The following is a 55144-nucleotide window of genomic DNA, read 5'->3' on the forward strand; positions in this document are numbered from 1 at the left end:
GAGGCGGTCGTCGACACCCAGCAGTTCGTATTCGGGCCGGGATCGATCGACCGTGGGGTAGTCGGACGGCTCGCGTCGAAGCCGAACCGACGAATCGGCGTCCGAGTAGCCAAGCGCCTCGAGACACGGGTCGACGAGTTCGCGTCGGGTGAACTCTTCGGGCGACTGCTCGAGGACGACGCCGTTGACGCACTCGCCTTCGAGGAGGGTGTGTAGCTGTCCGCCCTCCCGTCGGGCGATGAAGGATTCGACGAACCGCTGGACGACGCCGACGAGCTGGCCGGCGCGACGGTCGTCCTGGCTGTAATCGGTGAGGCTACTCTGGGTCATTGCGGTCGGTGATCGGCCGTTTACAGGTCTCGTAATTCGCCGGCGCGCCTCGAGTCCGATTGGTCGTCGCTCGAGGCCGTCGACGTCCCATCTCGTCTGGGTGTCACCTACGGAAGAGGTTCCTAAAGAAATTCCGACCAGTCGTCTCTCCCTGTTCCGACTCGTACGCTAATTTACTCTCTCGGTGCGAACTCGAGTTCCGAGCAGTCGTACGTGTAGCGTTTGATCCCGTTTTCCTCGCAGTGGCCGGCCAGCGTTCCGGGGCAGACGGCTTCGGCTTCGAAGTCCCCGAGGTAGGCGACGGTCACTTCGTTTCCCTCCGAACGTTCGACCACCACGGCCGTGTTCGGATCGTCGTGGCTGGTCTTGATCACTCGATCCCCCGGAACGTACGGGTTCCGTGCGAACTCGAGGTTTTCGTGGTTGTACGTCCAGCGTTTGATGTCCGTGTCGTCACAGTACGACGCCAGAATCGCCGGATGGTACTCGCGCCAGTCGGCAGGCCCGTCGTCGAGCGAACTCGGGAACGCGACCCGGACCGCCTCGCCGTCCATCTCCTGACCGAAGGCGCTCGTGTTCTTCTCGGGCGGTAACACCTCGATGACGACGCCAACCGACCGATCGTCGTCGCTGGCTTTCACCACTCGATCGCCCGGCTGGAACGGGTTCTCGGGTTTCTGGTTCATGTGGGCGGTGTTCGGTCCGAGTTCGAGTAACTCGTTCATCGGGCGTGCCGCGAGGTGGTCGAGTTTCGCCGGCGACTCGCCCGAGTACTGCGTTTCCGTCTCGACTTTCGACTCGAGCGTCTCGACCCGTTCCCAGCCAAGCATGATGAGACTGTCCTCGTTGTCGCGGTGCCAGACCATCACCACGATGTCGTCGTCGGAATCGCGCTCGACGAGCGTCTCGGGCAGGAACGCCGAAACGTCTCGAGAGGTCTTCACGTCTACCTCGTAGCCGAACACCTCGAAGTCGTGACCGGCGAAACTCTCGGGGTTGCACCGCCGCATCGCTTCCTCGTTTTTCCACTCCCACATCTCGACGGGCAGGTATTCGCGACAGAACTGCTCGAACGCGAGTTCGCCCAGGTTTCCGATTCGTTTGCCGTCCACGTCGTCGGCCCCCTGGATGACGGCCTGGTGGTTTGCGCGTTCGTAGTCTATTTTATCCGGTATGAACCGATACATAAACTGAACATTTTCCAGGAGTGAAATGAATCTTTATTACCACAGCGGCAGCGAGCCCTTAAGGGTGTGCAAGGCGAGTACTGGTACGTGACGAATAATCTCACCCGTCAGCGAGAGCGCGAGAGGTCGGAAACGGAAGAAGACGCGCACCAGTCGGGGGAACGGGTGTGTACGGAATGTGAGACAGATACACTGATCAAAAGTGACGGACGGGGAGAACTCGTCTGTGAGAACTGTGGGCTGATCGTCGAGGAACCAAACGTCGATCGTGGCCCGGAGTGGCGCGCGTTCAACCACTCCGAGCGACAGAGCAAGTCCCGCGTCGGTGCACCGATTACGCAGGCGATGCACGACAAGGGGCTCACCACCCAGATCGACTGGAAGAATGCGGACGCCGCCGGGAACTCGCTGTCCGCCGAAAAGCGAAGTCAGATGAGCCGGCTTCGCAAGTGGCAAGAGCGCATTCGAACGAAAGACGCCGGCGAGCGAAACCTCCAGCAGGCACTCAGCGAGATCGACCGCATGGCGAGCGCACTGGGGGTCCCACGCGCGGTTCGCGAGGTCGCAAGCGTCATTTATCGACGGGCGCTCGACGAGGACCTCATCCGCGGTCGGTCGATCGAGGGCGTCGCAACCGGCTGTCTCTATGCAGCCTGTCGCAAAGAGGGAATCCCACGGAGTCTGGAGGAGGTCGCCGAGGTGTCACGCGTCGAGCGCCAAGAGATCGGCCGCACGTACCGGTACGTCGCCCAGAGCCTCGATCTGGGAATGCGGCCGGTCGACCCCCACGAGTTCGTCCCCCGGTTCTGTTCCGAACTCGAGGTGAGCGAAGAGGTTCACACCAAAGCAAACGAGATCATTACCGTGACCACTGAACAGGGACTGTTATCCGGCAAGTCACCGACGGGGTTCGCTGCTGCGGCGATTTATGCGGCCTCGTTGCTCTGTCACGAGAAGAAGACCCAGCGTGAAGTCGCAGACGTCGCCCAGGTGACGGAGGTCACGATCCGAAACCGGTATCAGGAGCAGATCGAAGCGCTAGGGATTCAGTAGCTGGCCCCACACTAACGAAAGTCGTCCGAGTTCGGAGACGGTCCGAGAGGTTATCCACGTTCAGTTCGTCTAGTACTCGTCGAGCGAAGCGACAGCATCGACTACCGAACACCGCTTCACCACGAGTATCCATGACAAACGACAACCCCGCGGAGAACGCAGCGGACGACCAGCTCGGAACTCTCGATTCGATCCTCGAGACCCACCAGTATCCGACGACGACTGACGACCTGATCGCCGAACACGGAGAGTTCGAGGTTCAGTCCCAGGACGGAGAGACGACTCTTCGGGAGCTACTCGAGCCGATCGACGACGAAACGTACGACTCCGCCGACGAGGTCCAAAACCGGATACTGAGGCTGTTGCATCGATAGCGACGGGTTCGAACTACGTGAGTTCCACTACCAACCGAAGATGCTCCGGTTCCGTGAGAGCATCGAGCGATCCAGGTACAGGTTCTCGAGTCCGACGTCTCGCGCGTGCTGGACGACCGCCTCGTACTCGTCTTCGGTGATCGGCCGGCTGATCTCGTCGTAGAACTCTTCCTCGCGGGCCTTGTAGTAGGGTCGGTACTGGGCCATGATATCGACGAACGTCGCCTCGGAGATCTCTTCGGCGACGAACTCGAGTACCCGTTTCGCGCTCTCGACGTGGTTGGGCATGACCAGATGACGGACGAGCAGACCCTCGGTCGCGAGTCCAGTATCGTCGATCTCGAGGTCGCCGACTTGCCGGTGCATCTCGCGCAACGAATCGGTGACGTTCGACCAGTAGCCGGGTGCTTTCGAGTACTTGGCCGCCGCAGCGTCGTCGCCCCACTTCACGTCGGGCATGTAGATATCGACGATCCCCTCGAGTCGCTCTACGATCTCGGCGCGCTCGTAGCCGCCGCAGTTCCAGACGATCGGCAGGTCGAGCCCCCTATCTCTGGCAATCTTGACGGCCTCGACCAGATGTGGCGAGTGATGCGTCGGCGAGACGAAGTTGATGTTGTGACAGCCGTTCGCCTCGAGTTCCAGCATCATCTCGGCGATTTCGCCGGCCGTCGCGGGGTCGCCCTCGGCTTCGTGGCTGGTCTCGAAATTCTGGCAGAAGACACACTTCATGTTGCAGTTGGCGAGGAAGATAGTCCCGCTGCCGTTGTGCCCCTTCAGGGGCTCTTCCTCGCCGAAGTGTGGGAAGTACGCCGAGACGTAGGCGGTGTCGTCGACCTGGCAGGTGCCGACGTTTCCCGCCGTCCGATCGACGCGACAGTCGTAAGCACAGAGGTCACAGTCGGCGTATCGACTTCGAAGGTCGTCGATTCGCCGCTCGAACTCCTCGTTCTCGAGGTCGTGGTAGTTTGGCGTCGTCGAGTGGCCGGTGCTCATGTCAGGACCTATCGCGATCGGTGGCTAAACGCGTGTTGCAAGGTACCATTCACCACGATAGTTGTGGCCGCAAACGAATCCACAGTCGAAGGAGAGCGTTGAACGGAGACGAACTCACGCGTCTCGAGCGAGTCGCCGCGTGAGGAGATAGCCGAACCCGCCGAGCGCGGCGATTCCGCTCGCGAGACCGAACCCAGGCTTCTCGTCGGCAGGGGTAGACCCGACGCGGATCTGGACGACGTCCTCGTAGGTCTCTCCCGCGTCGTCGGTCGCGGTCAATCGGACGTTGTGGGCACCGCGGTCCTCGAACGTGTGGGTGACGAGGTCGCCGGTCGCCGTCTCGTCGCCGAACTCCCACTCGTACTCGACGAGGTCGCGGTCCCAGACGGCAGACCGGGTCGCGTCGAAGGCGACCTGTTCACCGACACTCGGCTCCCGTGGCTCGTGATCGATGTAGGCACGGAGGTTCGGAACGTTGCCGCCCAGATCCGCCCGGATCTCGTCGACGTCGTCCCCGGCGAGGCTCCGTTCGTGGAACTCGACGAGGTCTGCCCGCGCCGGTCGAGGCGTGTGGCCCACGTCTTCGTAACTCCGGAATACGGCGTCGACGCCGACTTCGTCGTAGACGGCCTTGCAGAACGGGAACCGTTCGCGCTGGATGTCGTGACCGTAGACTGCGAGCGCCGTCTCCCGTAGTTCGTCGTCGGTCCAGGCGTCGTCGAACGGGATCGTGTCGTTGTTGTCGAGTTCACCCATATACCGGAACTGATCGACCTCACGAAACGCCTCGAGGTCGAACGGCTCGCCGGTCACCTCCTCGAGGTTGGCGACGCCGATATGGTACGCCAGTCGGCGTCCTTTTGCCTCCTCGAGCGGGAGAATCGCCATCCCGTTGAGTCCACCGGCTGTGACCGACCGGACCACCTCGGGATGGAGCGCGGCGAATCGATCGACGAAATTCCCTGCCGCGGAGAAGCCGTTCAGCATGATCCCGTCGTCGACGGCGTAGCCACGCTCCTCGAGTCGATTCCGTGCGTCGTCGACCATCGCGAGCAATTGTAGGTCGACCCGCTCGAGGTTGCCGTCGTCGATCGCCATCGTCGTATCGTCCAGCTGGTGGACGTAGTGGTCGCCGCTGACGGGGTTTCGCTGTGGCCGGGGGAACACCGGCACGAGAAACGGACTCGAGAGTGCGTCCGCGATCTCCCGGCCGATACCGTCCTCGACCGTCCGGTCGGCAGCCTCGAGGTGTCGATCGAACTCGTCGGTGGCCGTTCCCGTGTTGGTCGGCTCGACGAGCATCGGTGTCGCTTCCGCATCGGCGAGTCGGGCCGGCGCGTAGAGGTAGTAGGGATAGTCGAACCCAGCGTCCGGATCGGCCTCGACGAGTCGTGTCTCGAGGCCCGCGACCACCTCGAGACTCCCGTCGAACGCGACGGTGGCGGTGTCGCGAGCGAGGCCGTTCCCCGAACTCCGCTGGTAGGCGTCGACGGCGAGTTCGAGTTCCGTCTCCGCCCCGATCGGTTCGGTGAGCGGAATCTCGAGGCCTTCGACGAGCGTCTCCGCCTCGACCTCCGTGCGGCCGAGTTCGCCTCGCGATTCGTGGCGAACGGTGACGACGACGTCGACGTCCGTGACGACCATCGCGACGGTAACCGCGTCGCCCGCGGACTGCTGGTCCCCGAACGTTACCGAGACAGGTTCGTCGCGGTCGCCGGCAGCAACCCCTGTGCCTGCGATCCCGACTGTCGCGCCGATACCTGTCCCGATCGCTCGGATCAGCCCGCGCCGGCCGGGTCCGTCACCCCCACTCGAGTCGGCTACCATTCCCCATCACCGGAAGGGCCGTCGCTACGTCGCATATACTGCTACGTGGTCGGCCAGCCACACATTATCATTGTGGCCGACATTGTACCGAAACGACAGTAACGAAGCGACGCCGTCAGCGAAACGAGCGGAAACCCGTCGCCGGCATCTCGAGTCGCGCCTCAGTAATCGTCAGTCGAACGTGATATTTCGATTCGAAACTACTTTCTCGGTCCTCTCAAAACGAGGGCCGTGGACGAGAATCGCCGTCAGTTCTGGGCCCTCTATCTCACGCGATTCGCGGAAGGGTTCGGGTTCGTCGCGTTGATCACGCTGTTACCGTACTACATCAACGAACTCGATCCGTCGGGGACGACAGTCCTCGGAGTCACGATCAGCGCCGGGTTGATCGTCGGGCTCTACACGTCAGGGTTCACGTTCGTTCAGACGCTCGCTATCGTCCCGCTGTCCTGGGCCGGCGATCGGTTCGACAAGCGAACCGTGTTGCTCGTCGTGCTCGGATTCGGCATGGTCGTCTACGCGCTATTCCCGCTGGTCGACTCGAGCGCCTCGTTCATCGCAGTCCGCGCGCTCCAGGGGATCGTCGTCACCGGTGCCGGCCTGATGACGCTCTCACTGGTCGGCCAGATTGCGACGGGCGGGACGCGAGCGAACTACATCGGAAAAGCAAATGCCGCGAGTTTCGCCGCGTCGATCGTTGGCAGCCTCAGCGCAGGCGTCGTCTACGAGGCATTCGGGTTCGGACCGGTCTTCGCGATCGTCGTCGCCATCATGTTCGTCGCCTGGCTCGGTACCTTCCGGTACCTCGAGCGCGACGTCACCCGCGTCGCGGGCTTTCCGTTCACTGACCTCGCCCTGAACCGCCGAATTCTCACGGTCTCGAGTTTCCGGTTCCAGTACGCGTTCTCCGTTACGCTGGTCCGTACCTGGATCCCGATCTTCGCCGGTGTCGCCGCGGCCGAAGGCGGGCTCGCGTACGGCGGACTCGCGGTCGCGCTCACCGTCGTCGCCGAGAAGTTCACCAACATGTGCTGTCAGCCGTTCACCGGCACGCTCTCGGACCGGTATGGCCGCGCCCTGTTCGTCTTCGCCGGCGGTGCAGCCTACGGGCTGGTCGCGCTCGCCGTCCCGTTCGCGCCGGCGATCGGTGCGGCCCTCGGCGCACCCTCCGAAATCGTCGTCGGCATCCCCGCGATGCTCGCCGGACTCGCCGTTCCGCTCGGTGCGTGGTTCCCCCTCGAAACGATTCCCTCTCAGGTGACGCTGTTCGGCGACGTCTCCCCGGCCTTCCTCCCGCTGGTCGCGCTCTCCGGGCTGCTCGGCGTCGCCGATAGCTTCCGGGAGCCGGCGAGCATGGCACTGTTCGCCGACGAGGGGACCGACGACGGCGGCGTCGCCTCGAGTTTCGGCATCCGGGAACTCGTCTGGCGGCCGGGCAGCGTTATCGCGCCGCTGCTCGGTGGCTGGCTCATGTACGAGGTGAGCATGGCGTCGGTGTTCTACGTCGGCGGTGCGTTCGCGCTGACCGGCGTCGGAACGTTCTTCGCGATTCTCGCGTGGCGACACGGGGCGAGCGCGCTCACGGAGTGGTAACGACTACGTGCCTCGAGTCACGCCTCGTCTTCCGTCTGCTCGAGCCACGCCTCGAGTACGGCCGTCTGGACCGTCCGCAGGTCCGTCTCTTGGATCGTCGCTGCCGCTTCGAACCGCTCCCGGGCGGCGGTTACCGTTCCCGATTCTGCTGCGACGTGTGTGAGCACGAACGCGTCGTGGTCGACGGCATCGGCGGCCGCGAAGTCGGCGTCATCGTACAGCGTCGCGAACTCGACGACGACCGTCGAGACGATCTCGTGGGTCACTTCGGCACCGGGATCGCCTGTCGAAATCGTCGAGTCCGACGGGTCGAAGTACGACTCGAGGTCGAGGACGCCCGCTTCCTCGTGAAGGTACTCGGCGAGACGCTCGTGAACCGGCCGCGAGAGATAGAGGCCGTACACCGTGAACCGATCGGCTGTCATACCTCGTCGTTCGACCGGAGGCCCCTCAAACGTACGGCCCGCTGCGCCGGAGACCAGACAATTCTCACCGGATCAGTCAGCGGTACTAGGCTTTTGTACGTGGTTCGAGAACACGACCCATATGCGAGCTGCCGTACTCGAGGACCACGGCGAACCGCTGTCGATCCAGGACGTCGAGTATCCGGAGCCGGAGCCGGACCAGGTCGTCGTCGAGACCGAGGCCTGTGGCGTCTGTCGCAGCGACTGGCACGCCTGGCAGGGCGACTGGAGCTGGATCGGCGCTGCAGTACAGGAGGGGCAGATCCTCGGCCACGAACCCGCGGGCGTCGTCGCCGAAGTCGGCGAGGACGTCGAGACGCTCCGGGAGGGCGACCGGGTGGCCGTCCCCTTCCACCTCGGCGACGGCACCTGCCCGCACTGTCGCGAGGGGCGAGCCAACAACTGCGAGACAGTCGTTCCGCTCGGACTCACGGGGATCGCGCCCGGCGCGTTCGCGGAGGCGTTCCCGGTCCGACAGGCGGATTTCAACTGCGTGAAACTCCCCGATAGCGTCGACTTCGTCGAGATGGCCGGCCTCGGCTGTCGCTTTATGACCGCCTATCACGCGCTGGCCGACCGCGCCGACCTCCGGCCTGGCGACTACGTCGCCGTCCACGGCTGTGGCGGCGTCGGCCTCTCGGCGATCCACGTCGCCGACGCGGTCGGTGCCCACCCGATCGCGGTCGACGTCCGGGACGACAAACTCGAGCGGGCCCGAGAACTCGGTGCCGTCGAGACAGTCAATGTAACCGACGTCGAGAACCCCGCAAACGAGGTCAAGGCACTGGCGGGCGGCGGCACCGACGTCTCGATCGACGCCCTGGGGATCGAAGAGACCTGCCGGAACTCGATCCGGAGTCTCGGAACTCGCGGGAAACACGTCCAGATCGGCCTCACGACCGGCGAGGAAGCAGGCGAGATCGAACTCCCCGTCGACGCGATGACGATGCAGGAGATCGACTTCCGTGGCTCCTTCGGCATGCCGCTAACCCGGTACGAGGAACTGTTTACCCTGATCGAACAGAGGACGCTCGAGCCCAGCAAGATCGTCGGCGAAGAACTGTCGCTCGAGGACGTTCCGGAGACGCTCGCCTCGATGGACGACTACGAGACGGTCGGGATTCCAGTGATTACGGAGTTCTGAAACCCGGGCGGGGGCGGGAGCCCGCCCTGGCATGAGAGACATGAGCGTACTCGAAGCGGGGGCGAGTCCACTTCCGAGCTCCGGGCACGAACGCACGCAACGGCTGGTCAGCGCGTCGTGATCGGGCCGAGCGCGTACCCGACGGGGCGTTCCATCCCCGCACGTGAATCAATGCAAGCACCCTCCTTTGTTATGGATCGAGTTGTCCGGTCGTAGCCTCCGTACACCCTCGACAGGATCGGTATAATCCAGATATAATCCGATGCTAGACTCGCTGTAGCGGGAGCGACCGTAGCCGCAGCGACCCCCGGAAAGCCGGACCCCCTCCATCGAAACCGTCCGTTCGACAGTCGACCGAGATCGACTCCCGGAGCAACCGCTCGGAGACACGCAGACGGCGCTCGAGACTGGCGGCTGGAACGACGGAGAGACCCCTGCCAGTAACGCCAGCAACTCGTCGCCGGCCGACCGCAAGCCACTTTCACTCGAGCGGTCGCTTCCCCCTCCGAAAGCCGACGATACCCCGCACTCGAGGCGGAGTGAAACCGGTTTGGTGGTCCGTTACCGCGTCGACTTGCATCGAGAGACCGCCACGCAGTCCGGCGGTAATGAGTGATTATTCCGGCTCGAGGACGCATCCGCAGCACCGATATCGTGTGACAGGAGGACACACCGGTTATCCACCGACGGAACCCAGTAATACGGACGTTGTACGGCCTCACCTTTCGGTTACAAGCCGGATAACTACAACCGGTGGAGCCGACCGACCGGGTATGATAACCTGCTCTAACTGCGAGACGCCCCAGTTCTTGCAGATCACCCAGAGCCGCGTCTACTTCGAGGACGGCGAGATGATCAACGAAATTTCGGAGTCCTACGAGTGCACCCTCTGTGGCTCGACCGGTCAGTACGTCTACGACGAGGACCACGACGAGGAGACGATCACCGGCGACGTCGAGTTGACGAAAGAACGCCCGAAGTTCGCCTGACAGCTAGCCCCTGGAACGGGGCGATAGGACACTCGAAGCCGTACCGAACAGGGTTTCTGGAACTGGCCATCAGTATCCGATCGGTCGTCTAATTGCCTGCTCGAGAAGTCTACTCCTCCGTTTCCTGTTCGTCCCGTCCGTTCGCGTTCGGGATCGTGACCCGTTCGCTCGAATCCACGTCCGAAGAAGCGGCGAGTGCTGCCTGCCGGCGACGGGCGTCCCACCGCTGGAACATGCCGTACTCGGTCATCGTCTCCATGCCAGCGATCGCAGCGGTGAGTTTGATCCCGACGAGCGGGACGTCGGCGACCGAGACGATCACGTCCGCCCGGAGGATGGCACCGTCTCTGAGCAGGACGTCGATCACGTCGACGAACGCTTCGTCGTCCTTTCGCGGTCTCATGGATCTCGGGTCGTCGAATTCGGGTCGTTCGTATCCGTCTCACCCAGTTCCGGTGCGAACGTGTACGGCGGCCACGGCCCCGTAAAGCGCACCTCGAGGCCGTCGTTTGCCGCCACGTCGTCGAGGACCGATCCGATCGCCCCCTCGTCGTCCTCGTGGGCAAGCAGCGTGAGTCGACAGAGGGTTTCGCCGTCGTCCTCGACGTCGACCACGTCGTCGTCCAGTGACGCGGTCGGCGACCGCTCGAGGGCGTGGACCTCCCTGGCTTCCGCGGCGAGTCGTTCCTGCAGGTCGGCAGTCAGCGATTCTCGCCGGGCGGCCTGCAGTTCCGCGAGTCGCTGACCGAACTGTTTCTCGAGCAGGAACGCCGTTCCCTCCTCTGAATCGCCGATTTTCTCGTCGAGTTCACGCAGTCGGTCGTCCCGCTCGACCAGCGTCTCCTCGCCGACGGGATCGGTTTCGACGACCTCGACGCGGTACTCCCAGTGACCCTCGAGTCCCGACAGCGCCTGCTCGAGGGTCTCGGATTCCTCGCGAAGCCACTCGCGGACACCGTCGTCGTCGCCACGGAGGATGGTGTCGAACTGGAACGGGATCGGCGTTCCGAAGGTCTCGCCGGCCTCGTCGACGACCGCCTGATGGCGAACGAGCCAGCGCCGGACCTGTGCGAGGTCCGCGGAGTCGTAGATGCCGTCGCAGGCGTGAACGACCGCGCCGATCCCGTCCGCGGTGACGATCGAAACCGGTTCGCCGTCGACACCCGTCGTCTCGAGGGTGGCGTCCTCGTCGGCGCGAACGATACAGTAGAGGTACCGGCCGTCGTCTATCTCCGGCATCGCATCGGGATCCGGTTCGGTCTCGAGGCTCGCGTCGCCGGGGTCGTCGGGACTCACTCTTCTTCACCTCCGAAGACGGAGTAACCGGGTTCGTGGGTCTGTACGGTCCGTGGCTCGTCGTGGAGCTGCTGGATCGCATCGTTGACCAGTCCGTCCAGGTCGCCACGCAGGTCCTCGACGCCGTCTTCGATTCCTTCGTCTTGTTTGAGCCGTTCGATCTCGGCCTCGATCGTCGCGAGCTGACTCCCGAGGCGTTCGATCTCTTCGTCCTCGAGGTTGCCCGACTCCATGCGTCGGACCGCCTCGCGTTCCAGTGCATCGATGAGGATCTCGACGACGGTGATGACGAGCGTCATCAGACCCTGCCGTGCGTCCTCACCGTCGCCGACGTCGATTTTCGTCACGTCAGTTCTCCTCCGTTTGCGCGGCCGCCTCCTCGTCGTGCTGTTCGTCTTCAGCGTCGTCCTCTTCGACTTCGTTCGAGCCGTCCGCCTCGTCTTCGTCGTCGCTGATCAGGTCGAATCCGCCGCTCGTGGGCTGTTCCGGGTCGGGACGAGCACCGAGTCGCTCGCTTCCGCGGTCCGGCGTCGTGAAGGTGCTGTCGCCCCCGTCGCCGCCGTCCGTGCTGCTCGCTTCGACCTCCTCGGTTTCCTCGTCCTCGAGTCGTTCCCCGTCGACGTAGCGTTCGTCGGGCGTCACGTTGACCCCTCGCGTCGCATCGATCACGGGGTTGGGCCGGTCCATCTCCGCCAGTTCGGGCTCGCCGACTGCCTCGGCGACCCGGCGCATGTCGGTTCCTTCGGGGAACTCGAGGCCGTACTTCGCCGCGGTCTCGAAGGAGGCGATAGCGGCCCGGACCTGGACGCCGAGTAGCTGGGTGTCGCCGATCGAGACGGCGATGTCGGCGTTGATGACGATCCCCTTGTCCAGCAGCATCTCGACGACCTCGGCGAGGTCGGTCTTCTGACGGCTCGGCTGGAAGTCGTTAGGCACGGGGATCACCTCCCAGGGTCGTTGTGTTCGTCTGGCTCACCTCGGATCGTCGTCGGATCGTGTGCTGTCGTAGATCAGTCATCCTCACTCCTCCGTTTCTCCCGTTCGCGTTCGAACCGCTGGCCGTAGATGCGCTTCCGACTGGGCGCCGTCGAAAGGTGGACGTCCTGTGGCACCGTCGAGTGTTTGACGCCGCTGCCGACGGCCGACCGTTCTGTCGGCATCGTCGACGCCGCCGTCGGATTCCGCGAACTCGGACTCGTATCCCGGCGTCGCATCCGCTCGCGATTGTACTCGACGAGTCGCTCGAACTTCTCGTGAGTCTCGAGCAACGCCCACCGGAACGCGTCGATCCCCTTCATCGCCTGCTGCTGGATCGCGACCTGGTAGGCCTCCGGATCCTCCATGACGTCGATGTCGCCGAGCGCCTCGACTGGATCCGCGTCCTCGAGCATGTCGCCTTCGCCGCCGAGCATCCCCTCGTCGTCGCCGAGCAGCCCCTCCTCGTCGTCGGCTACCGACGCGGCGGCCTCCTCGATCATACTCGCGTCCTCGCCCTCGTCGGCGACGCTCTCGACGGCGTCCTCGAGTTCGCGTTTCTCCTCCCAGATCGAGGCCATATCCGTTGCGTCCCAGGCGTTCAGGAGGTCGATCGCCCGGAACAGTTGTGTGAAGTCGACGACGTCGCCGATACCAGTCTCCTCGTCGCCCAGCGCGTCGGGAATCTCTCCCATCTCGATTGCCGACAGCAGTTCGTCGGCGTCGACGGCGTCGGGCAGGTCGGCGATGTCCATCGTCTCGATCAGTTCCTCGGCCTCCGTCGCAACTGTCGTGAGCGTCTCGAGGTCGCCACCGACGGACTCGAGCGTCTCCGCCTCGAGGTCCGCGACGTCGTCGACGCCGCCGAGGTGTTCTTCGACGTTCTCGAGGGCGTCTTCCGCCTGCTCGAGCAACTCGTCGAAACTCTCCTCGCTCTCACTGCTCATCGTCGCCCTCCGTGGTCGAGTCGTCGCTCGAGTCCGGTTCGATCACGACGGTGAGCACGCCGTTCTTGATCGCAGCCTCGGCGTTCATGTCGGGCCAGGGAACCTCGACCCGGTCGAGTTCACGGCCGGAGACGGCGACGACGAGCGTCGAGTCGTCGAACCCGACGGTGACGTCGTCGGCTTCGGTCCCGGAAACGTCGGCCGTGACGAGCAGTTCGTCCTCGTACTGGCGAGTCGTCAAGTGACTCGACTGGGACGGATGTGACGACCGACGGCGGCGGGTTCTGGGTCTGCCGCGACCGGGATCTGGACCACTGGATCGACCGGCGAACTCCTCCGAAAACGGGTCTCCCTCGAACCGCGAGTCGCCGTTCAGGACGTCCTCACCGGACCGAATCGAGATGTCGTAGTCGAGGACGGTCCGATCGGACGTCCGCCGGCCGGAGGCCGATCCTCGCTGCTCGAGGGTCTCGAGTGCCGACAGCAGGCTCGAGAGCCAGTCGGTACCGTCACCGTCGGCCGCGTCCGACTGCTCGCCGTCGGTCGCGTCCGCGTCGTCTCCTGGCGCTTCGCCGACTCGGTCGTGGGGGTCGTCACTGGCTTCTTCGTGGTCGTCGGGCGATTCACCGTTACCGACCCGTTCGTGGTCGTCGGGCGATTCACCGTCATCGTCGCCGTTCTGCCTGGAATCGTCGTCAGTCACGTTTTCACCTCCACACGGCCGCTCGAGAGCCGCTCGTGGACGTCGCGGGCGACCTCGAGTTCCGCCTCGAGTTCCTCCTTGCGCTCGCGGTACTCCTCTTCGGACCGTTCGCCGAGTTCGTACAGCAACTGGTTCTCCTTGAGTTCGTCCTCGAGGGCGTCGATGTCGTACATATCGTTGAGCGCAACCGTGTGTAACGCGTCGACGATGCCGACGAACGGCCGGAACAGGAGGTCGTCGAGGATGAACATCGTTACTGTTGGGCCCCGATCGTGACGTCGACGAAGCTGTACGGTGCGAACGGACCCGTATACCGGAAGATCAGGTCGTCGTACTGTTCCTCGAGGTCCGCCACGGCTTCGTCGAACTGCTCCCGGTCGTCGCGATCGACGAGATACGACCGATTCATCACGAGCCGATCGCTGAACAGGTCGTTCGGGACCGACTGCGCGGCGATCGGCTCGAGTTCGCCGGCGACGCCTTCCTCTATCGCATCGGTATCGACGTCGGCGTCCTCCTCGCGGACGACCTTGAGGCCGAGTTCGATCCGACCTTCGATGTCGTTCATCGCGCGTCTGAACGCCGGACGAGCACCGCGAAGGACGTTCTTCAGCGTCCGGTCGCTCTCGAAAGCCATTCCGAACTGCATCGGGACGATCGCGGTCCCGCCGTCCTGGTTCATGATCTCCCTGAGGACGTCGTCGTGTCGCTGTGCGTCCTCGTCGGTCTCTTCGGGGTCGGTCGTGTCGATGTCCGAGACGACGGCACCGAGGCGCCGGTGAGAGATCGTATAGACCTGCTCCGCACCGGCGACGGCGTCGGTCTCGAACTCGATCGTTTCGCCGTCGACGATCCCGTAGACGTAGCGGTTGTTCATCGATCGATCACGCTCCAGCGACGGCGTACCGTCGCGTTCGAACTCGTGGGACTGTCATGGTAATTCAGCCTCGAGTCGTCGGCTGTCCGCCACTCGGGACGGCTCACCCGGAGGTACTCGAGAACTCGTCACGCGAGATTCGATACCGCGACGCGTTACCGTGGTGCTTGCAGTCGCAGTCTTACGGGCTCGAAGCGCGCACTGACTCGTAGATGCCGCCGCCGATCGAACCGAACAGGACCGCGAGCCAGCCGGAGAAGACGACCGCGAACAGACCGATCAGGACGGTGAGCTGGCCGGCCTCGACCAGCGACGGCTGGAGCGGGCCTCCGTCTACTACCAGTGCGGCGCTCACGACGAGAAAGACGACTGCAAGCGAGCCGAGGTAGGTCAACAACGCGGTGACCGCGCCCGCGAACGCCCCCGTGCCCGAGCCGTCGACGGGGAGAAGCGACCAGACGAGCGTCGCCGCGAGGAAGGCGACGGGGACGACGATCGGCAAGGCGACCACTGCACTCATCGTCCAGAAGACGTGACCGACGCCGAACGGCGACCCGAGCCAGTGCAGGACGGCCATTCCGAGGGCGAACACGAGGGCGACAACCAGTGCGGCGCTCGCTCCGGCGTAGCCCGCCCCGAGGCGCGTTCGGTCCGCACCCGGCAACCGTCCGGGACCGTACCGTTTGCACGTCCGCTCGAGCGTCTCGAGTCGATTTGCGAGGACCATACTGTCAGTTCGACGGCCAGGGATTACTGTCTTATGTACGGTATCACACACCTTCGGCGGCTGGATCACTGCCACGCTGCTGCCAGACGGGGCGACGGCCCTAACCCGCCGTCAACCCCCTCCTGCTCCCGTTCCAGCCGGCTTGCAGTCGCAGCGCCAGCCGTGTTACGAGCACGCCGTGAACGCCTGGATGTCTATGGCACAACCACAACGAAGACCAGACTCCTCGAGTCTCGCAGAAGTGCTCGACCGGATCCTCGACAAGGGCGTCGTCATCGACGTCTGGGCGCGGGTATCGGTCGTCGGGATCGAACTGCTGACGATCGAGGCACGCGTCGTCGTCGCCTCCGTCGACACCTTCCTGCACTACGCGGAGGAGATCGCAAAAATTGAGCAAGCCACCGCAGAGGGCGATCTCGAGGAACTCGAAGAGCTCGAGGTCGAGCCACGACCCGAATCGTCGCCACAGTCCGCAAGCGAATAGATGGCAGACGACGCCTCGCGCAAGCGCAAGGTCCGTGGCCGCAAGATCAGGAGCGACCAGTCCCGCAAGGAGAGTCGCAAGGCGAAGAAGGAACTCGCACGGAAAGCAAACGGGAGCGAACGAACCGGCGATAGTCCCCTGTCCGACCCCGAAGAAGTCACTCCCGAGCCGTTCGTCGAAACCGACGCCGTCAGGTCGCTGCGGGGACGGATTACGGGCTGGCTCGAGGCCAACCAGCCGGTCCACCTGATCGGGCCGACGGGCTGTGGGAAGACCGCGCTCGCGCTCTCGGCCGCGGCCGAACGCGGCCGACCGGTCGTCTGGCTCAACGGCGACGACGCAGTCGACACTGCGGCGCTCGTCGGCGACCACGCCGGCGGAGAACGCTACAAGGAGGACGACCGGTTCGTCGGCGGCGTCACCAAACAGACCGAGATCGTCCGCGAACGATGGGTCGACAACCCCCTCTCGGTCGCGGTGCGCGAGGGTGCGACGCTCGTCTACAACGAGTTCTCGCGTAGCGATCCCGCCGCACACAACGTCTTGCTGTCGGTCTTCGAGGAAGGCGTCCTCGAGCGACCGGGCAAGCGCGGCGAGGATCGGACGATCGACGTCCACCCCGAGTTTCGGGCGATCCTCACGTCGAACGACGTCGAGTACGCCGGCGTCCACAGACAGCAGGACGCGTTGCTCGACCGGTTCGTCGGCGTCCAGGTCGACTACTACGACGAGGAGACCGAGCGGGAGATCGTCAGGGCACACGTCGACCTGCCCGACGAGCGGGTCGAGGCGATCGTCGACGCGACGCGTGCGTTGCGTGACGACCTCGAGATCGTCGTCGGGACGCGGGCGGCGATCACGGCCGCGAAGGGGCTGTCGGTCTTCGACGGGCAGGGCAACGGCGAGTTCAACGACGAGTTGCTGACGAAGGTCTTCACCGACGTCCTCGCGCCGAAGATCGCAGGCGAGGGGGCGGACGACGTGGACGACCTGCGGACGGAGATCGGCGAGGCGATCTGACGCAGCGAGACACGAACGAACACACCAGGTCCGGACCAATGGCCGAAGCCGAAACTCAATCGAAAGAGCAGTGCAAGGCGCTCACCGAGGACGGAGAGCGCTGCTCGCGTCCGGCCGGGGACGACGGCTTCTGCTATCAACACGACGAGAGTGATCAAACCGTGAGCGACAGTCAAACCGCAGAACAGGAAGAACAGGAACAGAGCGAGGAAGAGACCCGGAGTCGCGACCTCGGCGCTGACATGACCGCCGAGGAGAAGACCGATCCGGAGTCGGTCGATGCGGACATCGACGTCGAACACGAGGAAATCGAGGGCGTTCTGGGGGTTCGACAGACAGTCCAGGCGAGCGCCGGCGACCTCATCGGCCGGGAGTTCGACGCCGTCAGCGAGATTGCACCGACCGACGACGGCTGGCGGGCCATCGTCGAGGTCGTCGAACGGCGGGCGGTCCCCGACACCCAGGACATCATCGGCCGCTACGAGATCGAACTCGACGAGAACGCGACCGTCCACGGCTACCGACGACTCGATCGGTACCGCCGTGGCGACACCGCGGCGTTCGAGTGACGAAACAGTCGATCCGTCGCTCGCGACGCTCTCGTTCGTAGCGGTTCGTGTCTCCAGCGTCGTGACTCGAGGCGTCCCGAATCTCGAACCGTTCGATAGCGATCAGGTGGTGCTGTAGATACGGACGCTTCCGTCCTGGGAGACTGCGACGCTACACCCGTCGTACGCGAACTCGATCGTCGTCTCGACGTTTCGCCGCTTCGCGTGATCGAGCAGTTCGGTCATCGCTTCCGGATCGACCTGTTCGTACAGCGGAGGGAGGTCGGCGACGTTTTTCTTGATAGCGACCGCTCGCACGATCGTCTGGAGAAGCGATTCCGAGTCGTGTTGGTCGGCACGAACGACGACTGCGTCGTCTTCCGGAGGGCCATTATGGCCGTGGTTGACCATATCAGGAGGTGTGACTCTCACCCGAAAAGACTGGTCCCAAAGCACGTAGGAAACCGACTAATATCCACGTAGAACAGCATTTAGTATACATTATTAAACTAGATCTAGATATAATTTATTATATGACTAAACCCAAACTGTAGTGACGGCCGATAGCTACTCGAGTACGACCCTACGTGGCACGTAAATAGTCGATAGACGATCACCAACCCAAACGTCGAAGACGAAACGGGCCGTCGGTCTACACGTTACTGTGTCCGACCCACCCGTCCGTGGCGTCGACGTCGGTCCCGACACCCGGTGTGGCCACTACCATACCGACCGCGACGTCGTTGCGTTCAAATTCGCCTGCTGTGAGACGTACTTTCCCTGCTATCGCTGCCACGAGGAGATCGTCGACCACGACGCCGTTCCGTGGCCTCGAGCGCGGTTCGACGAACCCTCGGTGCTCTGTGGCGTCTGCCGGAGCGAGTTCCCCGTGCCGGCGTATCTCGAGGCAGACTACTGCTGTCCGTCGTGTGACGCGGCGTTCAATCCCGGCTGTGCCGCTCACGCCGACCTGTACTTCGAGACGGAGGAGTAACACACTAACAGCGTTTGCCACTCGAGCGCGCCCCGTCGAAACGTTTCAGTAGCTGCTGGCGAACTGTTCCCCCATGGACCCCGGTTTCGACGGCGGCCGAGCGCACGACGACGTGGACTACGCCCGAAAGCGAGACGCCGAAGACCCGCTCGCTGAGTTCCGGGATCGATTCGACGTCCCGGGCGAGGTCTACCTCGACGGGAATTCGCTGGGACCGATCTCGGACGCTGCCGAGGACTCACTCGAGCAGGCAGTCGAGGAGTGGCGGGAACTCGGCATCGAGGGATGGACCGACGGCGAGCGGCCCTGGTTCTGGTACGGCGAGTCGCTGGGCGAGGACCTCGCGCCGCTCGTCGGTGCCGATCCCGACGAGGTGGTCGTCGCGAACTCGACGACGGTCAACATTCACACCCTCGTCGGAACCTTCCTGGACGCGCTCGAGGACCGTCCACCGGGAATCCTGGTCAACGACCTCGACTTCCCGACGGACCACTACGCGATCCGAGCGCAGTTGCGCCAGCGCGGGTACGATCCGGACGACCACCTCCACCTCGTCGAGAGCCGAGACGGGCGTACGATCGACGAAGCCGACGTCGTCGACGCGCTCGAGGAGCACGACATCGGCATCGTGTTCATGCCGTCGGTGCTCTACCGGAGCGGCCAGTTGCTCGACGTCGAGCGCATCACCGAGGCCGCCCACGACCACGGCGCGCTCGCCGGGTTCGACCTCGCGCACACGGTCGGCGTCGTTCCCCACGACTGCTCGAGTCACGGCGTCGACTTCGCGGTCTGGTGTAGCTACAAGTACCTCAACGCCGGCCCGGGCGCGATCGCTGGCCTCTACGTCGCCGAGCGCCACCACGGGAAGACCCCGGCGCTCGCGGGCTGGTGGGGCCACGAGAAGGAAACGCAGTTCGAACTCCGGGAGCGGTTCACGCCCGCTGACTCCGCTGGCGCGTGGCAGATCGGGACGGTCCCGGTCCTCAGCGCCGCACCGCTCGCCGGGGCACTCGAGGTCGTCCACGAGGCCGGTATCGACGCGATCCGCGAGAAGTCGATCGCGCTGACCTCGTACCTGATCTCGCTCGTCGACGCGAAACTCGCGGATCTAGGGTGTTCGGTCGCCACGCCTCGAGAACCCGAGCGGCGCGGCGGCCACGTGGCGATCACCCATCCCGAGGCTGAGCGGGTCAGCGAGGCCCTCCGCGAGCGTGGTCTCGTGGTCGACTTCCGCCCGCCGGACGTGATCCGGGTGTGTCCGGCACCGCTGTACACCGGGTTCGTGGACGTCTGGGAGTTTGCGGAGGGCCTTCGAGAGATTCTCGCCGAACGGGAGTACGAGAACGTTGACGTCGACGGGACGGTGAGTTAGCCGATTTCGTCGACGGCCCCGACACGACGCGATCGAATCGGACGCCGAACTGACCGTTCCGGGTCGATCCAGCAAGCTATTTCCGCGTTCGGCGGCCGATTTCTGGGTATGGATCCGGCGCTTGGCCCTCCCGAGGAGATGGCCGAGAAACGCGACGAGCTGACGCCCATGATGGCGCAGTACCACGACCTCTGTGAGCGGTACGACGACGCGCTCGTCCTCTTTCAGGTCGGCGACTTCTACGAGACCTTCTGTGGCGCGGCCGAACGCACCGCACGACTGCTAGAGGTCACCCTCACCAGCCGCGAGGATTCGACCGGGGAGTACCCGATGACCGGCATCCCGATCGACAACGCCGAGTCCTACATCGAGGAGTTGCTCGAGGCCGGCTACCGGGTCGCGGTCGCCGACCAGGTCGAGGAGCCCGGCGAGTCGTCGGGGGTCGTCGAACGCGCCGTGACGCGGGTCATCACGCCGGGAACGCTCACGGAGGACGAACTGCTGGCGGGTGACGACAACAACTTCGTTGCGGCGGTCGCCCGCGACGGCGAGGAACTCGCGCTCGCCCTGCTCGACGTCTCGACCGGCGACTTCCTCGCGACGAGTTCGACCTCGAGCGAGGCCATCGCCGACGAGGTGAGCCGGTTCGACCCCGCGGAGGCGGTCGTCGGTCCCGACGCACCGATGGACGTCTTTCCCGACGATTGCATGGAGACGCCGTTCGACGAGGCCGTCTTCGAACGCGAGCGAGCGGCCGAGACGGTCTCGGCGTACTTCCGGAATCCCGACGCCTTGCTCGCGAGCGACGCCGAAGTCCGGGCGTGTGGCGCGCTGCTCGAGTACGCCGAGTACGCTCGCGGCAGCGAGAGCGAGGCCGAGGCCGAAGCCGACGACGAAAACGAGAACGACCGTCTCGAGTACATCACCCACCTCACGCGGTACGATCCCCGCGAGTACCTGCTGCTGGACGCCGTCGCCCTCCGGAGCCTCGAACTGTTCGAACCGCGTGCCGTCCACGGCCGGGACGACGCGACGCTCGTCGGGGTTCTGGACGAGACCTCGAGCGCGCTGGGCGGCCGAAAACTGCGGGACTGGATCCGCCGGCCGCTGCTCGAGCCCGATCGGATCGAGGCGCGACTCGATGCCGTCGAGGAACTCCAGAGCGCCGTTCGAGAACGCGAAGCACTGCAGGAACTCCTCAAAGACGTCTACGACCTCGAGCGACTGATCGGACGCATCTCCCGTGAACGGGCCAACGCCAGGGATCTGCGTTCGCTGCGGGATACGCTGGCCGTCGTGCCGGATGTACGGGAACAACTCGAGGACGCAGACTGCGACAGACTCCAGCGACTCCACGCCGACCTCGATCCGCTGGCGGACGTCCGCGAGTTGATCGAGGATTCGATCGTCGAGGATCCGCCGATCGAGATCACCGAGGGCGGGATCATCGCCGAGGGGTACGACGAGAACCTGGACGACCTCCGCCAGACCGCCCGCGACGGCAAACAGTGGATCGACGACTTAGAGGAACGAGAACGCGAGCGCACCGGCATCGACTCGCTGAAGGTCGGCTACAACTCGGTGCACGGCTACTATATCGAGGTGACGAACCCAAACCTCGATTCGGTGCCCGGGGACTACCAGCGCCGCCAGACGCTGAAGAACTCGGAGCGGTTCGTCACGCCGGAACTCAAGGAACGCGAGGACGAGATCGTCGGTGCCGAGGAACGCGCGGACGAACTCGAGTACGAACTGTTCCGCGAGGTCCGCAAGACGATCGCCGACGAGGTCGAACGCGTCCAGGATCTGGCCGATGCGCTCGCGACCGTCGACGCACTGGTCTCGCTCGCCACCGTTGCAGCCCAGTACGACTACTGTCGGCCGGCGTTGCTCGAGCGCAGTGACGGCGTCGAGATCGATATCGAGGGCGGCCGCCACCCAGTCGTCGAGCGTACACAAGAGTCGTTCGTCCCCAACGACGCACAGTTCGCGGACGGTAGACGGCTGGCGGTGATCACGGGCCCCAACATGTCGGGGAAGTCGACGTACATGCGACAGGTCGCCCAGATCGTCCTGCTGGCGCAGGTCGGGAGTTTCGTGCCGGCGAAGTCGGCCCGCCTGACGCCCGTCGATCGGATCTTCACGCGAGTCGGGGCCAGCGACGACATCGCCGGCGGGCGCTCGACGTTCATGGTCGAGATGGACGAACTCGCCACTATTCTTCGGGAGGCCGACGGGCGCTCGCTGGTCCTGCTAGACGAGGTCGGCCGCGGCACCTCGACCGCGGACGGCCTCGCCATCGCCCAGGCGATGGCCGAACACATCCACGACGAAATTGGCGCGACGACGCTCTTTGCGACCCACCACCACCCGTTGACCGAGGTCGCCGACGAACTCGAGGATGCCTTCACGCTTCACTTCGAGGTCGACCAGGAAGACGGCGAAGTGGTCTTCCACCACGAGGTCGCACCCGGTGCGGCGACAGGTTCCTACGGCGTCGAGGTCGCGACGGCCGCCGGCGTCCCCGAACCGGTCGTCGAGCGGTCGCGGGAACTGGTGGCCGAGGCAGGCGACGAGCAGTCGACCGATAAGTCCGAGCCACCGGCAGCGACGACGACCGACGCTGCCCCGACGACCGCCGACGGCGGAGAGCGGACTGTAGACGAACAGTCCGCTCCCTCTGAGACGGTCGACCTCCCATCCGACGTCGCGGCCGAACTCCGGACACTCGAGGTGGCCCACATGACGCCGGTCGAGGCGCTCTCCGAACTCGATCGGTTAAAACGGCTGCTCGAGGAGGAGAGGGAGTCGTAGTACGAGCTCTTCGTTCAGAACTGGTCGTGAAACCCTCGTTCAGTGTCGGAGTTCACGGAACGAGTCAGCGAAATCACTCGTCATTCGTCGGTGCTGGACCATTAGAACGTTCTGTTCCCGGAAGTGGAAATTCTGCATCTTCGGGCACATCTTCGGGTGCCTCGGCTTCATCTTCGGGCATAGTCCGTCTGATGAGATACACAGCGAGTCCAACCGCAGGGAAGATCGCAACTATCCCAGCCCACGTTACCGAGTTTTCGATTCCGCGCTTCTCTGCATCTCTCAGCACAAGAATTGACAGTAGGCCGTGTATGGATACGAATATGACTGTCAGCGCAAGAACGATGATGGCATCCATCGGCTGATGGGTTTCGTTATAGCGGAAAATAATTTTCTATCTGACTAGCTGTGGTCTCTCTCCCAACCGATTCTGCCGGCCCGGTTACAACAATCGGACCAAAACCGTATTTCCGCCTGTGCTAGAGCGGCCGATTGTACCCACACGCCGGACAGCGCAAGTATCCTTGTGTAACGAGGAGATACGCACGGTTGCACTTGTCACACTCACACGAGACCGAGATTCCCTGCTCCCGCGCGATTCCGGACAGCGTATTGCGAAGTAATCGCTGGTCATGCTCCAGAACCTCGAGTCGGTGACGGAACGACTGCCTCGCGGACGACCGAGGTCTGGCAGGCTGTTTCCGTGATGGTCTCGATTGGTACATGAGCCCCGTACGCGCTCCCGGAGCAAAACCCTATAGGTTGGTCAGAGCGCTGTCCGATCCCGGAAAACGAACCCCGTTATCGCTCTCGCCGACCGACGTGCAGGAACGCGAGGGCAGCGCCGAGGAGCGCGCCGTTCTTCAGGAAGTGGAACAACTGGTTCTGCTTCTCCTCCGGATCGTCGACGTTCCAGAAGTCGTGCATCAGCGGCGTCACGCCGACCAGAAAGCCGGCGACGGCCGCGGCCGCCGCGGTCGGGACGCGCCACAGTGCGATCCCGACTCCGCCGAACAGGAGTCCGCCGCTGATCGCCGGGACGGAGAGTCGCGGCTTCGGTGCGTCCTTGGACTCTGCGAAGGCGATCCGTTCCTCGAGGTTCCGCAGATTGTCGACCGCGTTGAACGCGAGAACGACGCCGAACAGCACGCGACCGAGCCTGAACAGGGGAGACGTGGCGACGTCATCATCTGTTTTCGCTCGCTCGAGTACGCCGGTGTCCTGCCTTTGCTCGCGTTGGGTGAGAAGACGCATCGGTTCGAACCGGGTTCTCGACGCGAATAGGAACTGCCGTAGCAGTTGCAGGCGACCGGACGCTCACTCCGCCGTCGGCTCGAGCGAGACGAACTCGAGGCCGTACTCGACGAGCAGCCGGTCCGCCCGGTCCGTCACCGATGGCGCGACCAGAATTCCACGAACGGCGGCGTCCGCGTGGAGGTCGCGCTCGAGGGCGTCGACGTACCGCCGAAGCTGGCTCACGGCGTCGGGACCGACGCGGCGTCGCTTGAGTTCGACGACGACCGCCCGTCCAGCCGAGTCCTCGCCGTAGACGTCGACCGCGCCCGCCGGCGTGTCGCGCTCGGTTGCAAGCGGCGTGAAGCCGGGCTCGAGCAGGTCGGGTTCCTCGAGAACCCGCCGACGGAGGTCCTCCTCGGTGCCCGACAGCGCGAGTTCGGTCTCGTCGGAGCCGGCGAACGCGGAGACCTGGAAGACCTCCTCGAAGCTGACGAGCAGGCGCTCCTCGGGGGTCGACCGGACGCTCTCGAGGAGGAGGAGCCGTTCACCGTCCTCTGCGTTCTCACACCACACTGCATGCTCACAGCCCGGCGGCTGCCAGTTGACCGGCTGCTGACCCTCGTCAGTGTGGACCAACGCCGCGCCGTCGGGCTTGAGCATCACGTGTCTGTCTCCCGTCCCGAGCCGGCTCGAGGCACGCCCGTCGTAGTCGACCGAGCATCGACCGAAAACCGTCACGAGTGCCTCGCGGTCGATGCCGTCGGTGATCGCATCTCGAGCGGCCTCGAGGGATGGGTACTCGAGCGTGTCGACACGAGCGTCCCGTTCGGAGCGCGTCACTGCCGTTTCGTACCCAGTCGGGACGTAAAAACGCCGCGTCACTTCGTTCCGTTCGAATCTGGTTGCGAGCTTTTAACCGTTCCCGCCCCCGAGCCGAGAAAGAATGGATACGAATCCAAGCCGTCGTCGCCTCCTCCAACTGGGCGGCGTCGGTGCGACCGCGTCGCTCGCCGGCTGTAGCCAGTTCGACATTTCCGACGACGAGAGCGCCGACCCCGAGACGGAGTCGGAACTCGAGGTCGGGGAAGAGCCGGATATCGACCCCGAGGACGGATTCACCGCGCTCGTCCAGCCCGATCAGGACGAACTGCAGGCTCTCGAGATGGAGATTATGGAAGCGGTCGAAGCGGGTGAACTCAGCCAGATGGAAGCACAGGAGGAGTTCCAGCAGCGACAGGCCGAGCTAACCGCCGAGCGAGCCGTCGCGTTCGAGGACGACGTCGCTGGCGACGACGACCTCTCGATCGAGGCCGGAATCGCCGACATAGGCGCGTTCCTGCTCGATGGCCCCGACGAACGGCTCCTCGATACGCTTCGCGACAGCGAGGTGAACGGCCTGGTTCCAGGCGAGGAGTACGCTCAGATGCTAGAACAGCAACAGGCAGAGACCGTCCCGGTTCCGGAGGAAGACCCCGACGCCGATCCGGACGACGACTGATACGGATTGCTGGAACGGTTTACCGGCGCAACCGCCGCCGGATCGGGGTTGCGCCGTCAATGACTTACAGTAAACCGTATGAAACGGACTGCATCGAGTCGGTAACAGTCGACGCGATCACTCGAGGGCGAACGGGCTCTCGCGTTCGGTCCAGTTCCAGCCAGGAATTCGTTCCTGGAATCCGGCTGCGAGAGCGGCCTCGAGGTCGTCTACTCCTGCGTTTTCGTCGGCGTCGCCGTGGACCTGTAGGTCCGCGTAGTGGAAGGTCGCCTCGCCGAGCGTCCGCAACGGCTGGGTGCCGGCGATCGTCGCGGCCAGTTCTCGGCCGAGCAGTTCGTCGACGACGAACCCGGGATAGTCGCCCTCGACGTCGAGGTCTCGGAGGAGAGCAGTCATCGCGGCCACGTTGACCGCGAGGTCGCCGTCGGCGAAGACGGCGTCTACCTCTGTGACGTACTGGTCGCGGGTGACGTGATCGACGTCGGTGTCGAATACCGCTCCGAGGTCGTCGCGGACGTCGTTGATGATGGGAACGACTCTCTCTGCGCGGTCGGCGATCCAGTCGCGTTCGGCGGCGACACGGGCCGGTGTAAGCTCCATAGCGGGCCTACGGAGCGGTTCCCCCTGTGCTTTGCGAAGGCTTTTATAGGACGCGAAGAATAGGCTCGGGTAAGCGGGTTCTCCCTGGAATCTTCCCGCACGGACCAGGATAACCGACCTGGGAGCGTCTTCGTCACGGCACTACCACAGAACGATTCGGGATACGAGACGTACTGCGTCACTCTCGACTCGGGTATCCGCCGGACGCATGCTCCCCGTCGGAGAGTTCACGCAAGCCACATTCGGCGACCTATGAGTACTGTAGAGCAGCAACTTGACGATCTGGAAGCAGAGATCACGAGCGAGTTACCGAGCGATATCTCGGTCTCCTCGGTGAAATACGAAGGGCCGGAACTGGTCGTCTACACGCGCGATCCGAAGAAGTTCGCCCAGCAGGGCGACCTGATCCGAAAGCTCGCGAGCAAGCTCCGGAAACGGATCACCGTCCGCCCCGATCCGAGCGTTCTCTCACGACCCAACGAGGCCCGCGAGGAGATCATGGGTGTCATCCCCGACGAGGCAGGCGTTACGGACCTCGACTTCCACGCCGACACCGGCGAGGTCGTCATCGAGGCCGAGAAGCCGGGCATGGTGATCGGTCGCCACGGCTCGACGCTTCGCGACATCACGAAAAGCGTCGGCTGGACGCCCGAAGTCGTCCGTACGCCGCCGATCGAGTCCTCGACCGTCTCGAACGTCCGTAGCTTCCTCAAACAGGAACGCGACGAGCGCCGGGACATTCTGGAGAAGGTAGGCCGGCAGATCCACCGCGAGGAGATGTCCGACGACGAGTACGTCCGTATCTCGACGCTGGGTTGCTGCCGCGAGGTCGGACGTGCTTCCTTTATTCTCTCGACACCCGAAACCCGCATTCTCATCGACTGTGGTGACAAGCCCGGTGCCGAAGGGGAAGTGCCGTACCTGCACGCACCCGAAGCACTCGGCGCTGGACCGGAGACGATCGACGCGGTCGTGTTGACACACGCCCACCTCGACCACTCCGCGCTCATCCCACTCCTGTTCAAGTACGGCTACGACGGACCGATCTACTGTACCGAACCCACACGCGACCTGATGGGACTGCTCACGCTCGACTATCTGGACGTCGCGGCCAAAGAAGGACGAACGCCGCCGTACGACTCCGAGCAGGTTCGCGAGGCGATCAAACACTGCATCCCGCTCGAGTACGGCGACGTCACCGACATCGCGCCCGACGTCAAGCTCACCTTCCACAACGCAGGACACATTCTCGGCTCGGCCGTCTCGCACTTCCACATCGGCGACGGACTCTACAACGTCTGTTTCTCCGGTGACATCCACTACGAGGACACCCGCCTGTTCAACGGCGCGGTCAACGACTTCCCGCGCGTCGAGACGCTCGTCCTAGAGTCGACGTATGGCGGTCGCAACGACTACCAGACCGATCAGGAGGACTCCGAGGAGAAACTCAAGAAGGTCATCAACGAGGCATACGACCAGGACGGAAAGGTCCTCATTCCCGCGTTCGCCGTCGGGCGCTCCCAGGAGATCATGCTCGTCATCGAGGAGGCGATGCGGGAGGGCGACATTCCCTCGATGCCGGTCCACCTCGACGGGATGATCTGGGAGGCGACCGCGATCCACACGACCTATCCCGAGTACCTGCGCGACGACCTCCGCGATCGAATCTTCCACGAGGACGAGAACCCGTTCCTCGCCGAGGAGTTCAACCACATCGACGGCGGCGAGGAGGAACGACAGGACGTCGCCGACGGCGGTCCCTGTATCATTCTCTCCACCTCGGGTATGGTCACCGGCGGTCCGATCATGTCCTGGCTCTCCCACATCGGCCCCGATCCGGACTCGAAACTCGTCTTCGTCGGCTACCAGGCCCAGGGAACCCTCGGTCGCCGCATCCAGAACGGCTGGGACGAGATTCCAACGAACGAAGTCGGTGCCATGGGTAACGAAGGCCGTGGCACCCTCTCGCTGAACGTCGACGTCGAAACCGTCGACGGCTTCTCCGGCCACGCCGACCGCGCCGGCCTCGAGAACTTCGTGAAGACGATGAACCCACGCCCCGAGAAGGTGCTGTGTGTCCACGGCGACGAACGGTCGACGCAGGACCTGTCCTCGGCGCTGTACCACGACTACAACATGCGGACGTTCGCGCCGAAGAACTTAGAGACGTTCCGATTCCTCTAGGTCCCGATCCCGATTCTCCGATCTGTCGTTCGAAAGGCAAGCGGATGCAACCGGGAGCGAACGAAGTGAGCGACCGGGCCGAGGAATCCCTCGAAACCGCGGCTAAGCCGCGGTTGAGGGGGTGACACTGGCTTTTCATCGACGTTTTGCCGAGCGAACGAGCGAAGCGAGTGAGCGCAGCGCAAAAGGTCGGTTAGGACAACTGCTTCGACACCCACTCGAGGTTCGTCGCGAGCACGGCGAGTGCGAGCGCGACGAGCGAGAACAGGATGAGGAACGTCGAGACGACGCTGACCATCGGGTCGAGTGCCTGCCGGATCTCCGTCCAGGCCAGGACGGGGATGGTCTGGGTGTTCGGCGTCGAGAGGAAAAGCGCCATCACGAACTCCTGGAGGCTGATGATAAAGGCGAGCAGGGCACCGACGAAGACGCCCTGTTTGACGTTCGGTAGGACGACGTGGACGAACGCCTGGACCGGTCCCGCGCCGAGGTCGTAGGCGGCGTCTAGCTGTTGCCAGTCGAACCGGCTGAACACCGATCGCATCACGAAGTAGACGAGCGGCGTCGCCCACAGCGTATGTGCCAGGATGAGCGTCGTGTACGACCCTCGAAGCCCGAGTTCGCTGAAGTACATCAACAGCGTGATTCCGAGGATCACCGGCGGGATCAACAGGGGGATCAGGACCAGTGGACCGACGACCGTTCCGATCGTACTTTCGTCGTCGAACTCCTGTCCGAACGCTGCCAGTACGCCGAGGACGGTTGCGAGCAACGCTGTCCCGACGCCGACGACGATGCTGCTCTCGAACGCTGTGAGCCAGCGAATGCTGCCGAAGAACTCGCTGTACCAGACCAGCGAGTAGCTCTCCGGCGGGAACGCAAGCCGGCCGGACGCCGCAAACGACGTCACGACGACGACCAGCAACGGGAGCAGTAGCAACGCGAACAACGCGGCGTAACCGACGCGGAACGCGGCGGTCTCGAGGGTTTCTCTATGCAAGGTCGAATTCACCTCCGAAGCGGTTGAGGACCGCGAAAATCACAGCAACGCAGACGAACATCAACAGGAGCATGACGACCGACAGCGCGGCTGCAAGCGAGTAGCGCATGTCGCCAAGCATCAGTTCTTCGGCGTGAACTGCGAACGTGATGTTGTTCGAGAGCAGATCCGGTGCCGCGTACGCTCCGACGCTCCAGGCGAAGGAGATCACCGCCGCGACGATGATGCCCGGCATCACCTGTGGCAACACGACTTCGAAGAACGACCGTGGTCGGCTCGCACCGAGGTCGCGTGCGGCCTCGACGATCCCCCAGTCCATCGTCGACAGCACGCTGTAGATCGCCAACACCGCGTACGGAAGGACGATGTACAGCTGGCCGACGACGGCGCCGACAGTCGCGGGGACGAACTGGATCGGCTCCGAGAGGACTCCAAGCGACAGGAGCATGTCGTTGACCGTCCCGCTCGGCGCCAACAGCGGATTAAACGCGTAGGTCCGGATGACCAGCGTCGTCAAAAGCGGCATGACGACCGACAGCAACAGCAGCGACTTGACGAGCCCGCTCGAGCGCCAGATGGCGTACGCGTAGAACAGCCCGATGACGACCGAGAGTATCGTCACGATCACGCCGAGCTGGAACGACTCGAAGATGACACTCAGGAGCAGGCCGTCGGTGAAGACTTCGACGTAGCTCTCGATCGACCAGGTTCCTTCGGCGTAGACGTGGTCTGTCGACCCTTCTGCGAAGCTGATCCGAAGCAGAATGAAAAACGGGACGACGAAGACCAGCAGTTCGAACGCGATAAGCGGCGCCATCAACAACAGCGCGCGGTTCGAACTCGAGAGTGTCGACAGACTCGGCACGGCGGCGCTGATCGACTGTGGGAGAGTGGTGTTCGTTTCCGTCATCGCTACAGGGTAACGCGCGTTCCGTCGGTGCGAAACGCGAGGACGTCGCTGCCGTTCCACTCGATACGGATGTCGTCGCCGACTGACAGCGACTCCTCCGTCGTGTCGGTGCGTTCGACGAAGATCGACGTGTCGCCGACGGAGACGGAGTACCGGACCGTCGAACCGCGATAGAGGACGTTGTCGATCGTCCCGATGGCGGCGTTTGCCGCGTCACCGTCGGCCAGCACCTGTCGCTGGCCGTCGTCAGCGGTCGTCCGCTCCATCGAGAGGATTTCAGGTCGCAGCGACAGCGTCAGCTCCGTTCCCTCGCTCAGGTCGTGGTCTCCGTCGGCCGGTATCGTTATCTCGCTGTCGAGTTTCGTCTCGACGACGACGCTGTCGGGTCCGACGGCGCTGACCGTCCCGTCGACGAAGTTCGTGTCGCCGAGGAACCCTTCGATGAACCGATTCCGGGGGTTCTCGTAGATCTCGTCGGGGTCGCCGACCTGAATCAACTGCCCTTCGTTCATGATCCCGATGCGGTCGGCCAGTGTGAACGCCTCGTCCTGGTCGTGGGTGACGTGGACGAACGTCTCCTCTAGGTCCTCGTGGATCTCCCGGAGTTCGATCTGCATGTCCTCCCGGAGCCGCTTGTCGAGGTTCGACAGCGGCTCGTCGAGCAACAGTACGTCGGGGTTGACAGCCAGCGAGCGGGCAAGCGCAACCCGCTGTTTCTGCCCGCCGCTCAGGTTGGTCGGGTCCTCGTCGCCGTAGCCACCCATCTGGACGCGCTCGAGCATCTCCTCGGCGCGCTCCTGGCGTTCTTCTTTCGACACGCCACGCATCTTCAGCCCGAACGCGACGTTCTCGAGCACCGTCTTGTGCGGGAACAGCGCCCAGTCTTGGAACACGGTGGAAGTGTTCCGGTCGTAGGCCGGCTGATGGGTGACGTCCTCGTCGTCGATTCGGATCGATCCAGCGGTTGGCGTCTCGAGGCCGGCGATCATCCGCAGCGTCGTCGACTTGCCGCTGCCGCTGGGCCCGAGCAGGCACAGCAGTTCGCCGTCCGCTATCTCGACCGAGACGTCTTCGACCGCGGTCGTCTCGCCGTACTGTTTCTCGAGTCCCTGCAGCGTGATTTCGGACATTGGTCTGGCTCGGTAGCGTTAGGACTGCTGTTGCATTCGCGAGAACTCGTCGGAGAGGTCGTCGCTGTACTCCGCGAGTTCGCTCCAGTCGGGGAATTCGACCGTCCGTGCTTCCTCGTCGGTCGTCGGCAGGTCTTCCTCGAGTTCGGCGGGGTACTCGATGTTCTCGTTGCTGAACATCATCGGGTGGTGCTGGGCCCACTCGGACTGGACGTCGGCGTCGAGCAGGAAGTCGATGAACTGCTCGGCCTCGTCCTGCATCTCGGTGCCGCGGACGACACACCAGTTGTTGATCCAGCCGGTGGTCTGCTCGGGCATCGTGTGGCTGAGCCCGTCGTAGTCGTCGATGTCGAAGGCCGTCTGGTCGTAGTACCACTGGGCGACGTCGATGACGCCGTTTTCGAAAGCCTGCCAGATGTGTTCGCCGGTGGACGCCCACTCTTCGACACCCCAGTTTTCGATCCGCTCGAGGACGTCGTCGTGGAGGTCCTCGTCGTAGATCTCGCCGGCACCGTCTTCTTCGTCCATACCGATCGCGGCGGCGTACATCGGGTACCACCAGAAGCCGGTGTCGATCCCGACGCCCTCGCTGTTCTGGACGGCGTCCGAAGAGAGGTCGGCCCACGTCTCCGGATCGACGTCAGCGTCGTCGCGATGGATGATGGTACACGGTGCGCCGTCGACGGGCATCCCGTACTCCGGATTGCGGATCTCCGTGAAGAAGTCCATGATCTCGTCGTAGTTCGAGATGTTGTCGACGTCGATCGGCTCGAACAGGTCGTCCTGGCGGCCGTAGTAGTAGAAGTTACCCTCGGCGACGGTGACGTCGAACGGCGGATCGTCCGCCGGCGCGTTCCGGATGTCCTCGAGCACCTCGTCCCAGCCACGACGGAGGTCGATCTCGACGTCGTGTTCCGATTCCCACTGCGGAACGAGGCCTTCCTCGAACCGGTCGGCGTAGTTACCGCTCCAGACCATCACCCGTAGTCGGTCCGTCGAATCGTCGTCGCCTGCGAGCATCTCCGCACAGCCCGCAAACGCGCTCACGGAACCGACGGCCGTCGTCGTCAACAGCCGTCGGCGGGAGGTCGCGGAACGGTCGTTCGATTTGGCACCTCTCTCGCTCGTCTCTGCATCCCGGTGGGGGTCTGCAGCCATCGTGCCCCGGTTCTACCCCGACACTTGCATAAAACGGTTGTGAATCTGCAAAGACATTTCTTTCGGGAGACACGAACGTCGAGATCGGCTGTGCGGCGGCTACTCCGGCCGATACAGTCGGCCAACCGTGAACTCAGTTGGCGTTTCGGTATTTCGCGTCAGCTCCTCTCTTCGGTTTTTGGCCTTCAGGTTGCCAGCAATCTATCAATTTTCACACATACAAGATAAACAATGGGATCCGGAACGGCGGGCAGAGAGCAAACCACGAGAGTCAGCTGGATCGACGACCGCAGCGAGAAGTACGCGTCAATCCCGAACGAAATCCGACGTCACTCGAGCGTCTCGGCCGGGTCGACGACTTCGCCCGTCGCAGGGTAGACCCCGACCTGGTCACAGCGATCGCCCATCGGACAGGCGTCGGGGTCCTCGAGACAGGCGGGTTTCCGTGCCGTACAGTACTCCCGGCCGAACTGAATCGTCGCCGTGTGACCGAAGCCACACTTCGCCGCCGGCACCTCCTCCTCGAGGACCTCTCGGACGTCTTCGTGGTCGGCGTCGGGCGGCGCGATTCCCAGTCGGCGATAGATACGGTAGACGTGGGTGTCGACGGGGAAAACGCCGGTCCGACCGCCGGCAAAGAGCAACACGCAGTCGGCGGTCTTGGGCCCGACGCCGCGGACCTCGAGCAGCGTCTCGCGGACGGTCTCGGGCGCTTCCTCTTTGACGAACTCGTCGAAGGCCGCGGCGGAGCCAAACTCCGCGACGACCCACTCGGCGGTCGCGACGAGAATTTCGGACTTCTGGTTGTACAGTCCGGCCGAACTGATCGTCTCGGCGAGCGTCGACTGTTCGGCGTTGGCGAGCGACTCGGCGAGGCCGACGTCCGGCGCGTCGTACCGCTCGATCAGCGCGTCGTGGGCCGGCTGGCTGGCCTTGTCGCTCGTGTTCTGGCTCAGGATCGTCCGGACGAGACAGGTGAAGGCGTCCCGTCCGCCGTAGCTTTTCTCCCAGTAGAGCTCGCCGAGGCGGTCGACGACGCGTTCGGCGCGAGTGTCGGCAGTTGCGGGATCGAATTCGGCCGTGGCGCCACCGCCCGATTCGCCGCCGCTTATGTTGACCGACGGCTCCGGATCCTCGCTCATATCGGTGCTGAGGGCTCGCGGACTATTGTTCTTCCTCTCTCGAAGGAGTCAAAACGACGCCAGAACGATCGAGACGAGAGAGCAGATCTTATCGCCGACGACGCGTTGGATCTTCGATCTTGCAGGCGAATTTCTCATCACATTCCGGACAGACTGCCGATCGATCGTAGCCGTCGTTGACCGAGCCGATCTTCCCCCTCGTTCTGAGTACCTTTCTATCGACGTCGATCGAGACCTTCTCCGAGCAGTGTGGGCAGATAACTTTCTGTCTCATACAGAGGCGTATCTACTATCGGACAATTACCTTTACGGTATCTATGGACTTATTGATCGTTTCGTGTTTGAAACATTAATGGTTGACAGGATCGGTTATTCCTGGCGTGAACTCACTCGACGGTGATCGTCACCGTTGCCTCCGCGCCGTCCGCAAGTGCCGCAACGAGGTCCCGGTCGAATCCCTCCGCGGCGAACTCGGCCTCGAGCAGGATCGTCCGGTCGTCGACGTACTCGCTCGTACGCCCGACCGCGCTGCGGTCGTTCGTGAACTCGAGGTGGGGATCGCCACGGCCTGTAACGCTCTCGACGTGGCCGTCGGCCTCGATTTCGACGGTGATCGTCGCATCGGTATCCTGACACGCTGCGACGAAGTCGGGATCGAAGTCGGACGGAGCGCGATCGGCCTCGATCGCGAGAATACAGTCACCCGCCGGCGTGAGATAGTCGTCGGTCGTCACTTCGAACGTGCTCGCGTGTTCGGCCCGGACGTTCTCGTGGCCGCGAGCGTGGATCACTTCCTCGAGTGCCATCGTACTCGGGGGTACGTCCGCGCCGGGAAAACGGAATCGAACTCGCTACACCAGACTTGCGCCGTCGAAGTCGCCGCGACTGTACTCGACGTCCATCAGATCGAGAATCGTCGGCGCGACGTCGAGCAAGTCCGCGTCGTCGATGCTCGCTTCGGGGTGGTCGATATAGAGCGCCGCGTCGTCGAAACTGTGCATTCCGTTTCGTGGACCTCCCGTGAACACCTCGGAGTCGGCCTTGAACCCGGACTTGAGGTCGAATCCGGGGTTGGGGATCGCGACCAGGTCCGGCGCGATGTCGTCGTGGTCGCCACGGAACGCCGCCTCTTTCTCGACGACACGGTCGACGACCTGTCGACCGTCCGGCCCCTCGAGGTCGAGGATCGCGGCCTTGAGTTCGTCGCGTACGTCGTCGTACTCCTCCTCGGAGACCGAACCGCGGGGCTCTCGTCCCTCGAGGTTGAGGTAGAATCGGCCCGGGATAAAGGAGTAGGCGGTCGTTTCGTCGGCGATGTCGGCCAGTTCTTCGGGGTCGTCGGTCTCGAAGGAGAGCCACCCCTCCTCGCGGAGCCACTCGTTGAAGTGGACCTCGTAGTCGAGGCTGGTAAAGCCGTGGTCGGAGGCGACGATCATCGTCACGTCCTCGGGCATGGCCTCGCGCAGTCGTCCGATGTAGTCGTCTATTTTCTGGTAGAACTCGAGGAACTCGTCTTTGTACTCGCCGTCTTCCGCATAGTCTTTGAACAGGAAGTGGTTGACCCGGTCGGTCGTCATGAAGACGCCGAAGAAGAGGTCCCAGTCGTCCTCCTCGACGTACTGTTTGAACGCCTCGAACCGGGCGTCGACCGTGGCGTGTGCGTCCTCGATGAATTCGGCCTTGTCCTCCTGGTGGCCCAGTTTCGGATCGACGTCGATCCGATACTCGATGTCCTCGAGGTACTCGCGGAACGTCTCCGGGTGTGCTGCCTTCTCGAGGGCGGGGGAGAGAAAGCCAGAGACCATCCGCTGGAGGTTGCGCTGTGGCGGGAACGTGACGGGGACGTTCATGACGGTGGCCTGGCGACCGATTTCCTGAACGCGATCCCAGACGCGGTCGGCCTGGACCTCACGGCCCATCGGAACGTACGTCTCGTAGGTGCCGACTTCCCGGTCCTGGAAGCCGTAGACTCCGGTTTCGCCGGGGTTCATCCCGGTCGTCAGCGCGGGCCAGCAGGCGCTGGATTCGGGCGGAACGATACTCGAGATTTCGCCCGCGGAGCCGTCGTCGGCGAGCGACGCGATGTTGGGGAACAGATCTTCGTTCTCGGCGAGGAGACTGTACGGCACGCCGTCAATTCCGATAAACGCGACGCGGGGTGCGCCGTCGCCCCGCAGCCGATCGAACAGACCCATAGAGGCCCGTAGACCGACCGTACACAAGAAGGTTCGTTTCAGAACACTCTTTTGAGAAGCGTAGCAGCGCCACAGCTGACGGAGCAAGAGATCGAGTAGCTACTCGTTTCGGTCGGCTTCGGGATCGAAGTTCGTCGGGACCACGGTGAGGTGGGCCATGCCGACGCCGGAATCGGCTGGCTCGTCGCCGGATGCGGGCGTACGTGGAGACGGGTTGCTGGCTGCCATGACGTACGGTCGTACGCTCTACCGCCCAATAAAATTACTCATGCTCATAACTCATCGGCGGCGGAGCCGTACATAACCACTGCGTATCCGGTCGGTGAAAACGAACGTCGGCGGTCGACGTTACTCGAAGTGCTCTTCGTAGAGATCCTGGGCGTGTTCGATCGCGTCGTAGGCAGCCTGACGGTCCTCCCAGCCCAGTGTTTCGACTTCCTTGCCTTCCTCGAGGTTCTTGTAGGTCGCGAAGAACTCGTCGATCTCGTCGCGCTGTTGCTGTGGAATGTCCTCGAGATCCTCGATGTGGTCGTACCGGGGATCTTCGCTAGGGACGGCGATGACCTTGTCGTCCTGTTCGCCGTCGTCGTCCATCTTCATCAGGGCGACGGGACGGGCCTCGATGATGCAACCGGGGAACGTCTGGTCCTCGACGAGGACGAGGACGTCGAAGGGGTCCTCGTCGTCGTAGTACGACTGCGGGATGAACCCGTAGTCGCTCGGGTAGTGGACGTTGCTGTGGAGCACTCGATCGAGGACGACGCCGGGGACGTCCTTGTCGTACTCGTACTTGTTGCGCTCGCCTTTGAGACACTCCACGACGGCGTAGATCTCTTCCGGCGGGTTCGGTCCAGTTTCGAGGTCTTCCCAGAGGTTGACCATATACCGGAAACACCGCAGTCGATCAAAAAGTACTTTCGTAATCGAGTGTCAACAGTACTTGATGGCAACCAGACAACCAACGATGATCGTTCGGACGTGGCTGTCCGAAGAGTCGACGCCGGCGAACCCCCGTTGCCGGTCACGACGTGTATTGGTTGACAAGTCTTAAATAGTCTGGTGACATTTGCACAGGTATGTCAGAGGCACAATCAATCACCGGCGAACAGAGTATCGCGCGCGAGCTCACAGCGTTCCAGAACAACATCCTCGTCATCCTCGCCAAGGAGCCAATGTACGGCCTGGCGATCAAGCGAGAACTCGAGGACTACTACGGAACCGAAGTCAATCACGGCCGTCTCTACCCCAACCTCGACGAACTCGTCGAACTGGGACTGGTCGAGAAGAGCGAACTCGACAAGCGAACCAACCAGTACGAACTGACCGACGACGGCTACGATGCCGTCCTCGACGGCGTCCGCTGGACGCTCTCGAACGTCGTCACGGGCGACGACCGCGCGGACGAAATCCGCGACATCGTCGAGCAGAGCTACTGATCTACCGCTCCGGAACGGGTTCACCGACCGTTTCGTAGATCAGTTCGATCGACTCGTCGATCACATCCCGCTGTTCTTTCGACGGCCACGCGTTCCGTACGTAGTACTCCATCCGGAACTCCGCGAGTTCCTCGGCCGTCACCGACTCGAGTGGCTTCGCGTAGTGGTTGCCTACGAAATCCGCGAGCGCCGTAGCGTTGTCCCCGTGGACGTCGCCGTGGTGCTCGCGGACTTCCGCGACGATTTCGCGGTTCCGGGCGTCGACCTCGTCCCAGTCGTCCGGATCCTCCGTCCCCTCGAGCGGAATCTCGACCGCGCGCGAGGTGTCTTCGATCCGGTCGGTCCTGATAACGCCGTCCTCGGTCCATTCTCCGGGATGGAGGACCAGCACGTCGTCGCCGTCGTCCTCACGGATGCGAGCGGTGAACTCGTGGTCACTCAACAGTTCGTCGCGTCGCTTCGCGTGTGCCTCGGCCTCGTTTTCGTCGACTGCCGTTCGCTCGAGTCGCGTGAGTCGTTCGGCCTCCTCGACGACGTCGTCGGGGAGGGATTCGGTTTCGGAAGATTCGGTCGACTCGCTCATAGCGGATCGTTCGTCCGCGAGCGTTTTGCAGTTGCTGATCGACGCCGATCGCTCGAGTTCCGGAATCAGCCGTCGAGTGCCTCGTTCGCGAGTTCGTCCGCGCGCTCGTTGACCTCGCGGGGGACGTGTTCGATCGTCCACTCGCCGAACGCCGAGAGCAGTTCGTGGACGGTCACGCGCTTCTCGCGGAGTTCGGGATTGTTCGTGTCGTACTCGCCGCGGACCTGCTTGACGATCAGTTCGGAGTCGCCGCGGATCTGGACTTCGTCGTAGCCGTAGTCGCGCGCGGCCTCGAGAACGGCGATCAGTGCCTCGTACTCGGCCTGGTTGTTCGTCGCGCGGCCGATGCGTTCGCCGCCCTCGGCGACGATGCCGTCGCCGGTGACGATCACCCAGCCGATACCTGCAGGGCCGGGATTGCCGCGGGAGCCGCCGTCGAAGTAGAGGTGTGCTCGCCCGCCGCCCTCGCGAAGCAGGGCCTCGAGATCTTGCGGAGCTCCGCCCTGGATCACGACCTTGTCGTCGTAGGCGACGGCCGTCGCATCGCCGCGACTCGCACGCCAGCGTTCGTGGTCCGTGTTTCCGGATTCGACGGGGATACCTGCCTCTTCGAGCCGAGAACGGGCCTGCTCGACGTCACACTCGATAACCGGCATTCGTAGCCGTGATCCGGCAGTTCCGGATAAAGTCTTTCCGGTTTCGGATCGTAAACTCCGCTTGTGAGCGCCCGTATAGCCTGTTTTCGGCGATTAACCTTCTACGGGCGAAAACAGTTACCCAAAGTTTATATATGCTGGTGTTACTACTATAAAAGTGCGATGACACGGTCCACCCGCCAGCGGGAGCGCACGCGTGAGACGGACGAGACCGAGGATCAGGAGGGGGTAAAAGCCTGTCCCGAGTGTGAATCGGACAATCTCGTGAAAGACTCCGACCGGGGTGAGCTCATCTGTGAAGACTGTGGGCTCGTCGTGGAGGAAGAAAAGATAGACCCCGGTCCTGAGTGGCGGGCGTTTAACCACCAGGAACGGCAGGAAAAGTCCCGCGTCGGCGCGCCGACGACCCAGACGATGCACGACAAGGGACTGACGACGACGATCGACTGGAAGGACAAAGACGCCTACGGTCGCTCTATCTCCTCGAAAAAGCGCAGCCAGATGCATCGGCTGCGAAAGTGGCAAGAGCGTATTCGAACGAAAGACGCCGGCGAACGAAATCTCCAGTTCGCACTGAGCGAAATCGACCGGATGGCCTCGGCACTCGGTGTCCCACGGTCGGTGCGGGAGGTTGCCTCGGTGATCTATCGCCGCGCACTCAAAGAAGACCTCATCCGCGGCCGTTCGATCGAAGGCGTCGCGACGTCGGCACTGTACGCCGCCTGTCGAAAGGAAGGTATTCCACGAAGTCTCGAAGAAATCTCGGAAGTCTCACGCGTCGAACGAAAAGAGATCGGTCGGACGTATCGATACATCTCGCAGGAACTCGGCCTCGAGATGCGACCCGTCGACCCGAAAAAGTACGTCCCGCGCTTCTGTTCTGAACTCGAACTGTCCGAAGAGGTCCAGACCAAGGCCAACGAAATCATCGAGAAGACGGCCGAGGAAGGACTGCTCTCGGGCAAGTCTCCGACCGGATACGCCGCAGCCGCGATCTACGCTGCGTCGCTGCTCTGTAACGAGAAAAAGACCCAGCGTGAGGTCGCAGACGTCGCGCAGGTTACCGAAGTGACCATCCGGAACCGGTATCAGGAACAGATCGAAGCGATGGGCATCCACGGCTAACGCAACCGCTCACCGTCACTTTTTATCGCGCCACAGACGGCTACCGACGGGTATCGTCCGTCGGTTTCTGTGCCCTTCCGTCGGTGATTCGCGAGGCGTCGACTATAGTAGCCACTGCACACCTGATCGCACAGTAGTCGTGCGATCAGGTGTACATAGTTGCAGTTGTTACGATACGTGCCACGAAAAGTCGGTATCCTCGACGGTGACAGGACTGGCTACCTCTTTCCCGTCTCGACGGTGAGAAATCGTCCCGTCTCCGACTACTCGTCCTGTCCGACGCTGATGACCTGCAACAGCGAGTAAACCGGCACGCCGTCGATCTCCTCGAGCCCCTGCTTGTCGGCGAGGACGACGCAGGCGAGCGGTTCACCGCCTTCCGTACGAATCGCTTCGACGGTTTCTCGCATGGTGGTGCCGCTGGTGATGGTGTCGTCGACAATGTAACACTCGCGGTCGCGGATGCCAGCGAAGTTCCGGCTGAATGTACCGCCGAGTTCCTCGATATCGTCGTCGTCCCACTGGTGTTTCGCCGGAGTGTAGGTTCCGAGGTCGGTCTCGAGTTCGCTCGCGATGAGCGTCGCGATGGGGGCACCGGCTTTCTCGATGCCGATCGTCAGGTCGACGTCCTCGCCGTGTTTGGCGAGCAGGTTAGCCATCGCCGACGCGACGAACCCCATCCGTTTGCTGTCCCGACCGATCGCCGACCAGTCGACGTGGATGTCCTGTGGGCCGGTTCCCCCTTCGACTGTCTGGCTTGGCTGGCTGGTCGGCTGTGGCGACGCGCCGCTGCGTTCGACGAGCCAGCTTGCAGTCTCCCGGGAGACGTTCAGTTCGTCCGCGATTTCGCCCTTCGAGAGCCCCCGGTCTGCGAGTTCGGCGGCACTCTCGATGAGATCGTCGACGTTCTTCATATACTGTCGGTTCGGTCGCCATTTTTATAGGCGTGTCGTCGTGTGCAAACACCGCGCTACCGGGACCGGAAACGATTTTTCGTCGGCCGCTGGCTGTTGGTACCATGGAACGATACGACCTCGTCTACCGGCTCTACGACGAGTACGACACCGAGACGTTACGCGAGTACCAGGAGTTCGTCGACGTCTTTCCGGCCGTCGACTCCCGGGTCGCCCTCGAGCACTGGCAAGACGCGACCGAGGAACTCCAGGACCGAAAGGACGAGATTCGGGGCGACTTCGCGGCCGGGGAGACCTTCGCGGAGGTAGCCTCGAGAGCCGACCGCGACCAGGCCTTTACCGCGCTGGATCTCGAGGCGAAGTACGGTCGGGCGGTGAACGTCCTCGTGCTCGACGTCGACGAGACGCTCCGGTCGGCGGGCGGCACGGACAACGAGATTCCCCGCGAGACGCTGCACGTACTGACGGAGTTTCACGAGGCGGGCGTCCCGATCGTCATCTGTACGGGCCAGACCCTCGAGAACGTCAAGGGCTTTGCGATCCAGGGGCTTGGAAGCGAAATCGTCCACTCCGGGAACCTCTCGATCGTCTACGAGGCCGGTACCGGCGTCTTCACGCCGGGCCACGGCGCGGAGACGAAGCAACTCCTCTACGAGGATCTGGACGAGGAGATCCGGACGGTCTTCGACGCCGTTCGCTCCCGCATCCTCCCGGAAGCCCCCGAAGAACTCCGACGGGGCTGTCACCTCCAGGGCAACGAGTTCAACGTCACCCTCAAACCGAACTACGAGACCGGCTCCTCGAACGCTCGCGAGGTCATCGACGAGGGACTGGTCTACCTGATCGATCTGCTGGCCGACGCCGTCGGATCGACGGTCGGGACCACAGACGCCCCCGAGGGTGAATCAGTCGTCGACTGGACCCGCGCGTTCTACGCCGCACAGGACCCCGAGATCAGGGCCGTCCTCGAGGGCGAAGGTGCCTATCCCGACCTCGAGGCCGACGACGTTCCGTCGGCACTCGCGTCGATTCTCGAGCGTATCGACGTCGCCTACTACGAGGCCGACGCGGCCGAGATCGGCAGCCTCGAGTTGAACAAGATCGTCGGGGTCGAGCGGGCACTCGAGGTACTGGGGGTCGACGACCCGTTCGCGCTCGTGATGGGCGACTCGAAGAGCGACCTGCGCGTGATGGAGTGGGTCGACGAGAACGACGCGGGGATCGCAGCGGCACCGGAACACTCCTCGCAGGATACGTTCCAGCACGTCCTCGAGACCGACGAACTCGTCTTCGATCGCGGCAAGAGCGTCGACGTGCTCCGGACGGTGTACGCGCTGAATCGGCTCGTTCGACTCGACTAACTCCGTTCCAGGCGTCGACTGCATGGTCGAATCGACTTAAACGACTGGAACATCAAGGCCTGCCGGTCAACGGCGTTCGAACTGACGATTCTATCACCGCGAGTCCAGTTACGAGCGTCGCATACCCCCTCGACGTGCGGTCGCGTTCGCGGCTCGGTCCTGATTCGAAGTCGATCCGGATCGGTGATAGTATGAGATGGTCCGCCTTCCAGAGTTACCACGACGGCATCGGGTACGAATCGGCGTCGATAGAATCCGGTCGTGACGACGGCCGCGGCGACGACCACGTCGACGAGGTGATGGTCGGATGACGACGGTCGCCGAACTCACACTCCCAACCGACGAGTTCGCCCTCGCAGAGACGTTCCGGCGACTCCCGGAACTCGAGGTCCGCGTCGAAAGCGTCGTCGCCGAAGGACCGTCGAGGACGACGCCGCTCGTCTGGTTCTCTGGCGTCGACACGGCCGATCTCGAGGCGACCCTCGAGGCGGACCCGACCGTTGCGGAGCATCGGCAACTACTCGAAAACACCGACGACGACGAGTGGCTCTACCGACTCCGCTACGGTGAATCGGTCAACTCCGTCTGTCGGGCGGTCTATACCAACGGCGGGACGGTACTGGGAGCCAGGGTCGTCGACGACCAGTGGACGCTTCGCCTGCTGTTCCCGCTTCGGGAGGAACTGTCCGACGCCGTCTCCGATATTGAATCGAACGACGTCCGGATCGACGTCAGGCGGATGGTCGAGGCCGGAGGAGAGGAAGGCCTCGAGACGACGGCCGCGCTCACCGAACCACAGCAGGAAGCGATCGCCGAGGCCTACCGACAGGGGTACTACGACGTCCCACGCGAGATCTCGCTCGAGGAACTGGCGAACGAACTCGACATCTCACATCAGGCGCTGTCGGAACGGCTCCGGCGGGCCAACCGCGTCCTCGCGAGCGAGCAACTCGAGGAGGCAGCAGGCGAGATGGTGACCGAGTGATCGAATCGCTCGCCTCGACAGCGACCGAAGTCACTATTCCGCCACCGCCCGTATCGGTCTCCATGAGCGAGTACGACGCCGTCGTCTACGACCTCGACGGTACGCTGGTCGACCTGAACGTCGACTGGAACCGCGTCGCCGAGGACGTTCTCGAGGTGTACGAGACCGAAGACGTCGAACCACCGAGCGAGAATCTGTGGGACCTGCTCGGATACGCCGACGATGCCGGCGTTCGATCCGAGGTCGAATCGACGATCGCCAGCCACGAACGCACGGGTGCCGAGACTGCACCCCGGCTTGCCCACGCCGACGAATTACTCGAGCGGACGGTCCCGGTCGGCGTCTGTTCGCTCAACTGCGAGGCGGCGTGTCGGATCGCCCTCGAGAAACACGGCCTGGCCGAACCCGTCGACGTCGTCGTCGGCCGGGATACGGTCTCGACCTGGAAACCCGATCCGGAGCCGCTGCTCGAGGCAGTTCGAACGCTCGGGGCCGATCCCGAAGAGACCGTGTTCGTCGGCGATTCGGAACGCGACGAGGTGACTGCCCGGCGTGCGGGGACGGCGTTCGAGTACGTCTGATACTGTCGGACGACGGGGCTGTCCCGGAACGACGGCAGTGAACTCGCGACCGACCGCTCACGGACTCTGTCCGGTATACGAGTTACTCGTCGCGACCGTGCTTGCGTTTCGCGTATGCAAACACCGCTATCGCGACGACCAGCCAGACGACGGCACCGACGCGAACCGCGAACTCGGCTCGTGCGGCCCAGGTAGTGAGTTCGAAGGGAATCGACAGCATGGCGACGATCGGTGCACCGACGAGGATCGTCAGCACGAAGGTGATCTGCATCACCCAGCCGTAGTCGACTCCCTCGGGATCGATCGTTTCGACGGGCTCTGGCACGGCTGACAATCCCGACGCATTCGTCTTAAGCGTCGCGGGTTACGCGTTCGGTCCAGTCGAAGAACAGTGATGTTTAATCGTCGGAGACGAATTGGTAGCTATGCCCACCGTCCGGGATCTGAGAACGAAAGCAGGGGAGGAACCGATCACGATGCTGACGGCCTACGACGCACCGACGGCCGGAATCGTCGACGATGCGGGCGTCGACGTGGTTCTCGTCGGCGACAGCGTCGGCAACGCGTCGCTGGGCTACGAGACGACCATCCCGGTCACCGTCGACGACGTCGCCCGCCACGTCGGTGCGGTCTCGCGGGCAACCGACGACGCCCTGGTCGTCGCCGACATGCCGTTCCTCTCCTTTGGCGTCGACGAGAAAGATAGCCTCGAGAACGCCGGACGGATGCTCAAGGAGGAGGGTGCCGAAGCGGTCAAAATCGAGAGCGGTCCCCATACGGTCGAGCTTACAGAGAAGATGGTCCAGCTGGGCATTCCGGTGATGGCTCACCTCGGGTTGACGCCCCAGCACGTCAACCAGTACGGCGGCTACCCGCGCCAGGGAACGGACCAGGACGCCGCGGAACGCATCCTCGAACTGGCACGGGCCCACGAGGAGGCCGGCGCGTTCTCGCTCGTACTGGAGCACGTCCCGTCGAACCTCGCGGCAGAGGTCACCGACGCGATCGACATTCCGACGATCGGAATCGGTGCGGGTCCCGACTGCGACGGACAGGTGCTCGTGGTCGACGACGCAGTGGGCCTGAGCGAGTGGTCACCGTCGTTTGCAAAGCAGTTCGGGTCAGTCCGCGAAGAGATGGAAAACGCCGTCGAGGAGTACGTCACGTCCGTCGAGTCCGGCGAGTTCCCGGCCGAAGAACACAGCCACGAGGAAGCCGACCTCGAGGACATCTACTAGTCCCGTTCCAAGCGTCGACTGCTGAGCAGAACCAGATGCAGTCGTTCGGTTCTGCTCGGCAGTTCAAGCTTGAACCGCCACTAGAGGAACGTCCGAACGGCCTCGTTGAACGGCTCCGGCCGCTCGAGCATCGCAAGCTGTGCGGCGTCCTCGATCGCGACGATTTCGGCGTCAGGTATCTCGTCGGCGAGGAACTCGTGGAACCACGGCGGCGTCAGTCGGTCGTACTCGCCGTAGACGACCAGCGTGGGGACGTCGATCTCGGAAAGTCGATCGCGGACGTCGAACCCGTGACAGCTGTGGAAATCCCGGCTGGTCACTTCCCGTCCGGAGTCGTACATCGCTTCTTTCGACAGCGTCACGACGTCACGGTCGGGATCGTGGAAGAAACAATCCCGAGCGTGGAGGAATTCGACTGCACGATCGAAGTCGGTCTCGAGCCACGAAAGCAGGTCCTCGAGCACTCCCAGCCGTGCGCCGGTGCCGGTCAACACGACGGCATCGGGGCGGAACGAACGCTCGAGGAGTAACTGGAGGACGACCGCGCCGCCTAACGAACTCCCGATCAACGTCCGGACATCGGTTTCTTCCACGACGGCGAGGACGTCGTCGACGTACGCGGACAGCGTCGCGTAGCCCGGACTGGCGTCGATGTCCGCGGAGTCGCCGTGGCCGCTGAGATCGAGTGTGACGAGCGAGTGGTCGTCGGCGAGCGAGTGTTGTCCCTGCCAGAGATCGCGATTACCGCCGGTGCCGTGGACACAACACACCGACGGATCGTCGCTTTCGCCGACGATTTCGTAGGCCGTTTCCCGGCCGTGATGTGTGACCCTCTCCATACTCGTGCAACGACAGGAACAGGTATAAAGACTCGACTGCATTGCACGCTCTCGAGAAGTAATACAGACCGTCTCATACGGTTTACTGTAATCATTTCCGGCGCAACCGCGACCCGAGCGGCGGTTACGGCGGTACATCGTTACAGCAATCCGTCTCAGTCGGCGCCGATCGTCACGGCCTCGTCCGCGGCGTTCCGGAGTGCGTCGGACCGACCGTGTGAACCCGGAGCGATCGCGACCGTTTCGATGCCGACGGTCCCGGCGTACTCGAGGACCGGCTTGAAATCTGTGTCCCGGGAGGCGACCGCGAGACGATCGATGGTTCCGTCGCTTGCGAGGGCGGTCGCGTCGACGGCGAGTTTGACGTCGACGTCGCCGCTGGTGACGATCACCTCGAAGCCGCGGGCTTCGGCGGCCTGGATCAGTCCCGGCGTCGCGTGTTCGTCGAGGTAGAGTCGGATAACGCCGACACGTCCGAGATCGGCTGCGGCCTCGCGGAGGTCGTTCAGGTCGACGTCGAACTCGTCTCTGAGGACGTTCGGTCCGTCGACGAACAGCCCAACCGTCGGTTCAGCGTGTAGGTCGGGCGCGAGACGAGCCCGAACGCGATCGAACATGCAAACCGGTAGCCGAGGCCACGGCATAGGTGTAGCGAAACGCGGTCGTCGGGGCGACTGCAGGACAGACGAAGTGAGAACCCGGTTGCTCTCCTGTAGCCGTTCTCGGCGGCCGCGCATTCGCGCTGGGTCTTCGAGGTTCGGCAACCCCCTCCCTTCTATCCCGGCGCCGTCTGCCGAAAACAGAATGCTGGTTTATCTGCCCGAATTCGTTCCCTCAATCGCGACCTTCACTTGTTTCTCCCTTATATCCAAATGATATTATGACTAACCAGAGAAAGGTGAATATTTGATTGAATAAATGGTCTTGAGTTCGCGAAGATTTTAATAATTTCAGGAATACCTGACTGTCACCACATGCCACCAGATGGCACCCCCACTCCCGACCGACGATCCGTACTCAAAGCCGCTGGCGCACTCGGTGCGTTCTTCGGCTCTACCGGCGTCGCGGCTGCCGACTCCGACGAGGAATCGGGCTCGCGAGGAACGGAACTGCTCATCGGCGTCTCGCCGGACGTTTCGGACGTCGAAGGAGCGGTTCAGTCGTCACTCGGCGGTAGCGGTCGCGTCGTTCACAGCAACGAGGCAATCCACTACGCCACCGTCGAACTCCCGGCGAACACACCGGAGGAAGCGAAAGACCGAATCACCGACGCTTTCGAATCGATCGACGAGATCGAGTACGTCGAAGAAAACGCCACGCTCGAGTCGTTCACCCGGCCGAACGATCCCCATTACAGTTCCCAGCACACGCCCCAGCAGGTCAACTGTGAGGGTGCGTGGGACGAGACGTTCGGCCACTCGGACGTAACGATCTCCGTCGTCGACACCGGAACGGCCTACGACCACGAGAACCTGGCGGAAAACGTCGACGACCGGATCGGCGACGACTTCGTCGGTCGCGGAAGCGACCCCTACCCCGTCAACAGCAACGAGACCCACGGGACGGTCGTCTCCGGGATCGCCGTCGGCGGCACCGACAACGGGACGGGACACGCCGGCGTCTCGAACTGCTCGATGCTGAGCGCCCGCGCACTCGACTCGAGCGGCCGCGGGTCGCTGTCGGACATCGCCGACGCGATCCAGTGGTCGGCCGACCAGGGCGTCGACATCATCAACCTCTCGCTCGGTAGCTCGAGCGGCTGGCACACGCTTCGAAACGCCTGTCAGTACGCCTACGACCAGGGCTGTCTCCTCGTCGCGGCTGCGGGTAACGCCGGCGGGAGCGTCGCCTATCCAGCGGTCTACGACTCCGTGATCGCAGTCTCGGCACTGGATTCGCGCAATCGACTGGCCTCGTTCTCCAACCGAGGCCGCGAGATCGAACTCGCCGCGCCCGGGACGAGGGTCCTGTCGTCGACGCTTGGCGACAGCTACACCCGCGCGTCCGGAACGTCGATGGCGTCGCCCGTCGTGGCCGGCGTCGCCGGCCTCGTACTGTCCGCGTATCCGGGGCTGGACAACGAGTCCCTGCGGGAGCATCTCCGACAGACCGCGACGGACGTCGGCCTCTCCTCGAGGGCGCAGGGCTATGGCCGCATCGACGCCGACGCTGCAGTGAATACGGTTCCGGACGGATACGAACCCGAAGAGCCCGAGGAACCCGAAGACGACGAGGAAGAAGACGATCTAGACGACCGCGACGACCACCTTCTCGCGTTCGTCACCGATCCCGACGCTAGCCTCGCGAGTTACGAATTTACGGCCGACGGACCCGTCGAATTCGCCGACGCACCGTACGAGAGTCCCTCCGGCGGGAGCATCGAGGGTGGGACCTTCCAGGCAGAGGACTTCATCGAGGAAGACGACGGAACGTGGCACGCCGGCGGCGTTACCGGTGGCGGACACGGCGACGCCTTCTGGGTCGACGGCGCCGTCACGTCGATCGAGATCGACGACCCCGACGTAATGTGGGTCGAACTCGATGCCGAAGAGATGAGTCCTGCAGCGATTATCGACGAGACCGGCGGCGGAGATGACGAGGACGAAGACGACGAAGACGACGACACCGGCGAGTGTGGCGACGAGACGGCCACCGCACGGGCCGAAGGCTCCCTCTCCGGCGGCTGGTGGGGTGGAACCGACAACTACACCTACTCGCTGCGGACGGCCGATCCGTGTTCCGCGACGCTCTCGCTCGAGGGCCCCGATAGCGCCGACTTCGACCTCTACGTGACACTCGACGGGAACTCTCCGTCGCGCTGGAACTACGACGAGGCGAGTACCGGCTCCGGTAGCGACGAGGAGGTCACCGTCGACCTCTCCGGCGACGAGCAGATACGCTTCCAGATCCACGCGGCCGACGGTTCTGGCGAGTACGTCGTCACTGTCGAAGAACAAGGTAAATAAACGAGGGTCTTCCAAGACTCTCCGCGACGACCCATCTTCTGTCCGGACTCGAGCCATTTTTCGACGCAATCGTCGACATCGAGCGGAAAACAGCATCCGAGTTTACGGTTCGCACACTGAGAAACACGAGCAGGTTTTTCTGATGGAAACATCCATTAGTTATTTTCCTTTCCCCATTCACTGATCCTATCAATAACATATTAAATTTCGTGGCGTTTCATAACGTTTTAATCTACCTTCATGGATTGTGATATCGCACCATGTCAGAAGGTGGCAGTCCACAGTTCGATCGGCGATCAGTACTGAAAACGGCTGGCGCACTGGGCGCTTTCCTCGGATTCAGCGGCGTTACGGGTGCGACTCCCGGGCGTGAACCGGGGCCGAAGAAAGACGAACTCCTCGTCGGCTTCGACGATTCGGTGTCGAACCTGCAGGCGACGGCCGAGCCGAAGATTCCGAGCAGCGCCGAAATCGTCCACGAGAACGAGACGCTCGGCTACGTAGCCGTCGAGTTCCCCAGCAACGCCGCAGACCGGGCGAAAGAGAACTTCAAGAAGAACGTCCTGGGCGACCGCGATATCGCCTACGTGGAGGAGAACGCAACCGTCGAGGCGTTCTACACGCCGGACGATCCCCTCTACGGAAACCAGTACGCGCCACAGCAGGTCAACTGCGAGGGCGCGTGGGAGACGACGCTCGGCGATCCCGGCGTGACGATCTCGATCATCGACCAGGGGATCCAGTACGACCACGAGAACCTCGCTGGCAACATGGACGACAGCGTCTCGAACTACGGATACGACTTCGCCGGCAACAGTAGCGATCCGTATCCCGCCACCGCGAGCGAAGACCACGGCACCCACGTCGGCGGCATCGCCGCCGGCGGCACCGACAACGGGACGGGACACGCCGGTATCTCGGACTGTTCGATGCTAAGCGCCCGCGCACTCGACGCCAGCGGCGGCGGCTCCCTCTCGGACATCGCCGACGCGATCCAGTGGTCGGCCGACCAGGGTGCCGAGATCATCAACATGTCGCTGGGTGGCGGCGGCTACTCGAGCACGATGGCAAACGCCTGCCAGTACGCCTACGATCAGGGCTCGCTGCTGGTTGCCGCGGCCGGTAACGACTACGGCGGCAGCGTCTCGTATCCGGCGGCCTACGACACGGTGATGGCGGTCTCCTCGCTCGACGAGAACGAGAACCTCTCGAACTTCTCGAACCTCGGGCCCGAGATCGAACTCGCCGCACCGGGCAGCAACGTGCTCTCGGCGGTCAACTGGGGCGACTACGACTCCTACTCGGGGACGTCGATGGCGTCGCCGGTCGCCGCGGGCGTCGCCGGGCTGGCACTGTCGGCTCACAGCGGCCTGTCGAACGAGCAACTGCGCAGTCACCTCCAGAACACGGCAGTCGATATCGGGCTCTCCGACGACGCACAGGGGTACGGCCGCGTCGACGCCGACGGCGCCGTCAACACCGATCCCGACGATGACGACGATGACGATGACGACGATGGAGGCAACGGCGGAAGCGAAGAGTCGACGATCACGGATTCCCTCTCCGGTTCCTGGGACAGCGACTGCTGGACGTACGGCTGGGAGTTCGACGATCCGGGATCGGTCGTCATCGACCTCGAGGGGCCGTCGAACGCGACGTACGACCTCTACGCGAACGAGCGCGACACGTGTCCGACCACCTCGGACTACGACCACATCTCCTACACCTGGGGCAGCGACGAGGAGATCGTCATCGAAAACCCCGACACGTCCGCGGACCTGCACGTTCTCGTCGACGCCTACAGCGGCAGCGGCGAGTACACGCTGACGGTCACCGAGTACGATAGCTAGACCCAGCCGTTCGAACCACCTTTTCCGGCTCGTTGCCGTTACCGTCCGCAACTCGTCCGACGGAAAGACATTACTACCCCCGGAATGTCATCCCAGGTATGCCGCTTCAGACGCCGCCGTTACGCCGGATCCACGACGACCGTGGTGCGAAGTTTACGGAGTTTGGCGGCTGGGACATGCCAGTCGAGTTCGACTCGATCCAGACGGAACACGAGGCCGTCCGGGAGGACGTCGGTATCTTCGACGTCTCCCACATGGGTCAGATCCACGTCACCGGGCCGGACGCGACGACGCTGATGCAACGGCTCACCACCAACGACGTGAGCCGTCTCGAGATCGGCGACTCCCAGTACGCCGCGATCACGAACGAAGACGGTATTATCATCGACGATACGGTCGTCTATCGGCTTCCGGACGAGGACGGAGAGGCGACCTACCTCTTCGTGCCGAACGCCGGGACCGACGAAGCGACGCACGAACGCTGGATCAGCCACCGCAACGACCTCGACCTCGAGGCGACCGTCGACAACCGGACCGACGAGTACGCGATGTTCGCGGTCCAGGGGCCGAACGCACCCGCTCTCGTCGAGGAGGTGGCCGAGGAGTCGGTCACCGACCTCGAGCGGTTCAAAGCCCAGTACGCGACGATCGACGGCGTCGACTGCTGGACGGCACGGACGGGCTACACGGGCGAGGACGGTTACGAACTGATCGTCCCGTGGAACGAGGCCGAACGGATCTGGTCGGCCTTCGACTGCCAGCCCTGCGGACTCGGGTCCCGCGACACGCTGCGACTCGAGGCCGGCCTCCTGCTTGCAGGCCAGGACTTCGATCCCGAGGACAATCCCCGGACCCCCTACGAGGCCGGAATCGGCTTCACGGTCGACCTCGAGACGGAGTTCGTCGGCCGTGACGCCCTGGCAAAAGTCAAGGAGGAGGGCATCGAGGAGGAACTGATCGGCTTCCAGTTGATCGATCGTGGCGTCCCGCGACACGGCTACGACGTGACGAACACGGACGATCGTGTGATCGGGACGGTTACCAGCGGCACGATGAGTCCGACCCTAGAGCAGGCGATCGGCTTCGCTTACGTTCCGGCCGAGTACGCCGACCCGGGGACGACCCTGCAGGTCGTCGTCCGCGGGCGGTCGAAAAAGGCAAGAGTTGAAACCACACCGTTCATCGACACAGCATAATGAGCTTCGACATTCCCGAGGACCGACGGTACCAGGAATCGCACGAGTGGGCAGCAGAAACCGACGGCGTCGTCCGCGTCGGCATCTCCGACTTCGCACAGGACGAACTCGGCGACGTCGTCTTCGTCGAACTTCCGGACGAAGGCGACGACGTCACCCAGGACGAGGAGTTCGGCGTCATCGAATCGATCAAGGCCGTTTCGGACCTCTATGCCCCCGTCAGCGGCGAGGTCGTCTCGATCAACGAGGACCTGTTCGACGCGCCCGAACTCGTCAACGAAGAGCCGTTCGGCGACGGCTGGATGCTCGAGATCGAGGCCGACGACACCGACGAACTCGAGAACCTGCTGTCGGCCGACGAGTACGAAGACCAGATCGCCTGATCGGTCGGCGATCACCGACGTTTCTATGGGAGCCACAGCACCGTCAGTACAGTCGACTGCGCTCGTCACGGGTTTCGACGCCGTCGCCCTCGCGTTGCTTCTCCACGTCTGGCTCGTCGTCGTCGGGTTGGCAGTCTGGAACGACGATGCCCGGACGGGGGTGGCCTGGGTCGACCGGCGTGTTCACGTAAGCACTCGACTGTACGCCACGTTGCTGTTCCTCGCGGTGCTCGCCGTGTGGCTCCCGTTCGCCGTCGGCCAGTACCCGGTCGGTCCGGCCAACCCCTTCGGGCGTAGCCGAACTGCCTTTGGGACCTTCGTCATCGCCGGCTTGCTGGTCGGTGTCGGGTTCTACTTCCTCGGCGGCGTAGTAACGAATCTCCGGTCCTACGTTGCATTTCGGCGCAGTACACCGACCGACGCGGGCGAAGTCACGTCCGGTTCGGTGCAGGTCTCGGGAACGGTCGTCCCGCTCGAGGAGCCACTCGAGGCACCCGTAACCGGCGGCGAAGCGGTCTGTTACCGACTCTCCGCGACGCGAGTGGTCGACGACGATGACGAGCGACTGCAGGGGGACAGCGACTACCAGTTCGGCTCGACCTCGGCGGGAGCGACGACGCTCGACTCGGCGCTGGTCGACCAGACTACCCTCCTCGAGGAGCGACGGACGCCCTTTGCCGTTCGCGACGATACTGGCCGGGTCGTCGTCGATCCCGAGGGAGCTCAGCTCCGACTCGATCGAACGGCGTCGGAACCCGTTCCGGGTGACTCCCGACCGTCCGACCCTCTCGCGACGCATCTCCTCGAGTCGAGCGACCTCGAGCCGACAGACCGGAACCGGATCTATCACGAGGAAGCGCTCCGGCCGAGCGAGGAGGTGACGGTGGTTGGTATCGCGAACGAACTGAGCGACGACGCCACCGAACCGACGATCACGGCCGGCGACACCGTCACCGAGTTCGTCGTCGCACCGGGCTGTGAGGAGACGACCGAGCGCCACTTCCGGCGAACGATCGCCGGCTGTTCGATCGCAGCCCTGGCCTCGAGTTCGGTCGGCCTCTCGATTCTGTCGTGGCTGGCCGGGCACGGCTGGTGGGTTCCATTGCCTGGAATCTAGAAAAACCGAGACTACTCCGACTCGACGGGCGTCGACCGATTGTAGTACACCATCACACCACCCGACACCAGGACGACGATGACTGCCCAGAGGATCCACAGTATCGCGTCGTCGACCGTGTAGACGACTGCGAGCGATAGCACGTAGACGACGGTCAAAACGAGCGTGTGACGTTCGGTTCGGCGCAACTGGAGCCCTTTCATCGTGATCGTCGTCACTCGAGGGTGACGAGGTGATCGAGCAGGTCCTCGAGCGGCTCGTTCGTCACGGCAAGCGAGTAGCCGTCGATACGCGCCAGATCCGCCGCGTGTGGCCACAGTTCGTCCTCGTCGATGCCGTGGAGGACGACGGCGTTCGGCGTCGGGTTGACGACCCGGAGCGCGACCAGCGGCGACTCGCCACGCGTCACGCCCGTGAAGACGAGTACGCGGTTCGTGCTCTGGCCGTAGAGCCGGAAGAACTCCTCGCTCGAGAGCCGGGTGATCGCCTGGATGCTGTCGATGACGGTGTGGCCGCTGATGCGGTCCGTGCCGCCGGTGGCGATCTCGGTCGCGTCGATGTCGTCGTACAGTTGTACGAGCGGGATCGAGGTCGCGTACTCGCGCAGGTCGTGGACGACGTCGCTGTCGAAGCCGGCGGAGAGGACGCGGCCGTACTGTCGGATGCGGTCCCCGCCACGGCGTTCGTCGATCGCAAGCAGCCCTTCGACGAGTCTGCCGACGACGCCGATCCCTGGACTCTCACGGCGGCCGCTCTCGTAGTCCGAGATGACCGACGAGGAGACGTCCAGTTCGCCGGCGAGGTCGGTCTGTGAGACGTCGAAATCTGTTCGCCACTTGCGCAATGTCGCGCCGGGGTCGTCACTCAGCGTGATCTCGCCGGCGATCTTCTCCGCGAGTTCGCGTTTCGGCCCGCGTCCGCCCATACAGGTCGGTAGCCCGGTCGACTCAAGTAGCTACCGGAGACGGTTCGTCGGGACCGAAAAGACAGTCGTCGGTTATGCGTTGTTCATCCGCTGGCTCTCCCGGTTGCCACATCGCTGACACTCTTTGACTCGATATGGCTCTCGCGAGTACCGTGCGTTCTCACCGGTTCCACCTTCGGTGACGATCTGTACGGAGACTTCGTGTAACGTGTCAACTTCGCACACTTCACACGGTTCGGTCATTCCGTTTGATACGTCATCAGTCGTTGCCATACCGGGGTATCACAGCAACACGTGATATATTACTGTCAGTGGCTTCGAACGGAGAGAACTGGTATATATAGGTCTTCTCACGAACTGAAAACACCCTCGAGAAACCGGCCCAGACCGGCGATGGCGAGCCTTACTGTAAATTGTCAGCAATTTCACCTTCAAATATGTTTTCTGCAGTTAAATTCTCCAATGGAGACGGAAACTTTTTGCTTTGAATGTCTCTAATAGCGAGATATGGATGACGAGTCCTCCATCGAAGAAATTCTCGATACGATCGGGGACGAGCACGCTCGGACCGTTCTCGCTTCGATCAGCCGTAAACCTGGCTCTGCGAAGGAGCTCGCAGAACGGCTCGATCTCTCCCAGCCGACGATCTACAGACGGATCGACCTCCTCGAAGAGAACGACCTCATCGAAGACCGAACGCTCGTCGCCGACGACGGCAACCACTACAAGGAGTACACCTGCAACTTCAACAGCACGGTCATCTCGCTCGAGGACGACGAGTACGACGTCCGGATCTTCCGCGAGGAGAACCTGCCGGATCGGTTCACACAGCTCTGGGACGAACTCGGTGCGAAGTGAGACACATGATCTCGCTCCCGTTCGCCCGGCGCCCCACGATGCGACACGACAGCAGATACGGTGACCCCAGATGAACGTCCTGATCGACACGGTCCTGATGATGATGCAGATGACCGTCTTCGCCCTCGCGCTCGGGCTTACGGTCATCAGCTTTCAATCGTACCGGGCGAACCCATCGAAACGCCTCGAGTCGGCGTTCATCGGCTTCGCCTTCCTCAGCATGGGCGTCGCGCTCACGACCATCGTCGCACAGCTCCCGTCGCCACCCGCCTTTTTCTACATCGCAGAGACCGTTCCCTTCATCGTCGGCTTCGGGATGCTCTACCTGTCGCTGTACCGCTAACGGCCGTTTTCGACTTCCTCG

General features: G+C 63.3%; 65 protein-coding genes (2 of these 65 running past the window's edge). 26 read left to right on the top strand and 39 right to left on the bottom strand.

Annotated features, from left to right (window positions below; translation table 11 throughout):
- Together BLR35_RS11170 and BLR35_RS11175 are read right to left on the bottom strand one after the other, a co-directional pair.
- Positions 1-330, bottom strand: partial view of a hypothetical protein gene (locus BLR35_RS11170; RefSeq protein WP_090381723.1) — the start only. 402 nt of this gene lie to the left of the window's left edge; the window shows 330 of its 732 coding nt (coding positions 1-330); the start codon lies at positions 328-330; its stop codon lies beyond the left edge, outside the window.
- Between the two features lie 173 nt (positions 331-503).
- Positions 504-1517, bottom strand: coding sequence for a DUF7961 domain-containing protein (locus tag BLR35_RS11175; protein WP_090381727.1), 1014 nt, complete (start codon positions 1515-1517; stop codon positions 504-506).
- A gap of 87 nt (positions 1518-1604) precedes the next feature.
- Here BLR35_RS11175 and BLR35_RS11180 point away from each other — a divergent pair, with 87 nt between their 5' ends.
- Together BLR35_RS11180 and BLR35_RS11185 are read left to right on the top strand one after the other, a co-directional pair.
- Positions 1605-2570 carry a transcription initiation factor IIB gene (locus BLR35_RS11180; protein WP_090382941.1) on the top strand — a complete coding sequence of 322 codons (966 nt, stop codon included), beginning with the start codon at positions 1605-1607 and terminating at the stop codon, positions 2568-2570.
- A gap of 131 nt (positions 2571-2701) precedes the next feature.
- On the top strand, positions 2702-2944 hold the full coding sequence (locus tag BLR35_RS11185) for a DUF5789 family protein (RefSeq protein ID WP_090381729.1): 243 nt from the start codon (positions 2702-2704) through the stop codon (positions 2942-2944).
- Positions 2945-2971: 27 nt separating this feature from the next.
- Here the strand turns inward: BLR35_RS11185 and BLR35_RS11190 are convergent, their stop codons facing one another.
- Entirely contained in the window at positions 2972-3940 is a 969-nt protein-coding gene (locus BLR35_RS11190) for a radical SAM protein (RefSeq protein ID WP_090381731.1), read from the bottom strand.
- Between the two features lie 114 nt (positions 3941-4054).
- Positions 4055-5767 carry a PKD domain-containing protein gene (locus BLR35_RS11195; RefSeq protein WP_090381734.1) on the bottom strand — a complete coding sequence of 571 codons (1713 nt, stop codon included), beginning with the start codon at positions 5765-5767 and terminating at the stop codon, positions 4055-4057.
- A gap of 231 nt (positions 5768-5998) precedes the next feature.
- On the opposite strand from BLR35_RS11195, the gene BLR35_RS11200 reads away from it, so the two are divergent.
- Entirely contained in the window at positions 5999-7360 is a 1362-nt protein-coding gene (locus BLR35_RS11200) for an MFS transporter (protein WP_090381736.1), read from the top strand.
- A 17-nt stretch (positions 7361-7377) separates the two neighbouring features.
- On the opposite strand, the gene BLR35_RS11205 is transcribed toward BLR35_RS11200, so the two are convergent.
- Positions 7378-7785: a hypothetical protein gene (locus BLR35_RS11205; RefSeq protein ID WP_090381739.1), complete on the bottom strand. Its 408-nt coding sequence runs from the start codon at positions 7783-7785 to the stop codon at positions 7378-7380.
- Between the two features lie 121 nt (positions 7786-7906).
- Here BLR35_RS11205 and BLR35_RS11210 point away from each other — a divergent pair, with 121 nt between their 5' ends.
- Positions 7907-8968 carry a zinc-dependent alcohol dehydrogenase family protein gene (locus BLR35_RS11210; RefSeq protein WP_090381741.1) on the top strand — a complete coding sequence of 354 codons (1062 nt, stop codon included), beginning with the start codon at positions 7907-7909 and terminating at the stop codon, positions 8966-8968.
- A 773-nt stretch (positions 8969-9741) separates the two neighbouring features.
- Positions 9742-9957 carry a hypothetical protein gene (locus tag BLR35_RS11215; protein WP_090381744.1) on the top strand — a complete coding sequence of 72 codons (216 nt, stop codon included), beginning with the start codon at positions 9742-9744 and terminating at the stop codon, positions 9955-9957.
- Between the two features lie 109 nt (positions 9958-10066).
- On the opposite strand, the gene gvpM is transcribed toward BLR35_RS11215, so the two are convergent.
- The 9 genes from gvpM to BLR35_RS11260 form a co-directional block, all read right to left on the bottom strand.
- Complete coding sequence (gvpM, locus tag BLR35_RS11220) at positions 10067-10360, bottom strand: gas vesicle protein GvpM (RefSeq protein ID WP_090381746.1); 294 nt, start codon at positions 10358-10360, stop codon at positions 10067-10069.
- Positions 10357-11253 carry a gas vesicle protein GvpL gene (gene gvpL, locus BLR35_RS11225; protein ID WP_090381749.1) on the bottom strand — a complete coding sequence of 299 codons (897 nt, stop codon included), beginning with the start codon at positions 11251-11253 and terminating at the stop codon, positions 10357-10359. The genes gvpM and gvpL overlap by 4 nt, the downstream gene beginning before the upstream one ends.
- Complete coding sequence (locus BLR35_RS11230; RefSeq protein WP_090381751.1) at positions 11250-11600, bottom strand: gas vesicle protein K; 351 nt, start codon at positions 11598-11600, stop codon at positions 11250-11252. The genes gvpL and BLR35_RS11230 overlap by 4 nt, the downstream gene beginning before the upstream one ends.
- A 1-nt stretch (position 11601) precedes the next feature.
- Positions 11602-12189, bottom strand: a complete 588-nt coding sequence (gvpJ, locus tag BLR35_RS11235; RefSeq protein ID WP_090382942.1) for a gas vesicle protein GvpJ — start codon at positions 12187-12189, stop codon at positions 11602-11604.
- Between the two features lie 74 nt (positions 12190-12263).
- Positions 12264-13175: a hypothetical protein gene (locus tag BLR35_RS11240; RefSeq protein WP_090381753.1), complete on the bottom strand. Its 912-nt coding sequence runs from the start codon at positions 13173-13175 to the stop codon at positions 12264-12266.
- Positions 13165-13878, bottom strand: coding sequence for an Hsp20/alpha crystallin family protein (locus tag BLR35_RS11245; RefSeq protein ID WP_244510230.1), 714 nt, complete (start codon positions 13876-13878; stop codon positions 13165-13167). The genes BLR35_RS11240 and BLR35_RS11245 overlap by 11 nt, the downstream gene beginning before the upstream one ends.
- On the bottom strand, positions 13875-14129 hold the full coding sequence (gvpF, locus tag BLR35_RS11250; RefSeq protein ID WP_090381756.1) for a gas vesicle protein GvpF: 255 nt from the start codon (positions 14127-14129) through the stop codon (positions 13875-13877). Before gvpF ends, BLR35_RS11245 begins: the two co-directional genes overlap by 4 nt.
- Before the next feature lie 2 nt (positions 14130-14131).
- The gene (locus tag BLR35_RS11255; RefSeq protein ID WP_090381758.1) at positions 14132-14755 is read right to left on the bottom strand and encodes a GvpL/GvpF family gas vesicle protein; all 624 of its coding nucleotides are present in this window, start codon (positions 14753-14755) and stop codon (positions 14132-14134) included.
- 181 nt (positions 14756-14936) lie between these two features.
- A complete protein-coding gene (locus BLR35_RS11260) occupies positions 14937-15482 on the bottom strand; it encodes a hypothetical protein (RefSeq protein ID WP_090381761.1) in 546 nt (181 codons plus the stop codon).
- Positions 15483-15678: 196 nt separating this feature from the next.
- Here BLR35_RS11260 and gvpA point away from each other — a divergent pair, with 196 nt between their 5' ends.
- The 3 genes from gvpA to gvpO are packed head-to-tail and all read left to right on the top strand — an operon-like array spanning position 15679 to position 17555.
- Positions 15679-15966 (top strand): gas vesicle protein GvpA, encoded by a 288-nt coding sequence (gvpA, locus tag BLR35_RS11265; RefSeq protein ID WP_090381763.1) that lies wholly within the window; start codon positions 15679-15681, stop codon positions 15964-15966.
- Positions 15967-16986 (top strand): gas vesicle protein GvpN, encoded by a 1020-nt coding sequence (gene gvpN, locus BLR35_RS11270; protein WP_090381767.1) that lies wholly within the window; start codon positions 15967-15969, stop codon positions 16984-16986. It abuts the gene before it with no gap.
- 38 nt (positions 16987-17024) lie between these two features.
- Entirely contained in the window at positions 17025-17555 is a 531-nt protein-coding gene (gene gvpO / locus BLR35_RS21130) for a gas vesicle protein GvpO, halophile-type (RefSeq protein ID WP_090381770.1), read from the top strand.
- A gap of 102 nt (positions 17556-17657) precedes the next feature.
- Here gvpO and BLR35_RS11280 read toward each other — a convergent pair whose 3' ends face one another.
- Positions 17658-17945, bottom strand: coding sequence for a HalOD1 output domain-containing protein (locus BLR35_RS11280; protein ID WP_090381773.1), 288 nt, complete (start codon positions 17943-17945; stop codon positions 17658-17660).
- A gap of 253 nt (positions 17946-18198) precedes the next feature.
- On the opposite strand from BLR35_RS11280, the gene BLR35_RS11285 reads away from it, so the two are divergent.
- The 3 genes from BLR35_RS11285 to mutS all read left to right on the top strand — a co-directional run bounded on the left by BLR35_RS11285 (position 18199) and on the right by mutS (position 22714).
- Complete coding sequence (locus BLR35_RS11285) at positions 18199-18528, top strand: CHY zinc finger protein (protein ID WP_170831021.1); 330 nt, start codon at positions 18199-18201, stop codon at positions 18526-18528.
- Positions 18529-18601: 73 nt separating this feature from the next.
- Positions 18602-19900 carry a kynureninase gene (gene kynU / locus BLR35_RS11290; protein ID WP_090381778.1) on the top strand — a complete coding sequence of 433 codons (1299 nt, stop codon included), beginning with the start codon at positions 18602-18604 and terminating at the stop codon, positions 19898-19900.
- A gap of 108 nt (positions 19901-20008) precedes the next feature.
- Positions 20009-22714, top strand: coding sequence for a DNA mismatch repair protein MutS (mutS, locus tag BLR35_RS11295; RefSeq protein WP_090381780.1), 2706 nt, complete (start codon positions 20009-20011; stop codon positions 22712-22714).
- A gap of 73 nt (positions 22715-22787) precedes the next feature.
- Here the strand turns inward: mutS and BLR35_RS20285 are convergent, their stop codons facing one another.
- The 3 genes from BLR35_RS20285 to nucS all read right to left on the bottom strand — a co-directional run bounded on the left by BLR35_RS20285 (position 22788) and on the right by nucS (position 24790).
- Positions 22788-23072, bottom strand: coding sequence for a hypothetical protein (locus BLR35_RS20285; protein WP_139169279.1), 285 nt, complete (start codon positions 23070-23072; stop codon positions 22788-22790).
- 443 nt (positions 23073-23515) lie between these two features.
- Positions 23516-23968: a DoxX family membrane protein gene (locus tag BLR35_RS11305; RefSeq protein WP_090381785.1), complete on the bottom strand. Its 453-nt coding sequence runs from the start codon at positions 23966-23968 to the stop codon at positions 23516-23518.
- Between the two features lie 63 nt (positions 23969-24031).
- Entirely contained in the window at positions 24032-24790 is a 759-nt protein-coding gene (gene nucS / locus BLR35_RS11310) for an endonuclease NucS (protein ID WP_090382943.1), read from the bottom strand.
- A 103-nt stretch (positions 24791-24893) separates the two neighbouring features.
- Here nucS and BLR35_RS11315 point away from each other — a divergent pair, with 103 nt between their 5' ends.
- Complete coding sequence (locus BLR35_RS11315; RefSeq protein WP_090381788.1) at positions 24894-25448, top strand: hypothetical protein; 555 nt, start codon at positions 24894-24896, stop codon at positions 25446-25448.
- Positions 25449-25565: 117 nt separating this feature from the next.
- On the opposite strand, the gene BLR35_RS11320 is transcribed toward BLR35_RS11315, so the two are convergent.
- On the bottom strand, positions 25566-26048 hold the full coding sequence (locus BLR35_RS11320; protein ID WP_090381790.1) for a DUF7984 family protein: 483 nt from the start codon (positions 26046-26048) through the stop codon (positions 25566-25568).
- Positions 26049-26300: 252 nt separating this feature from the next.
- Between BLR35_RS11320 and BLR35_RS11325 the strand changes: the two genes are divergently transcribed.
- A complete protein-coding gene (locus BLR35_RS11325) occupies positions 26301-28232 on the top strand; it encodes a beta-CASP ribonuclease aCPSF1 (protein ID WP_090381792.1) in 1932 nt (643 codons plus the stop codon).
- Between the two features lie 193 nt (positions 28233-28425).
- Here the strand turns inward: BLR35_RS11325 and BLR35_RS11330 are convergent, their stop codons facing one another.
- The 10 genes from BLR35_RS11330 to BLR35_RS11370 form a co-directional block, all read right to left on the bottom strand.
- Positions 28426-29232 carry an ABC transporter permease gene (locus tag BLR35_RS11330; protein ID WP_090381795.1) on the bottom strand — a complete coding sequence of 269 codons (807 nt, stop codon included), beginning with the start codon at positions 29230-29232 and terminating at the stop codon, positions 28426-28428.
- Entirely contained in the window at positions 29225-30142 is a 918-nt protein-coding gene (locus tag BLR35_RS11335; RefSeq protein ID WP_090381797.1) for an ABC transporter permease, read from the bottom strand. The genes BLR35_RS11330 and BLR35_RS11335 overlap by 8 nt, the downstream gene beginning before the upstream one ends.
- 2 nt (positions 30143-30144) lie before the next feature.
- On the bottom strand, positions 30145-31272 hold the full coding sequence (locus tag BLR35_RS11340; RefSeq protein ID WP_090381799.1) for an ABC transporter ATP-binding protein: 1128 nt from the start codon (positions 31270-31272) through the stop codon (positions 30145-30147).
- 18 nt (positions 31273-31290) lie between these two features.
- Positions 31291-32430, bottom strand: a complete 1140-nt coding sequence (locus BLR35_RS11345; protein ID WP_090381802.1) for an ABC transporter substrate-binding protein — start codon at positions 32428-32430, stop codon at positions 31291-31293.
- A 329-nt stretch (positions 32431-32759) separates the two neighbouring features.
- A complete protein-coding gene (locus tag BLR35_RS11350; protein ID WP_090381806.1) occupies positions 32760-33572 on the bottom strand; it encodes an endonuclease III domain-containing protein in 813 nt (270 codons plus the stop codon).
- A gap of 88 nt (positions 33573-33660) precedes the next feature.
- Positions 33661-33846, bottom strand: a complete 186-nt coding sequence (locus BLR35_RS20990; RefSeq protein ID WP_090381809.1) for a hypothetical protein — start codon at positions 33844-33846, stop codon at positions 33661-33663.
- Positions 33847-33958: 112 nt separating this feature from the next.
- On the bottom strand, positions 33959-34378 hold the full coding sequence (locus tag BLR35_RS11360) for a DUF371 domain-containing protein (protein ID WP_090381811.1): 420 nt from the start codon (positions 34376-34378) through the stop codon (positions 33959-33961).
- A 45-nt stretch (positions 34379-34423) separates the two neighbouring features.
- A complete protein-coding gene (locus BLR35_RS11365) occupies positions 34424-35767 on the bottom strand; it encodes an alkaline phosphatase family protein (RefSeq protein WP_090381813.1) in 1344 nt (447 codons plus the stop codon).
- 99 nt (positions 35768-35866) lie between these two features.
- Positions 35867-35995: a hypothetical protein gene (locus BLR35_RS21135; protein WP_280139365.1), complete on the bottom strand. Its 129-nt coding sequence runs from the start codon at positions 35993-35995 to the stop codon at positions 35867-35869.
- Between the two features lie 120 nt (positions 35996-36115).
- Positions 36116-36649, bottom strand: a complete 534-nt coding sequence (locus tag BLR35_RS11370; RefSeq protein WP_090381816.1) for an inorganic diphosphatase — start codon at positions 36647-36649, stop codon at positions 36116-36118.
- Between the two features lie 194 nt (positions 36650-36843).
- Between BLR35_RS11370 and BLR35_RS11375 the strand changes: the two genes are divergently transcribed.
- Positions 36844-37203: a PadR family transcriptional regulator gene (locus BLR35_RS11375; RefSeq protein WP_090381818.1), complete on the top strand. Its 360-nt coding sequence runs from the start codon at positions 36844-36846 to the stop codon at positions 37201-37203.
- A gap of 1 nt (position 37204) precedes the next feature.
- Here BLR35_RS11375 and BLR35_RS11380 read toward each other — a convergent pair whose 3' ends face one another.
- Complete coding sequence (locus tag BLR35_RS11380; protein WP_090381820.1) at positions 37205-37786, bottom strand: DUF7108 family protein; 582 nt, start codon at positions 37784-37786, stop codon at positions 37205-37207.
- Positions 37787-37851: 65 nt separating this feature from the next.
- Positions 37852-38442 (bottom strand): ribonuclease HI, encoded by a 591-nt coding sequence (rnhA, locus tag BLR35_RS11385; protein WP_090381823.1) that lies wholly within the window; start codon positions 38440-38442, stop codon positions 37852-37854.
- A 162-nt stretch (positions 38443-38604) separates the two neighbouring features.
- Between rnhA and BLR35_RS11390 the strand changes: the two genes are divergently transcribed.
- On the top strand, positions 38605-39567 hold the full coding sequence (locus tag BLR35_RS11390) for a transcription initiation factor IIB (protein ID WP_005579693.1): 963 nt from the start codon (positions 38605-38607) through the stop codon (positions 39565-39567).
- A gap of 263 nt (positions 39568-39830) precedes the next feature.
- Here the strand turns inward: BLR35_RS11390 and gfcR are convergent, their stop codons facing one another.
- Positions 39831-40481, bottom strand: a complete 651-nt coding sequence (gfcR, locus tag BLR35_RS11395; RefSeq protein WP_090381825.1) for a transcriptional regulator GfcR — start codon at positions 40479-40481, stop codon at positions 39831-39833.
- A gap of 104 nt (positions 40482-40585) precedes the next feature.
- On the opposite strand from gfcR, the gene BLR35_RS11400 reads away from it, so the two are divergent.
- The 3 genes from BLR35_RS11400 (at position 40586) to BLR35_RS11410 (ending at position 43408) form a co-directional block, all read left to right on the top strand.
- On the top strand, positions 40586-41842 hold the full coding sequence (locus BLR35_RS11400; RefSeq protein ID WP_090381828.1) for an HAD family hydrolase: 1257 nt from the start codon (positions 40586-40588) through the stop codon (positions 41840-41842).
- A gap of 307 nt (positions 41843-42149) precedes the next feature.
- Positions 42150-42827, top strand: a complete 678-nt coding sequence (locus BLR35_RS11405; protein ID WP_090381830.1) for a helix-turn-helix domain-containing protein — start codon at positions 42150-42152, stop codon at positions 42825-42827.
- Between the two features lie 62 nt (positions 42828-42889).
- The gene (locus tag BLR35_RS11410; RefSeq protein ID WP_090382945.1) at positions 42890-43408 is read left to right on the top strand and encodes an HAD family hydrolase; all 519 of its coding nucleotides are present in this window, start codon (positions 42890-42892) and stop codon (positions 43406-43408) included.
- Positions 43409-43490: 82 nt separating this feature from the next.
- On the opposite strand, the gene BLR35_RS11415 is transcribed toward BLR35_RS11410, so the two are convergent.
- Positions 43491-43733, bottom strand: a complete 243-nt coding sequence (locus tag BLR35_RS11415) for a DUF5822 domain-containing protein (protein WP_090381834.1) — start codon at positions 43731-43733, stop codon at positions 43491-43493.
- A gap of 100 nt (positions 43734-43833) precedes the next feature.
- Here BLR35_RS11415 and panB point away from each other — a divergent pair, with 100 nt between their 5' ends.
- Entirely contained in the window at positions 43834-44646 is an 813-nt protein-coding gene (panB, locus tag BLR35_RS11420) for a 3-methyl-2-oxobutanoate hydroxymethyltransferase (protein ID WP_090381836.1), read from the top strand.
- Positions 44647-44726: 80 nt separating this feature from the next.
- On the opposite strand, the gene BLR35_RS11425 is transcribed toward panB, so the two are convergent.
- Both BLR35_RS11425 and BLR35_RS11430 read right to left on the bottom strand, forming a co-directional pair.
- Positions 44727-45485 carry an alpha/beta fold hydrolase gene (locus BLR35_RS11425; RefSeq protein WP_090381839.1) on the bottom strand — a complete coding sequence of 253 codons (759 nt, stop codon included), beginning with the start codon at positions 45483-45485 and terminating at the stop codon, positions 44727-44729.
- A gap of 155 nt (positions 45486-45640) precedes the next feature.
- On the bottom strand, positions 45641-46102 hold the full coding sequence (locus BLR35_RS11430) for an NYN domain-containing protein (protein ID WP_090381843.1): 462 nt from the start codon (positions 46100-46102) through the stop codon (positions 45641-45643).
- 357 nt (positions 46103-46459) lie between these two features.
- Between BLR35_RS11430 and BLR35_RS11435 the strand changes: the two genes are divergently transcribed.
- From BLR35_RS11435 to BLR35_RS11455, 5 genes are all read left to right on the top strand, one after another.
- Positions 46460-48451 carry a S8 family serine peptidase gene (locus BLR35_RS11435; protein ID WP_090381846.1) on the top strand — a complete coding sequence of 664 codons (1992 nt, stop codon included), beginning with the start codon at positions 46460-46462 and terminating at the stop codon, positions 48449-48451.
- Between the two features lie 260 nt (positions 48452-48711).
- Complete coding sequence (locus BLR35_RS11440) at positions 48712-50301, top strand: S8 family serine peptidase (RefSeq protein ID WP_090381849.1); 1590 nt, start codon at positions 48712-48714, stop codon at positions 50299-50301.
- 98 nt (positions 50302-50399) lie between these two features.
- Positions 50400-51497 (top strand): glycine cleavage system aminomethyltransferase GcvT, encoded by a 1098-nt coding sequence (gene gcvT, locus BLR35_RS11445; protein WP_090381851.1) that lies wholly within the window; start codon positions 50400-50402, stop codon positions 51495-51497.
- Entirely contained in the window at positions 51497-51880 is a 384-nt protein-coding gene (gene gcvH, locus BLR35_RS11450) for a glycine cleavage system protein GcvH (protein WP_090381853.1), read from the top strand. Before gcvT ends, gcvH begins: the two co-directional genes overlap by 1 nt.
- A gap of 25 nt (positions 51881-51905) precedes the next feature.
- Positions 51906-52997: a GIDE domain-containing protein gene (locus BLR35_RS11455; protein ID WP_090381855.1), complete on the top strand. Its 1092-nt coding sequence runs from the start codon at positions 51906-51908 to the stop codon at positions 52995-52997.
- 11 nt (positions 52998-53008) lie between these two features.
- Here the strand turns inward: BLR35_RS11455 and BLR35_RS11460 are convergent, their stop codons facing one another.
- The 3 genes from BLR35_RS11460 to BLR35_RS11470 form a co-directional block, all read right to left on the bottom strand.
- Positions 53009-53215: a hypothetical protein gene (locus BLR35_RS11460; RefSeq protein WP_244510231.1), complete on the bottom strand. Its 207-nt coding sequence runs from the start codon at positions 53213-53215 to the stop codon at positions 53009-53011.
- A complete protein-coding gene (locus tag BLR35_RS11465) occupies positions 53212-53922 on the bottom strand; it encodes a helix-turn-helix domain-containing protein (protein WP_090381858.1) in 711 nt (236 codons plus the stop codon). Before BLR35_RS11465 ends, BLR35_RS11460 begins: the two co-directional genes overlap by 4 nt.
- A 72-nt stretch (positions 53923-53994) precedes the next feature.
- Positions 53995-54195, bottom strand: a complete 201-nt coding sequence (locus BLR35_RS11470) for a DUF7835 family putative zinc beta-ribbon protein (RefSeq protein WP_090381860.1) — start codon at positions 54193-54195, stop codon at positions 53995-53997.
- 234 nt (positions 54196-54429) lie between these two features.
- On the opposite strand from BLR35_RS11470, the gene BLR35_RS11475 reads away from it, so the two are divergent.
- Positions 54430-54780, top strand: a complete 351-nt coding sequence (locus tag BLR35_RS11475; protein WP_090381862.1) for an ArsR/SmtB family transcription factor — start codon at positions 54430-54432, stop codon at positions 54778-54780.
- A 70-nt stretch (positions 54781-54850) separates the two neighbouring features.
- Positions 54851-55123, top strand: a complete 273-nt coding sequence (locus tag BLR35_RS11480) for a DUF7521 family protein (RefSeq protein ID WP_090381865.1) — start codon at positions 54851-54853, stop codon at positions 55121-55123.
- On the opposite strand, the gene BLR35_RS11485 is transcribed toward BLR35_RS11480, so the two are convergent.
- Positions 55120-55144, bottom strand: the final stretch of a protein-coding gene (locus BLR35_RS11485; protein ID WP_090381867.1) for a peptidase. Its footprint extends 1073 nt past the window's final position; the window shows 25 of its 1098 coding nt (coding positions 1074-1098); its start codon lies off the right edge, out of view; the stop codon is at positions 55120-55122. The two genes, BLR35_RS11480 and BLR35_RS11485, sit on opposite strands and share 4 nt — an antisense overlap.

The sequence above is a fragment of the Natronobacterium texcoconense genome, assembly GCF_900104065.1.
In the GTDB taxonomy this organism is placed as follows: Archaea; Halobacteriota; Halobacteria; order Halobacteriales; family Natrialbaceae; genus Natronobacterium; species Natronobacterium texcoconense.

Coding starts and splice junctions, on each gene's coding strand:
- BLR35_RS11175 (WP_090381727.1), bottom strand. CDS start 1,517: ATGTATCGGTTCATACCGGATAAAATAGACTACGAACGCGCAAACCAC.
- BLR35_RS11185 (WP_090381729.1), top strand. CDS start 2,702: ATGACAAACGACAACCCCGCGGAGAACGCAGCGGACGACCAGCTCGGA.
- BLR35_RS11190 (WP_090381731.1), bottom strand. CDS start 3,940: ATGAGCACCGGCCACTCGACGACGCCAAACTACCACGACCTCGAGAAC.
- BLR35_RS11195 (WP_090381734.1), bottom strand. CDS start 5,767: ATGGTAGCCGACTCGAGTGGGGGTGACGGACCCGGCCGGCGCGGGCTG.
- BLR35_RS11205 (WP_090381739.1), bottom strand. CDS start 7,785: ATGACAGCCGATCGGTTCACGGTGTACGGCCTCTATCTCTCGCGGCCG.
- BLR35_RS11210 (WP_090381741.1), top strand. CDS start 7,907: ATGCGAGCTGCCGTACTCGAGGACCACGGCGAACCGCTGTCGATCCAG.
- BLR35_RS11215 (WP_090381744.1), top strand. CDS start 9,742: ATGATAACCTGCTCTAACTGCGAGACGCCCCAGTTCTTGCAGATCACC.
- gvpM (WP_090381746.1), bottom strand. CDS start 10,360: ATGAGACCGCGAAAGGACGACGAAGCGTTCGTCGACGTGATCGACGTC.
- BLR35_RS11240 (WP_090381753.1), bottom strand. CDS start 13,175: ATGAGCAGTGAGAGCGAGGAGAGTTTCGACGAGTTGCTCGAGCAGGCG.
- gvpF (WP_090381756.1), bottom strand. CDS start 14,129: ATGTTCATCCTCGACGACCTCCTGTTCCGGCCGTTCGTCGGCATCGTC.
- BLR35_RS11255 (WP_090381758.1), bottom strand. CDS start 14,755: ATGAACAACCGCTACGTCTACGGGATCGTCGACGGCGAAACGATCGAG.
- BLR35_RS11260 (WP_090381761.1), bottom strand. CDS start 15,482: ATGGTCCTCGCAAATCGACTCGAGACGCTCGAGCGGACGTGCAAACGG.
- gvpA (WP_090381763.1), top strand. CDS start 15,679: ATGGCACAACCACAACGAAGACCAGACTCCTCGAGTCTCGCAGAAGTG.
- gvpN (WP_090381767.1), top strand. CDS start 15,967: ATGGCAGACGACGCCTCGCGCAAGCGCAAGGTCCGTGGCCGCAAGATC.
- gvpO (WP_090381770.1), top strand. CDS start 17,025: ATGGCCGAAGCCGAAACTCAATCGAAAGAGCAGTGCAAGGCGCTCACC.
- BLR35_RS11280 (WP_090381773.1), bottom strand. CDS start 17,945: ATGGTCAACCACGGCCATAATGGCCCTCCGGAAGACGACGCAGTCGTC.
- kynU (WP_090381778.1), top strand. CDS start 18,602: ATGGACCCCGGTTTCGACGGCGGCCGAGCGCACGACGACGTGGACTAC.
- mutS (WP_090381780.1), top strand. CDS start 20,009: ATGGATCCGGCGCTTGGCCCTCCCGAGGAGATGGCCGAGAAACGCGAC.
- BLR35_RS20285 (WP_139169279.1), bottom strand. CDS start 23,072: ATGGATGCCATCATCGTTCTTGCGCTGACAGTCATATTCGTATCCATA.
- BLR35_RS11305 (WP_090381785.1), bottom strand. CDS start 23,968: ATGCGTCTTCTCACCCAACGCGAGCAAAGGCAGGACACCGGCGTACTC.
- BLR35_RS11315 (WP_090381788.1), top strand. CDS start 24,894: ATGGATACGAATCCAAGCCGTCGTCGCCTCCTCCAACTGGGCGGCGTC.
- BLR35_RS11320 (WP_090381790.1), bottom strand. CDS start 26,048: ATGGAGCTTACACCGGCCCGTGTCGCCGCCGAACGCGACTGGATCGCC.
- BLR35_RS11325 (WP_090381792.1), top strand. CDS start 26,301: ATGAGTACTGTAGAGCAGCAACTTGACGATCTGGAAGCAGAGATCACG.
- BLR35_RS11335 (WP_090381797.1), bottom strand. CDS start 30,142: ATGACGGAAACGAACACCACTCTCCCACAGTCGATCAGCGCCGCCGTG.
- BLR35_RS11340 (WP_090381799.1), bottom strand. CDS start 31,272: ATGTCCGAAATCACGCTGCAGGGACTCGAGAAACAGTACGGCGAGACG.
- BLR35_RS11345 (WP_090381802.1), bottom strand. CDS start 32,430: ATGGCTGCAGACCCCCACCGGGATGCAGAGACGAGCGAGAGAGGTGCC.
- BLR35_RS11350 (WP_090381806.1), bottom strand. CDS start 33,572: ATGAGCGAGGATCCGGAGCCGTCGGTCAACATAAGCGGCGGCGAATCG.
- BLR35_RS20990 (WP_090381809.1), bottom strand. CDS start 33,846: ATGAGACAGAAAGTTATCTGCCCACACTGCTCGGAGAAGGTCTCGATC.
- BLR35_RS11360 (WP_090381811.1), bottom strand. CDS start 34,378: ATGGCACTCGAGGAAGTGATCCACGCTCGCGGCCACGAGAACGTCCGG.
- BLR35_RS11365 (WP_090381813.1), bottom strand. CDS start 35,767: ATGGGTCTGTTCGATCGGCTGCGGGGCGACGGCGCACCCCGCGTCGCG.
- BLR35_RS21135 (WP_280139365.1), bottom strand. CDS start 35,995: ATGGCAGCCAGCAACCCGTCTCCACGTACGCCCGCATCCGGCGACGAG.
- BLR35_RS11370 (WP_090381816.1), bottom strand. CDS start 36,649: ATGGTCAACCTCTGGGAAGACCTCGAAACTGGACCGAACCCGCCGGAA.
- BLR35_RS11375 (WP_090381818.1), top strand. CDS start 36,844: ATGTCAGAGGCACAATCAATCACCGGCGAACAGAGTATCGCGCGCGAG.
- BLR35_RS11380 (WP_090381820.1), bottom strand. CDS start 37,786: ATGAGCGAGTCGACCGAATCTTCCGAAACCGAATCCCTCCCCGACGAC.
- rnhA (WP_090381823.1), bottom strand. CDS start 38,442: ATGCCGGTTATCGAGTGTGACGTCGAGCAGGCCCGTTCTCGGCTCGAA.
- BLR35_RS11390 (WP_005579693.1), top strand. CDS start 38,605: ATGACACGGTCCACCCGCCAGCGGGAGCGCACGCGTGAGACGGACGAG.
- gfcR (WP_090381825.1), bottom strand. CDS start 40,481: ATGAAGAACGTCGACGATCTCATCGAGAGTGCCGCCGAACTCGCAGAC.
- BLR35_RS11400 (WP_090381828.1), top strand. CDS start 40,586: ATGGAACGATACGACCTCGTCTACCGGCTCTACGACGAGTACGACACC.
- BLR35_RS11405 (WP_090381830.1), top strand. CDS start 42,150: ATGACGACGGTCGCCGAACTCACACTCCCAACCGACGAGTTCGCCCTC.
- BLR35_RS11410 (WP_090382945.1), top strand. CDS start 42,890: ATGAGCGAGTACGACGCCGTCGTCTACGACCTCGACGGTACGCTGGTC.
- panB (WP_090381836.1), top strand. CDS start 43,834: ATGCCCACCGTCCGGGATCTGAGAACGAAAGCAGGGGAGGAACCGATC.
- BLR35_RS11425 (WP_090381839.1), bottom strand. CDS start 45,485: ATGGAGAGGGTCACACATCACGGCCGGGAAACGGCCTACGAAATCGTC.
- BLR35_RS11430 (WP_090381843.1), bottom strand. CDS start 46,102: ATGTTCGATCGCGTTCGGGCTCGTCTCGCGCCCGACCTACACGCTGAA.
- BLR35_RS11435 (WP_090381846.1), top strand. CDS start 46,460: ATGCCACCAGATGGCACCCCCACTCCCGACCGACGATCCGTACTCAAA.
- BLR35_RS11440 (WP_090381849.1), top strand. CDS start 48,712: ATGTCAGAAGGTGGCAGTCCACAGTTCGATCGGCGATCAGTACTGAAA.
- gcvT (WP_090381851.1), top strand. CDS start 50,400: ATGCCGCTTCAGACGCCGCCGTTACGCCGGATCCACGACGACCGTGGT.
- gcvH (WP_090381853.1), top strand. CDS start 51,497: ATGAGCTTCGACATTCCCGAGGACCGACGGTACCAGGAATCGCACGAG.
- BLR35_RS11455 (WP_090381855.1), top strand. CDS start 51,906: ATGGGAGCCACAGCACCGTCAGTACAGTCGACTGCGCTCGTCACGGGT.
- BLR35_RS11465 (WP_090381858.1), bottom strand. CDS start 53,922: ATGGGCGGACGCGGGCCGAAACGCGAACTCGCGGAGAAGATCGCCGGC.
- BLR35_RS11470 (WP_090381860.1), bottom strand. CDS start 54,195: ATGGCAACGACTGATGACGTATCAAACGGAATGACCGAACCGTGTGAA.
- BLR35_RS11475 (WP_090381862.1), top strand. CDS start 54,430: ATGGATGACGAGTCCTCCATCGAAGAAATTCTCGATACGATCGGGGAC.
- BLR35_RS11480 (WP_090381865.1), top strand. CDS start 54,851: ATGAACGTCCTGATCGACACGGTCCTGATGATGATGCAGATGACCGTC.